Genomic DNA, 45,559 nt, shown 5'->3' on the forward strand with positions numbered 1-45,559 from the left:
TCCGCGCGCCCAAGACACACAACGCCGACAGCGGGGCTATCACCATGACGACGACGGTCCAGCTTGTCAGCGATCCCCGCGATTGGCCCGCCTCCGGCTGACCGATCATGATGAACGCGACCAACGCGACTGCCAGCAGCGCCGCCCAGGCCCATTCCCAGCGGGTTATCCGGTGATGCGTCAGCCGCGCATAGATCGGCAAAGCGAACAGCAGTGCCGTCACCTGCAGCGCCGTCACCAGCATTACCGACCCAATGCCCAACGCCGCGGCCAGCAGGGCGTAATTGGCGACAGCCCCCGCGCTGCCCAACCACCACCGAGTGTCGCCCAACGACTTGCGGAACAGGGCGAGGTGGCCGACTGGTTCGTCGGTGATCTCTTGCGCGGAGCGCTGACGAATCACATTCCCAAACGCCGATGCCAGTGCCGCGCACAGGGCGAGCACCAGCGCGATACCGGCGTTTGACATAGCTGACTCCTTTGCAATGTTCGATCCGATGCACACCGCTGCGGATGTATACGAATGACGGGGTTTCCTACCTGCCGACGCACTAACCCAACCCGAGGACGCCCGGCCAACCATCTGGCTTGTCGCGCTCCCGATGGGGTCATCGGGGAGTCGATCGCGACGGCGCCCGCAACTTGTGCGGCTGGGAGCCGTTAAAGGCTGCTATTCGGGCCGCAGCGGATTGACCGCGAACTGGATCACCCGGTACGGCGCGGCCACCCGGGCGCGGGTGTCCCACTGACTGACAAAGATTCGGAGCTCGTCGAGCGTCGAGCCGGGTGAGATGTAGCCGCCGTAGGGCTGCGCCAGCCGATTGTCGTAGGCCGGCGGCAGGCTTTCCGCCGGGTCCGGCCACTCGTCGTGCTGCACCACCGTGGTGACCGGCGCGTCGCCGAGCGACGTCGGGTCGTCGGCCACCCGGACCTCCATGTTGCCGGTGACGGCGTTGAAATAGGACAGCACCGCCTTGCCGTCGATCTGCCGGATGCACATCTCACCCACCGCGTCGGGCCACAGCGGCGTCGGCGGCTTGCCCCAGCCCCCTTGCGGACCCGCCGCCCAACCCTGCCACCGGGACCGGTCGGTGAACGTCTGCGGTGTGGCCCGGTAGAGCACCACCGGGTCCCGGCGGGTGAAACTGTCGGCCACGATGTACACCCACCCACTGGGTGACTCCGGGGTGGGGATCGGGTCGTAGTAGCCGCTGATCTGCGTCTGCGAGCCACCCTGATACGAGGCGGGCCGCTTGGACCCGGGGATCGTCTGCCAGCCCGCGCGCGCCGGTTCGGCCGTCACCAGCCGGGAGGTCTGCGGTTCGAGGTTTTTGGTCGTCGTCACCATCAGGTAGTTGCGCCGATTGATCTGCACCACCCCGGCGGGTAACTGCGAGGCCCCCGGCGGGGCGGGATCGGCCAGCAGCGGATTGCTGATGCCGGTGACCCCGGTGTAGCGCACCCCGCCGGGATCGTCGACGGAGGACGTGTCGACGCGCAACGCGACGGGCGCGTACCAACCGCCGAAGCCGACGCCCTGACCCGCGAAGCTGTCGCCGCACACTTGGAGCAATTCGGCTGGAAACTCCACGAACTCACACAGATCGGTCGCGCCGATGCCGTAATCCCCTGTCGGCGTGCCGGTTCCGGCGGTGGGGCCGATCCGCAGCACCTGACCGGGCGCCAACGGCTGCAGCACCGGCTCGGGCGCCGGAGCGGGCGGGTCGGCATGCGCTATCCAAAAGCATTGCGGCACAAGCAATGACGCCGCAAGAAGCGAGAACCGCGTCGCGGAACTCACCCGCGGATTCACAACTCGGCGGCGAGTAACTCGGCGATCTGGATGGTGTTCAGCGCCGCCCCCTTGCGCAGGTTGTCACCGGAGATGAACAGCGCCAGGCCGCGGCCGTCGGGCACCCCGGGATCGCGCCGGATCCGGCCGACCAGCGACTCGTCGACACCGGCGGCCGCCAACGGGGTCGGCACGTCGACCACCTTGACCCCGGGCGCGCCGTCGAGCAGTTCGCTGGCCCGCTCCGGCGACAGCGGCCGTTCGAATTCGGCGTTGATCGACAGCGAGTGCCCGGTGAACACCGGCACCCGCACGCAGGTGCCGCTGACCGCCAGCTCGGGGATGCCGAGGATCTTGCGGCTCTCGTGGCGCAGCTTCTGGTCCTCGTCGGTCTCACCGGAGCCGTCGTCCACCAGGGAGCCGGCCAACGGGATCACGTTGAAGGCGATCGGCGCGACGTAGGTTTCGGGCGCCGGAAACGCTACGGCGTTGCCGTCGTGCACCAGCTGCTCGGCGCCGTCGATGACCGCGCGTGCCTGGGTGGCCAGCTCCTCGACCCCGGCGATCCCGCTGCCCGATACCGCCTGATAGCTCGACACCACCAGGCGTTGCAGCCCGGCTTCCTCGTGCAGCACCTTGAGCACCGGCATGGCGGCCATGGTGGTGCAGTTGGGGTTGGCGATGATGCCCTTGGGTCGGTTGCCGGCATCGCGGGAGAAGTTCACCTCGGACACCACCAGCGGCACGTCCGGGTCCTTGCGCCAGGCCGACGAGTTGTCGATCACCGTTACCCCGGCCGCGGCGAACCGCGGCGCCTGCACCAGCGACATCGTCTTGCCGGCGGAGAACAACGCGATGTCCAGCCCACTCGGGTCCGCCGTCGCGGCGTCTTCGACCTCGATCTCCTGGCCGCGGAACTCCAGCTTGCGGCCCTGCGAGCGCGCCGAGGCGAAGAACCGCACCGTCGTCGCGGGGAAGTCCCGCTCGTCGAGCAACCGGCGCATCACCTGGCCGACCTGGCCGGTGGCGCCAACAACTCCGATAGCAACCATTTATCTACCCGTCCCCGCATACACCGTCGCCGACTCCTCGCCGCCGAGCTCGAACGCCTCGTGCAACGCCACGACGGCCTTGTCTAGTTCGGTGTCGCGGCACAGCACCGAGATCCGGATCTCCGAGGTGGAGATCAGCTCGATGTTGACACCCACCTCGGCCAGGGCCTCACAGAAGGTGGCGGTGACGCCCGGGTGGCTGCGCATGCCCGCCCCGATCAGCGACACCTTGCCGACGTGGTCGTCGTAGAGCAGTTGGCTGAACCCGATCTCGTCCTTGAGCGCATCGAGTTTGGCCACCGCGGTGGGCCCGCTGTCCCGTGAGCAGGTGAAGGTGATGTCGGTCTTGCCGTCCTCGACCTTGGAGACGTTCTGCAACACCATGTCGATGTTCACGTCGGCATCGGCGAGCGCCCGGAAGACGCGGGCGGCATATCCGGGGATGTCGGGAATGCCGACGACGGTCACCTTGGCCTCGCTGCGGTCGTGCGCGACTCCGGTCAGGATGGGGTCTTCCATGGCTATGTCCTTGATCGATCCGACGACGGTGGTGCCCGGGTCTTCCGAATAAGAGGATCGGACGTGCACCGGAATGTTGTAGCGGCGCGCGTATTCGACGCAGCGCAGCATCAAGACCTTGGCGCCGCACGCCGCCATCTCGAGCATCTCCTCGAAGGTGACGGTGTCCAGCTTGCGGGCGTTGTGCACGATCCTGGGGTCGGCGCTGAAGATGCCGTCGACGTCGGTGTAGATCTCGCACACGTCGGCGCGCAGCGCCGCGGCCAGCGCCACCGCGGTGGTGTCCGACCCGCCGCGGCCCAGCGTGGTCACGTCCCGGGTGTCCTGGCTGACGCCCTGGAAACCGGCCACCAGCACGATGCGCCCCTCGTCGAGCGCGGCCTGCAGCCGTCCCGGCGTGACGTCGATGATCTTGGCGTTGCCGTGGGTGCCCGTGGTGATCACGCCCGCCTGCGAGCCGGTGAACGAGCGCGCCTGCGCGCCCAGCGATTCGATCGCCATCGCGACCAGGGCATTGGAGATGCGCTCACCGGCGGTCAGCAGCATGTCCAGTTCGCGCGGCGGCGGCGCCGGACACACCTGCTGGGCCAGGTCCATCAGGTCGTCGGTGGTGTCGCCCATGGCGGAGACGACGACGACCACGTCGTTGCCCTGTTTCTTGGTCGCGACGATGCGCTCGGCCACGCGGCGGATCCGATCGGCGTTCGCCACTGAGGATCCGCCGTACTTCTGCACGACGAGCGCCACGGTTTTCCCGCCTCTCCGGCCCTGGACATCGAAAATTCGCGTATAAGTCCACAACAGAATACGTGCCACCGCATGGTGATTTACGTCGCGATACCTGGTTCCCCGGCCCGCGCATTCGCTACCGTCTCGGCGGCATTTTTAACAAGGCGCCATAAGCGGTAAAGTGCAGGACGTGCAGCGGGTGCTCCTCCTCGGACGCCGCGACGGGGTCTGATCCAGACCGGCTTCCCGTCGCGGGTGTTCGCGATGCGCCGGTCTGAAGTTCCCTTCTGATACCCCGGAGCAATCACCGTGACTTGCAATCCCGACGCATTCAGTTCGACACGCACCATCGTCTCGCCCGCGGGCCCACCAGCGCCCGGGCAGCCCACCTGGAACCCGCAGCGCGGCTCGTCCATGCCGGTTAACCGGTACCGGCCCTTCGCCGAAGAGGTCGAGCCCATCCGGCTGCCCGACCGGACCTGGCCGGACCGGGTCATCGCTCATGCGCCGCTGTGGTGCGCGGTGGACCTGCGTGACGGCAATCAGGCGCTGATCGACCCGATGAGCCCGGCACGCAAGCGCCGCATGTTCGATCTGTTGGTTCGCATGGGCTACAAGGAAATCGAAGTCGGATTCCCGTCGGCCAGCCAGACCGACTACGACTTCGTCCGCGAAATCATCACCGACGGCGCCATCCCCGACGACGTCACCATCCAGGTGCTGACCCAGTGCCGGCCGGAGCTGATCGAGCGCACCTTCGAGGCGTGCGACGGCGCGCCGCAGGCCATCGTGCACTTCTACAACTCGACGTCGATCCTGCAACGCCGCGTCGTGTTCCGCGCCGACCGCGCCGCGGTGCAGGCCATCGCGACCGAAGGCGCCCGCAAGTGCGTCGAGGAAGCCGCCAAATACCCCGGCACCCGGTGGCGGTTTGAGTACTCGCCGGAGTCCTACACCGGCACCGAGCTGGAATACGCCAAACAGGTATGCGACGCCGTCGGCGAGATCATCGCACCGACCCCGGACAACCCGATCATCTTCAACCTGCCCGCCACCGTCGAGATGGCCACGCCCAACGTCTACGCCGATTCGATCGAGTGGATGAGCCGCAACCTGGCCAACCGCGAATCGGTCATCCTGAGCCTGCATCCGCACAACGACCGCGGAACCGCCGTCGCCGCAGCCGAATTGGGCTATCAGGCCGGGGCCGACCGCATCGAGGGCTGCCTGTTCGGCAACGGCGAGCGCACCGGCAATGTGTGCCTGGTGACGCTGGGGCTGAACCTGTTCTCCCGCGGCGTGGACCCGCAGATCGACTTCTCGAACATCGACGAGATCCGCCGCACCGTGGAGTACTGCAACCAGCTGCCGGTGCACGAACGGCACCCGTACGGCGGCGACCTGGTCTACACCGCGTTCTCCGGCAGCCACCAGGACGCGATCAACAAGGGCCTGGACCAGATGAAGGTCGACGCTGATGAGGCCGGCGCGGACGTCGAGGACATGCTCTGGCAGGTGCCGTACCTGCCGATCGACCCCAAGGATGTCGGGCGTACCTACGAGGCGGTGATCCGGGTCAACTCGCAGTCGGGCAAGGGCGGGGTGGCCTACATCATGAAGGCCGATCACGGCCTGGCCCTGCCGCGCCGGCTGCAGATCGAGTTCTCCCAGGTGGTGCAGAAGATCAGCGAGGGGGAAGGCGGCGAGGTCAGCCCCAAGGAGATGTGGGATGCCTTCTCCGAGGAGTATCTGGCCCCGGTCCTGCCGCTGGAGCGGATCAAGCAGCGCGTCGACGCGGCGGAGGACGACAGCGGGGTCACCCGCATCACCGCGACGGTCAAGATCAACGGGGTGGAGACCGAGATCAGCGGGCAGGGCAACGGCCCGCTGGCCGCGTTCGTGCACGCGCTCGGCGGTGTCGGCTTCGACGTGGCCGTCCTGGACTACTCCGAACACGCCATGAGCGCCGGTGACGACGCGCAGGCCGCGGCCTACGTGGAGGCGTCGGTGTCGATCGCGAGCGCGGCGTTGCCGGGCGAAGCGGGTCGGCACCCATCAGGTCCGGTGTCGATCGCGAGCGCGGCGTTGCCGGGCGAAGCGGGTCGGCACCCATCAGGTCCGGTCGGCGGTCAGACGGTGTGGGGGGTCGGCATCGCGCCGTCCATCACCTCGGCGTCGCTGCGCGCGGTCGTGTCGGCGGTCAACCGCGCCGCTCGCGGGTGATCAAACAGCGCTAATGCGGGGGACTCGCCGCCACGGCGCCGTGGCGGCGAGTCCCCCGCTGATGGGCCCTGAACGCTAAACGGCGAGCAGCCACTCGAGAACTCGCGACAGTGCGTCCCAGGCGATGCGCGGCGGCCGTCTCAGAAGTAGTGCCGTCGGCCGCCGACCGCCCGGCCGGTGCTTCCCAGGACCGCCAGGATTGCTCCGATCACAACGAGGATGATCCCGAGGGTCCACAAGATGGACATCTTGAGCAGAAATCCCGCGATCAGCAGGACGATACCGAGAATGATCATGGTGCGCCTTCCCCTTGAAATGCCTGACTGCTTGGTTCGGCCGGTTGCCCGACGCTGAGCTCAGTCGACCACCCTTAAGGGGGGTACCAATACACCCTTAGGTAGGTAATCTCGTCGGCATGCCACCCGAGTCGCGATCCCGAACGCCGATCACCGTCGCGCTCGTCGACGACTACGACGTTGTCGTCAAGGGCGTAGCCAACATGCTGGACCCGTACCGAGACCGCGTCGTCATCGCAGAACTCGACTCCACCATGCCCGTCGATGACGCGGTCGACATCGTGCTGTACGACTCATTCGCCCAACCCGAATCCGATCACGAAGAGATCGGAATTCTGGTTGCCAACCCGCGAGCGCGCCGAGTCGTCGTATATACGTGGAACTTTCACCCCGATCTCATCGCCAGCGCACGGCAGCGCGGCGCGCGAGGCTATCTCTCCAAGACTCTTCCGGCGCGCGAGCTGGTTGCCGCTTTAGAGGCCGTGCATTCCGGTGAAGTGGTCATCAGTCCGGTGGCAGGCCGGGCGCGCAGCGCGCCCGGGCTGGACTGGCCGGGTCGCGGTGAAGGACTCAGCGATCGCGAAGCGGAGATCCTTGCGCTGATCACCCAGGGTAAGAGCAACGCGGACGTGGCGCGGTTGACCTACCTGAGTCCTAACACCGTGAAGTCCTACATTCGGACGATCTATCGCAAGCTCGGCCTCGGCAGTCGCACCCAGGCAGTGTTGTGGGGCGTCGAGCACGGATTCGCTCCCGACCATCACCGCATCGAACACTGGCACGGCGGCCCCTGACGGGCAAAGCAGCTGTCAGAACAGCGCGAGCTGCTGATCCAGCGCCCGGACGTCGGTGAATTCGTCCATGCTGGTGCCGCCGATCACCGCGCCGATGCCGGCTATGAACTCCGCGTCGGAGAGCACCGGCACCCCCAGCTGCCGCGCGAGGTAGCCCTTGCCCTGCTCGGGGGCGGGGTCGTTACAGACCACCAGCGAGGTCTCCCGGTCGACCGCGTCGCTGTAGGCCAGCCCGGCATGCAGGATCCGTTCCACGAGTTCCTCGTGCGTGCGGCCGACCTCGGCGGCCAGCGCCACGCGCATGCCCTGCACCAGCGGTCGGCCGCCGACGTAGGGGCCCGGGTTCAGATATGGGCACGGCATTCGGGACGCGAGCACCTTCAGCGGGCGCAGCTCGTCGTGGGTGACGCGGCCGTTCGGCCAGCGGCGCCGGGTCACCGGGTGGATCGGCAACCAGATGTCGCCCTCGCGGGCGAGCTTGAGCGCCGAAGCCAGCACACCGGTCAGCACCATCGCGTCGTCGAAGGCGTCGTGCGGCCGCTCCTGGGTGACGCCCCAGTGCGCCGCGAGCGTCTCCAGCCGCAAGTTGTCGATGCCGAGGTCCAGCCGCCGGGCCAGCTCCACAGTGCACATGACGCTGTCGACGGGCAGTTCGGTCTCGGCCAGTTCGGCTTCGGCGGCGAGAAACGCGTAATCGAACGCCACGTTGTGGGCGACCAGGGTGCGCCCCCGCAGCACCTCGGCCACGTCGCCGACGATGTCGGCGAATTGCGGCTGGTCTTCCAGCATGGCGGCGGTCAGGCCGTGCACATGGGTGGGGCCCGGGTCCACGCCGGGGTTGAGCAGGCTCACCACCGAGTGCTCGACGTTGCCGTCGGCGTCCAGACCGAGTGCGGCCACGCTGATGATCCGCGCCTGGCCCGGCCGGAAGCCCGAGGTCTCGACGTCAACGACGGCCCAGCCCGCGTCCGGCTCGCTGGCCGGCCGACCCCAGGGCACCCCGCTCATGCACTGAGGATGGCACGGCCGACCGACATCACCCGGTCGAAAGACGCCGTGTCGGGGTGGCACATTTAAACTTCCGGGGTGGTTACCACCCGTGCCCGTCTGGCCCTCGCCGCAGGGGCGAGCGCGCGCTGGGCGTCGCGGGTGACCGGCCGCGGCGCCGGGGCGATGATCGGCGGCCTGATCGCGATGACGCTGGACCGCTCGGTGCTCCGGCAACTCGCCGCGGGACGGCGCACCGTCATCGTCACCGGCACCAACGGCAAATCCACCACCACCCGCATGACGTCGGCCGCGCTGGCGACGCTCGGTTCGGTGGCCACCAACGCCGAGGGCGCCAACATGGACGCCGGCCTGATCGCCGCGCTGGCGGCCAATCGGGGTGCGCCGCTGGCGGCCCTGGAAGTCGACGAAATGCACGTCCCGCACGTGTCCGACGCCGTCGACCCCGGCGTCGTCGTGCTGCTCAACCTGTCGCGCGACCAGCTGGACCGGGTCGGCGAGATCAACGTCATCGAACGGACCCTGCGCGCGGGCCTGGCCCGGCACCCGGGGGCGGTCGTCGTGGCCAACTGCGACGACGTGTTGATGACCTCGGCCGCCTACGACAGCCCGAACGTGGTGTGGGTGGCCGCGGGTGGGTCGTGGTCGAACGACTCGGTCAGCTGCCCGCGCAGCGGCGAGGTCATCGTCCGCGACCGGGGCCACTGGTATTCCACGGGCGCGGACTTCAAACGCCCCAGCCCGCAGTGGTGGTTCGACGACGAGAGCCTCTACGGGCCGGACGGCCTCTCGCTGCCGATGCGGCTGGCGTTGCCCGGCGCGGTCAACCGGGGCAACGCCGCCCAGGCCGTCGCGGCCGCCGTGGCGTTGGGCGCCGATCCCGGCAAGGCGGTGGCGGCCGTCTCGACCGTCGACGAGGTCGCCGGGCGCTATCGGACGGTCCGGGTCGGCGCGCACGAGGTGCGCATCCTCCTGGCGAAGAACCCGGCCGGCTGGCAGGAGGCGCTGTCGATGGTGGACAAGCACGCGGCCGGGGTGGTCATCTCGGTCAACGGCCAGGTGCCCGACGGGGAGGACCTGTCGTGGCTGTGGGACGTGCGGTTCGAGCTTCTCGCCGGTGAGCCTCGTGCGTCACGAGGTGAATCCGGCGAGCTTCAGCAGCGCGAGGAGACCGCGGTGGTGGCCGCCGGGGAGCGCGGCACCGACCTGGCGGTGCGGCTCGGCTATGCGGGCGTCGAGCACACCCTGGTGCACGACACCGTCGCCGCGATCGCGTCGTGCCCGCCCGGACGGGTGGAGGTCGTCGCCAACTACACGGCGTTCCTGCAGCTGCAACGGGCATTGGCGCGCCATGGCTGACTCGGTGGTACGGATCGGGCTGGTGCTGCCCGACGTGATGGGCACCTACGGCGACGGCGGCAACGCGCTGGTGCTGCGGCAACGGCTCCGGCTGCGCGGCATCGCCGCCGAGATCGTCGAGATCACGCTGGCCGACCCGGTTCCCGAGTCGCTGGATCTCTACACGCTGGGCGGCGCGGAGGACTACGCGCAGCGCCTGGCCACCCGGCACCTGATCAAATACCCGGGCCTGCAGCGCGCCGCGGACCGGGGCGCTCCGGTGCTGGCGATCTGCGCGGCCGTTCAGGTGCTCGGGCACTGGTATGAGACGTCGGCCGGGGAACGCGTCGACGGCGTGGGCATGCTGGACGCGACGACGTCGCCGCAACAGGCGCGCACCATCGGCGAGCTGGCGACCAAGCCGCTGCTGGCGGGCCTGACCGAGCGCCTCACCGGATTCGAGAACCACCGCGGCGGCACCGTGCTGGGGCCGGCGGCGTCGCCGCTGGGCGCGGTGGTCAAGGGCGCGGGCAACCGGTCCGGTGACGGCTTCGACGGCGCAGTGCAGGGCAGCGTGATCGCGACCTACATGCACGGCCCATGCCTGGCCCGCAACCCGCAGCTGGCCGACCTGCTGCTCGGCACGGTGGTCGGCGAGCTGGCGCCGCTGCCGATGCCGGAGGTCGACTTGCTGCGCCGCGAGCGGCTTGCGGCCCGCTAGGACGAAACGAGATGACGAAGATCAGCCACAGACTTGCCGCCGGCGCCGCGTTGACCGCCGCGTTTCTCGCGTCGTCGGCACCGGCGCACGCCGACCCCGAAGTGCTGAACGGCCGGTACAACGTGCTCTACACGGACAACGACAAACCGACCGCCTGGCTTTTCGTCCCGTGCGGATCGGACTGCACCCGGGCGACCTCCCAAGATGGCGGGACGTTGGTCACCAGCTGGGAGTTCCACCTCGCCAACGGGCGATGGACGCACAGCGGCACGGCCCAGGCGCAGTGCCCGAACGGCGTAATCGCTCCGGTGACCGTCGACTACAGCTTCGATGCCGTGTCGCTCGCCGGCGAAGGCCAGCAGACGACGACGGACGCGTGTGGCGGAGAGCCTGGGCGGACCGTCACCCGGCCGTTCCAGTTGAGCAAGGCCTGACGAACGTCAGACCATGGCCCGGCGCCCGGCCAGCGCGCGACCGAGCGTCAACTCGTCGGCGAATTCCAGGTCCCCGCCCATCGGCAGCCCCGACGCGATCCGGGTCACGGTCAGGCCGGGGATGTCGCGCAGCATCCGCACCAGGTAGGTGGCCGTCGCCTCGCCCTCGGTGTTCGGGTCGGTGGCGATGATCACCTCGGTGACGTCGACGTCGTCGACCCGCTCGCCGATCCGGCTCAACAGCTCGCGGATCCGCAGTTGATCGGGCCCCACCCCGGACAGCGGATCGAGCGCACCGCCCAAAACGTGGTAGCGGCCGCGGAACTCGCGGGTGCGCTCGACGGCCTGGACGTCCTTGGGCTCTTCGACCACGCACACCTGCGAGCCGTCCCGGCGGGGATCCGCGCAGATCCGGCACCGCTCGTTGTCGGAGACGTTGCCGCACACCGCACAGAACCGCACGCCGTCGCGAACCTTGGCCAGCACCGCGGTCAGCCGGTCGATGTCCGGCGGTTCCACCGACAACAGGTGGAACGCGATGCGCTGGGCGCTCTTGGGCCCGATGCCCGGCAGCTTGCCGAGCTCGTCGATCAAATCCTGGACGGGTCCTTCGAACATGACGGTGGCGGAGCGCCTAGAGCCCCTGCGCCGGCGCAGGCGGCTGCCCCGGCGGGGGACCGAAGCCGCCGGCCAGCGACCCCAACCGCTCCTGGGCCATCCGGGTGACCTGCTTGGACGCGTCCCCCATCGCGCCGACGATCAAATCCTGCAGGGTCTCGATGTCCGATGGGTCGACGACGGACGGGTCGATCTTCACCGCGATCACCTCGCCGCTGCCCTTGACGACGACCTGCACCAAACCCCCGCCGGCCTGACCATGCACCTCGGCGTTCGCCAGTTGTTGCTGGGCTTCCATGAGCTTTTGCTGCATCTGCTGCGCCTGGGCGAGCAGCGCCGACATGTCGCCTCCGGGTTGCATGACAATCCCCTCGCATCTTGGTCTCGAGTTGGTTTCGCTCGTGAGTCTCCGGCGATTCGAAACCCCCAGCGTAGACCGCTCGGCGTTAGCTTTGCGCCGTGGACCTACGACTGAGCAGACGTGTCGGGATCAAATTGGCGGTCGGTGTGCTCGTCGCCGCTTCGACGGCGATCATGCCGACCGCGGGGGCGGTCCCGTCCAACATCGCCGGCATGGTGGTTTTCATCGACCCGGGCCATAACGGCTCCAACGACGGCTCCATCAACCGTCAGGTGCCCACCGGCCGTGGCGGCACGAAGGACTGTCAGACCAGCGGAACCGCGACCAACACCGGCTACATGGAGCACAGCTTCACCTGGGACACCGCGCTGCGGGTGCGCGCCGAACTGAGCGCCCTCGGCGTGCGGACCGCGCTGTCCCGCGCCAACGACACCGGCCTGGGGCCGTGCGTCGACGAACGCGCGAACGCGGCCAACGCGCTGCATCCCAACGCGGTCCTGTCCATTCACGCCGACGGCGGTCCGCCGTCCGGGCGGGGATTCCACGTCAACTACTCGGCGCCGCCGCTCAACCAGGTGCAGGCGGGCCCGTCGGTGCAGTACGCGCGGATCATGCGCGACCAGATGCAGGGCTCGGGGATCCCGCCGGCCAATTACATCGGCCAGAACGGTCTCTACGGCCGCTCGGATCTGACCGGCCTGAACCTGGCGCAGTACCCGTCCATCCTCGTCGAGTGCGGCAACATGAAGAACCCCGCCGACTCGGCGCTGATGGAATCCGCCGAGGGCCGGCAGAAGTATGCCGACGCACTGGTCCGCGGCGTCGCGGGGTTCTTGGCCTCGCAGGGCCAGGCGCGCTGAGCTTGATTGCGGGGCTCCTCAACCGGCCGTTCCGGCCGCCATCGTCGCCCCGCTAGGTCAGCTCTCCAGTTCCTTCTTCAGGTTGGCCAGCACCTCGCCCTGAATCCTCTTCAGCCCCAACGGCGCAAAGGTCTTTTCGAAGAAGCCCTTCACGCCGCCAGCGCCGGTCCAGGTGGTCTTCACGGTGACGCTGGAGCCGGGCCCGGCGGGGGCCACCGTCCAGTTGATGATCATGGACGAGTTCGCGTCCTTTTCGATGACGGTGTGCCCGGCCACGTCGACGTCGGCCTGCACGTCGCGCACGCGTGACTTGGTGGCCTGCAGCTTCCACTTGGCGATCGTGCCCGCGCCCTGACCGCCCTGCACCACCTGGTAGTCGCTGTACTGCGGCGACAGAATCTTCGGGCGGACGTTCTGGTAGTCCGCGACGGCGGCAAGGGTTGCCGCGGGCTCCGCGTTGATCAAGATGGTGCTCTCTGCGCTCACCTGTCCCAAGGCGACCCCTCCTCATGCTGATTTCCCCGGTACCGCCCGCTCGCGACGGGTGCACGGGCTGTTGTCGAAGACTAGGGTATATCTGGTGCCTGTCCTTGGATCTGCACTCTCGGCCCACAAGTCCGGCGTCGACCGGATGATGGCAAGTTATCGATCCATCCCGGCAACGTCTGCCGTCCGGCTGGCCAAGCCGACGTCAAATCTGTTCCGCGCCCGCACCAAACGCGATGCGCCCGGCCTGGACACGTCGGGACTGACCGGGGTTTTGAGCGTGGATCCCGAAACCCGCACCGCCGACGTGGCCGGCATGTGCACGTACGCGGACCTGGTCGCCGCCACGCTGCCGTACGGCCTTGCGCCACTGGTCGTCCCCCAGCTCAAGACCATCACCCTCGGCGGCGCGGTGAGCGGACTGGGCATCGAGTCGTCGTCGTTTCGCAACGGCCTCCCGCATGAATCCGTGCTGGAGATGGACATCCTCACCGGCGCTGGCGATTTGCTCACCGCGTCGCGCACCCAGCACGCCGACCTCTTCCGTGCCTTCCCGAATTCCTATGGGACGCTTGGTTATTCGACACGGCTTCGGATCGAGCTGGAACCGGTCGCGCCGTTCGTGGCGCTGCGTCACGTCCGATTCCGCTCGCTGCCGGATCTGGTCGCGGCGATGGAACGCATCATCGACACCGGCGGGCAGGGCGGGACGCCGGTGGACTACCTCGACGGCGTGGTCTTCAGCGCCGACGAAAGCTACCTGTGTGTGGGCCGGCGGACCACCACTCCCGGCCCGGTCAGCGACTACACCGGCCGCGACATCTACTACCAGTCCATCCGGCACGACTCCGCGGGCGTCGAAGCCACCAAGGATGACCGGCTGACCATCAACGACTACTTCTGGCGCTGGGACACCGATTGGTTCTGGTGCTCGCGCGCGTTCGGCGTCCAGGACCCGCGGCTGCGCCGCTGGTGGCCGCGCCGCTACCGGCGCAGCAGCTTCTACTGGAAGCTCATCGCGCTGGATCAGCGGTTCGGCATCGCCGACCGGATCGAGAAGCGCAACGGCCGACCACCGCGCGAACGGGTGGTGCAAGACGTCGAGGTGCCGGTCGAACGGACCTGCGAGTTTTTGGAGTGGTTCCTCGACGCCGTCCCCATCACGCCAATCTGGTTGTGCCCGTTGCGTCTGCGCGACCACGACGGCTGGCCGCTGTACCCGATGCGGCCGGATCACACCTACGTCAACGTGGGCTTCTGGTCGTCGGTGCCGGCCGGCCCATGCGAAGGCGCCACCAACCGGATGATCGAAGCCAAGGTGAGCGAGCTCGACGGGCACAAGTCGCTGTACTCCGACTCGTTCTACTCCCGCGAGGACTTCGACGAGTTGTACGGCGGCGAGGCCTACAACACCGTCAAGAAAACCTATGACCCCGATTCTCGTTTACTCGACCTCTACGCAAAGGCGGTGCAACGGCGATGACGACGACAAAAGAACCGCACCGCTCGTCGACGGGCAAACTCAGCATGGCCGAGATCCTGGAGGTCTTCGCCGCGACCGGCCGACATCCGCTGAAGTTCACCGCCTACGACGGCAGCACCGCCGGAAGCGAGGACGCCGAACTGGGCCTGGACCTTCGGACCCCCCGCGGCGCCACCTACCTGGCCACCGCGCCCGGCGAGCTCGGCCTGGCCCGCGCCTATGTGGCGGGCGACCTGCAGGCATACGGCGTGCATCCGGGTGATCCTTACCAACTGCTCAAGACGCTGACCGATCGGGTCGAATTCAAGCGGCCACCGGCACGGGTGCTGGCCAATGTCGTCCGTTCGATGGGCTTCGAGCGGTTGCTGCCGGTGTCACCGCCACCCCAGGAAACCCGGCCGCGGTGGCGCCGGGTCACCGAAGGGTTGATGCACAGCAAGACCCGCGACGCCGAGGCCATCCACCACCACTACGACGTCTCCAACACCTTCTACGAACTGGTGTTGGGCCCATCGATGACCTATACCTGCGCGGTGTATCCCAACGCCGAGGCGACGCTGGAGGACGCCCAGCAGAACAAGTACCGGCTGATCTTCGAGAAGTTGCGGCTGCAGCCGGGCGACCGGCTGCTCGACGTCGGCTGCGGTTGGGGCGGGATGGTGCGCTACGCCGCGCGCCGCGGCGTGCGGGCCATCGGCGCCACCCTGTCGGCCGAGCAGGCGAAGTGGGCGCAGCGGGCGATCGCCGACGAAGGCCTCACCGAGCTGGCCGAGGTGCGGCACACCGACTACCGCGACGTCGGCGAGACGCGGTTCGACGCGGTGTCCTCGATCGGGCTGACCGAGCACATCGGCGTCAAGAACTACCCCGCCTACTTCGGCTTCCTGAAGTCGAAGCTGCGCACCGGCGGGCTGCTGCTCAACCACTGCATCACCCGCCACGACAACACCTCGACCTCGTTCGCCGGCGGGTTCACCGATCGCTACGTCTTCCCGGACGGGGAGCTGACCGGCTCGGGCCGCATCACCAGCGACATCCAGGATGCGGGCTTCGAGGTGTTGCACGCGGAGAACTTCCGCCATCACTACGCGATGACGCTGCGCGACTGGTGCCGCAATCTGGTCGGGCACTGGGACGCGGCCGTCGCCGAGGTCGGCTTGCCGACCGCCAAGGTGTGGGGCCTGTACATGGCGGCATCGCGGGTGGCGTTCGAACAGAACAACCTTCAGCTGCATCACGTGCTGGCCGCCAAGGTCGACCCGCGCGGCGACGACAACCTGCCGCTGCGGCCGTGGTGGACGCCCTGACCCGCCCGCCTCGGCTAGCCGTTGTCGATGCGGCGGGCGCCCAACTCGTTCTGTAGCAATTCCAGCGCGACCTCTTCGGGGTCGCGGCGCGGCGCCGACGGCTCGTCGCGGACCGCTTCGGCGAGCATGTGTTCCTCTTCTTCGTCGCGCCGCGCGGAATCCGGGTCGGGTGCGGGCTCCGGCGCGCTGGGCACGGCCGGGCCGCTTCCGCCGCCGGCGGGCGGGGCCGTCGGCGCGGCGGCCGGCGCGCCCGCCTCACACCGCACCCGCCAGTTGACGCCGAGCGCGTCTTTGAGCGCTTCGGCGATGACGTCGGCGTTGCGCTGTTCGCAGAGCCTCTTGGCCAGCGGCGCCGACTCATGGCTCAGCACCAGCGTGTTGCCCTCGAGGGCCCGGACGGTCGCACCGGCCAGCATCACCTCGGTGGTGCGGCTGCGCTGACGGACCTTTTCGCGCACCGTCGGCCACATGCTGCGCACCGCGGCGGTGTTGAGTTCGCCTGGCGCAGAGGCTGATTCGGCCGCCGGCGGCGGGGCCGCGGCCGGTTCGGGCGCGGGCGCCGGGGGCGGCTCGGGGGTCGGTTCGGCGACCGAGACCGGCTTGGCCTCGGGTTTCGGCTCGGGCTTGGCGGCGCCCGCCGCGGACCGCCGGGTGAACCGGGCGGGTGCCTCCGGTTCGGCCGCCGCCGGCGCGCTGCGCGGCGCAGCGGCGGTGGCCTCGGAGCCGGGAATGGACATGTCCAGCCGGGTCTCGATGCGCTCGACGCGTTGCAGCAGGGCGGATTCGGTGTCACTGGCCGAGGGCAGCAGCAGTCGCGCGCACACGACCTCGAGCAGCAGGCGCGGCGCGGTGGCTCCGCGCATCTCCCCCAGCCCGGCCTGCACCACCTCGGCGTAGCGGGTCAGCGTTGCCGGCCCGATCCGGGTGGCCTGCTCACGCATGCGCTCCAGCACATCCTCCGGCGCGTCCACCACGCCGCGGCTCGCCGCGTCCGGGACGGCCTGCAGCAGGATCAGGTCGCGGAACCGCTCCAGCAGATCGGTGGCGAAACGCCGTGGGTCGTGGCCGGCATCGATCACCGACTCCACCGCACCGAACAGCGCCGCGGCGTCGGCGGCGGCGAGCGCGTCCACGGCGTCGTCGATCAGGGCCATGTCGGTGGCGCCGAGGAGGCCCAGCGCCCGCTGATAGGTCACGTGGGCGCCTTCGGCGCCGGCCACCAGCTGATCCAGCACCGAAAGGGTGTCGCGGGGCGAGCCGCCGCCGGCGCGGATCACCAGCGGGTAGACGGCGTCGTCGACGGCGACGCCCTCCTGTTCGCAGATCCGAGCGATCAACGCGCGCATGGTCTTCGGCGGCAGCAGCCGGAACGGGTAGTGATGGGTGCGCGACCGGATGGTCGGCAGCACCTTCTCCGGTTCGGTGGTGGCGAAGATGAAGATCAGGTGCTCGGGGGGCTCCTCGACGATCTTGAGCAGCGCGTTGAATCCCGCCGTGGTCACCATGTGCGCCTCGTCGACGATGAACACGCGGTAGCGCGACTGGGCCGGCGCGTAGAACGCGCGGTCGCGCAGCTCGCGGGTGTCGTCCACACCGCCGTGGCTGGCGGCGTCGAGTTCGACCACGTCGATGCTGCCGGGGGCGTTGGGCGCCAGCGCCTGGCAGGAATCGCAGACCCCGCAGGGGGTGGCCGTCGGCCCCTGCGCGCAGTTCAGCGAGCGGGCCAGAATGCGCGCCGAGGAGGTCTTCCCGCAGCCGCGTGGCCCGGAGAACAGATACGCGTGGTTGATCCGGCCGGCTTCCAGGGCGATCGACAGCGGTTCGGTGACGTGCTCCTGACCCACCACTTCGGCGAAGGTTGCCGGTCGGTATTTGCGGTAGAGGGCCACGGTCAGCAGGTTACCGGCGTCCGCCGACGACGATGCGGCCCGGCGGGGTCGGCTAGTTCACACTCGAGGCGGACGACGCCAGCAGCGACTCCGACGCCGCGAGCAAGGCGCAGGTGGCCAGGCCGTCGACGGCCTCGCGCAGGTCCGGCAGCGACGGGAAGGTCGGCGCGATCCGAATGTTGGTGTCCTTCGGATCTTTCCGGTACGGGAACGACGCACCGGCCTCGGTCACCGCGATACCCGCGTCCTTGGCCAGCGCGACGGTCCGCTTGGCCGTGCCGGGCAGCACGTCGAGGCTGATGAAGTAGCCGCCCTTGGGGTCGGTCCAGGACGCGATTTTGGAGTCGCTGAGCCGCTGATCCAGGATCTCGGCGGCCAGGGCGAACTTGGGCGCCAGGATCTGCTGGTGCCGCAGCATGTGCAGGCGCACGCCGTCGGCGTCGCGGAAGAAGCGCAGGTGCCGCAGCTGGTTGACCTTGTCGGGTCCGATCGATTTCTTCGACGCGTACTGCAGGTACCACGCGATGTTGCCCAGCGATCCGCCCAAGAAGCTCACGCCGGCGCCGGCGAAGGTGATCTTGGAGGTGGATGCGAACACGTACGGGCGATGGGGGTTGCCGGCGGCGGCCGCCAGCCCGAGCACGTCGACCTGCCGGATGAAGTCGTGCGTCAGAGTGTGCACCGCATAGGCGTTGTCCCAGAACAGCCGGAAGTCCGGCGCCGCCGTCCGCATCTGGACCAGCCGCAGGACGGTGTCCCAGGAGTAGGTGACCCCGGTCGGGTTGCCGAACACCGGCACCGTCCACATGCCCTTGATGGCCGGGTCGGCGGCGACCAGCTCTTCGATCAGGTCGACGTCGGGCCCGTCGGACAGCACCGGGACGGGGATCATCTCGATGCCCATCGTCTCGGTGATGGCGAAGTGCCGGTCGTAGCCGGGGACGGGGCACAGGAACTTGACGGTCGGTTCGTCCTTCCAGGGCCGCTGCGAGTCCACGCCGCCGTACAGCATCGAGAAGGCGACGAGGTCGTGCATCAGTTCCAGGCTGGAGTTGTTGCCCGCGATCAGGTTCTGCACCGGGATGCCGAGCAGCTCGCCGAAGATGGCCCGCAGTTCGGGCAGGCCGTGCAGGCCGCCGTAGTTGCGGGTGTCGGTCCCCTCGCTGTCGCGGTAGTCGTCGCCGGGCAGGCTCAGCAGCTGGTTGGACAGGTCCAGCTGGGCGGGGGCCGGTTTCCCGCGGGTCAGGTCCAGAGAAAGCTTCTTGGCCTGCAGGGCCGCGTAATCCTGCTGGTGGCGGGCGTTTGCGGCCGCGAGCTCGGCCGGGGTGAGGGACTCCAGCGACACCGTGAACCCTTTCGCTGTCGGCATTGGTGGCGGCCGCAAGCGCGGCGCCGGGGGTACCTCCCGCTTGCGGGGGGACCGGGCGCGGCGGGTCGTCACCGATGATGCATAGCGGCGATCGCAAGCGCGGCAGCCCCGCGCGCAGCGGGTCGGCACCCATTTGACCTAGGGGACCCCGCGCACCCGACAGAGCCCATTGACCCTTGCTGCCTTCCGGCCCTGGGGGAGTTCACAGGATAGACGCCGCGCGGGGTCCAGCGATGAGTCTAATACCTGCCCCGGGGTGGACGACGAGCAACTGGCGGCGGCCGTTGGGCCCTCGGTTACCATGGCCACGGAGGATTCGCCTAGTGGCCTATGGCGCTCGCCTGGAACGCGGGTTGGGTTAACAGCCCTCGCGGGTTCAAATCCCGCATCCTCCGCCATTTGTCCGCCTAGCGGACAGGTACGAATTGATATGGATTCGGGTCGGCCGCCTTAGGCTGGCGTGAATTCACCAGCACGAGGAGGGGTATGGGGCGCAAGATCGCCGTGCCATGGCACCTGGTGTTCGCCCTCGCTGCCGGCGCCCTCTACTTCTTCTTCGTGTTGCCCCGCTGGCCGGAGCTGATGGGCGACACCTCACGCACGCTGGGGATGGCGCTGCGCATTGTGACGGGCGCCCTCATTGCGCTCGCGGCGCTGCCGGTGGTGTTTACCCAGCTGCGCACCCGCAAGCCCGAGCTGGGGACGCCGCAGCTGGCCTTGTCCATCAGGATCTGGTCGATCGTGGCCCACGTGCTGGCCGGTGTGCTGATCATCGGGACGGCGATCAGCGAGATCTGGCTGAGCCTGGACGCCGCCGGGCGGTGGCTGTTCGGCATCTACGGCGCCGCCGCCGCGATCGCGTTGCTCGGCTTTTTCGCCTTCTACCTCTCCTTCGTCGCCGAGCTGCCCCCGCCGCCGCCCAAACCGATCAAGGCGAAGAAGCCCAAGAAGCGTCGCGTGCGGCGCAAGAAGGGCGAGGAGGCCGACACCGAGACGGCCGCCGACGAGGCCGAGGCGGACGAAGCCGACGAGGCGGACGAGGAGGAGACCGCCGCCGGGGAAGTCGAAGAGACCGCGGACGCCGACCAGGCTGAGCCGGCCGCGGAACCCGCCGTGGCCACCGAGCCCAAGCCGGAGCCGGCAACCGAGGCAACATCGATCGAGGACGCCGAAGCGGCCGAGGGCGACGAGCCCGACGAGTCGCGGGCCAAGTTGCGTAACCGGCGCCCGACCGGCAAGGGGTCGCACCGAATGCGGCGCAGGCGCACGCCGACCGGTGTCGCCCTGGACGAAACCGTCGACGAGAACTAGTCAGCGGCGCCGCAGCCGCTCCACATAGGCGGCGATCCGTCCCAGCGTCTCGTCCGTGCCCCACATCCGGCGAACCTCGTCATCCACACCGCGGGCCTCCTGGATCCGCGCCGTCGTCGGGGCATGCAACTGGGTCTTGGTCTGCCGGTAGGCGTCGGGCGGGATGCTGCCCAGGTCCGACGCCTCCGCCAGCGCCGCCGCGAGGAGCTCGTCGTCGACGACGCGGTGGGCCAGTCCGCGGGCCACCGCCTCCGCGCCCCGATAGTTGCGGCCGCCCAGCAGCACCTCGTCGGCGTGCACCCCGCACGCGTAACGCATGACCTCCAGCGCGGCGACGGGGAACGGGACCCCGACGCGCACCTCGGCCGCGCCGATCTGCGCCTGCGGGCTGATCAGGCGGCGGTCGCAGGCGCACGCCAGGACGCAGCCGCCCGCGATGGCGGCGCCGTTGATCGCGGCGACGGTGGGTCCCGGATAGCCGAACATCGCCTCGAAGGCCGCGGACAGCGCGGGGACCAGCCGATCGGTGTAGCCGGCGCCGCCCTGCACCACTCGGTTGAGGTCGACGCCGGCGCTGAAGGCGCGGCCGGCACCGGTGACGACCAGCGCACCGGCGTCCGAACGCGCCAGCTCGTTCACCGCCGAAGCCAGCTCTTCGAGCAGCTCGACATCCTGGGCGTTGACCGGACCCGACGACAGGGTCAGCACCTGCACGGATCCCACGGTGTCGATGTCGATCACGATCATCCCTTCGTTCAGCCGCCGATGGCCGCGAGGACCACGGGAATGTCCGTGTTCTCGTCGGTGTGATAACTCGCACAGACGCGGTGGTACCCGTCGGCGATCTGCACCGGAACCCCGGTGCGGAAGTCACCGCGCACCAGCAGGATGGGTGACAGCGGCAGGCCCTTCTCGATCTTGGTCAGGTCCGCGGCGACGTGCGGATTGTCCACCGGCAGCAGGCCCAGCCGCGCCGCCCGCAGAATGTCCTTGGCCTTGCGGTGTGTCACCGTCCCGGACTTGAGCTTTTTGATCGCCTTTTTCACGGTTTGTGCGCCCGCAAGCATGCTGAGGTAGTCCGCTGCGGCCGGAAAGTCATGGGCCTCAGGCTTTTCCAGCCATTTCACGCTGAGCATTGCGGTACTCCCTTCGCCGGCTCCGACACCGACGCAGCCTACCGCCGGGCCGGCCGAAATTTGGGATCGGTAGCGGCTGTCGCGGTCTGTACTGACGCCAGGACGACGCCATCGGGGCGGCGCACGAAGGAAGGAACCACAAGTGAAACGTCTTCTCGCAGCTGCGATTGGGACCCTGGGCTGCGCCGCGGCTTCAGTGGCCCTGGTGGGGTGCTCGAGCGGCGGCCACTCGGCCGCACCGGCGTCGAGCACGGCGCCCAGCGCCTCCACGGGCACCAGCGCGCAGGTCAAGGTGGGCGGTACCGACCTCGCGGGCGTGAACCCCGCGTCGGTGACCTGCGTGCGGACCGGCGGCAAGATCAACATCGGCAGCGGCTCCACTGGCGGCGCCCAGCAGGCGCTGGCCGTGGTGCTCACCGACGAGGCCAACCCGAAGGTGCAGTCGCTGGCCCTGGTTGTCGACGGCAACGCCCTGGCGGTCAGCGACAACATGGGCGCGAAGGTGGGTTCGGCCAACGTCGCGGTGGACGGCAAGACCTACACCATCACCGGTCAGGCGCAGGGCGCCGACATGAAGAACCCGATGGCGGGAATGATCACCAAGGACTTCAACATCAAGGTGTCCTGCGGCTGATCGGTTGCGGCCCTCGAGCGGCGGACGTGCCTCACTCACGCGTCCGCCGCTCGCGGTTTGGCCAACCAGGCAGCACCCGCGGACTTATGATGCAGCCGTGTCGATCCCGGACGAATTGGACAAGGCGCGTCGTTTGGCGTTCGCCGCCGATGAGTCCGGTGCCCGCGAACTGCTGCTGTCGCTGATTCCGCGGATCGAACGCGACGACCGGGATGACCTCATGCTGGAAGCCCTTGGGCAGCTTGGCGAGATCTACCTGGCGCGCGGGGCGTACGACGGGGTCCGCGAATCCGTCCGGCGCATCGAAGACTGCCTGGCGATCTACGCCGCTATCGCCGCGGGCACGATGCCGGATGCGGCCGAGCGGGTGCGACTGTCCGACGGTGAGATTGCGCGGATGACCCGCCGGTACTCGCGACGGGCGCAGTTCCTGCGCACCGGGTTGGCCGCCGCGCTGGGCGATCACGAGGCCGCGGCGGCCGGGCTGGAGTCGTTGTGCGCCAACGACTCCGGAGAAGACCACCCCGACCTCGCCGGCGAACACCGGTACCTGTGCACCCACGCGCGGATCCGGTGCGCCACCGCGTTGTGCGACGACGACCTGCATGTGCGGTCAGTTCCGTTGTGGGAACAGGTTCTTGACAACATCGGTCAAGCCGGCGATGGTGGTGAGCGCGCCGACCACCTGTGGATCACCGGCGCCACCGGGTACGGCAGGTTCTGCGTGGAGACGGGGCGGTTGAAGGAGGCCGAGCCGTGGCTGCGCCGCGCCGAAGCGCGGGCGGCGGCCAAGGGTTGGGAACTGGCCACAGCCGGAGCGCAATTGGAGCGCGCGGCGGCGCGCTGGGCGGCCAACGACCATGCCGGCACCGAGGAACTTGTCGGTCAGGCCTACCCCGTCATCGCCCGCCACGACCGGGCCAACGACGTCGCCCGGTGCTGGCTGTACCTGGGACTCACCCGGCTGGGATCCGGTGCCCTGGAAGCCGCCGACGAATGCTGGGGACATGCCGAACGGCACTGGCGCGAACTGGGAAAGCCGCTGCCCCTGCATCGGATCCTGTTGCAGCGCAGCTGGATCGCCATCTTCTGGAGCCGCTTTTCCGACGCCGTCGAGCTCATCGCGCAGGCCCGCGAATTGCTGGACTCCTCGCCACGCAGCAGCTGGCTGCAGTACGCCCAGCTGGACAATCAGCTCGGAACGGTCTGGCGCGCCGACGCTTTGGCCGACCTGGGTTTTGACAGCTCGGGCGACCCCGACGAGACGCTGCAGGAAACCGAGGCGCGCCAGGCCGAGGGGCTCGGCATCCTGCGCGGCGAGGTCGGCACGCCGGAGTACTGGCGCGGAATGTCCAAGCTCGAACAGGCAGCCGAGCTCAAGGTGCCGGCCGCCCTGGCGGTCGACTCGGTGCGTTATTCGATCGCCGACGCCGATGCGCGGGCACGCTGGGCCACCGGCATCTCGGCGCCCATCCTGGCCGGTGCCTTCGCGGTCGCCTGGGAGTGGGAGAACACCGCGCTGATCAGCGAGCTGGTCGAATATCACAGCGCGCGAGGCGCTTTCGAGGGGCTGCAGCGACCGCGGATCGGCGAATGGGCTTCGACGGCCGTCGCATCGGTTCCCGTCGAGGCGGAAACGGAGCCCGCCGCGCTGGCCGCCGCGGGCCCGCCGATTGCGGGTGGCGCGTCGCTGACCAGGCTGGGCCCATTGCCGCCGTTGCAAATGCAACCGGGGGCGGCGCCGATCCTGAGTCACTATCGGGCGCTGGCTTTGCAGCGCTACGGGCGCGAGGTCACCGCGGCCGAGCCCGCCTGGTCGACGTTCCCATGAGTGAGCCCGACCGGCTGACCCTGGTGCTGCGCTACGCCGACCTCGGCATCGCCACCTACGCCAGTCTGCGGATCGTCGGCCAACCGTCGAGAACCGTCACCTGGGTGCTGGAAGAACCGCTGCTGCTGGCCGCGCTGCAGGAACTCACCGCTGCCCTGCCCGAGCCGCACGGCGCCGAAAGCCGGCGCGACGCCATCGAGCGCGCGCTGACCACGGGACCGTTCGCCACGCCGGACACCGAACTCACAGTCGCCTACATCCTCGGGGTGTTGCTCATCGGCACGGCGGGGTGGCAGCTGCTGGCCGAATGCGCGGCCTCGCCGCGGGCGGTGCTGTTCGTCTCGCCCAGCGCACGGCTGGCCCGGGTGCCGTGGGGGCTGCTGGCGATCCCGAAATCGGGTCCGAGCAAGGAAGAACTGGTGCGTGCGCGCCAGGATGCGATCACCTCCAGCGGCCGCACCGCGGCCCAAATCCCCTGGCGGCTAGCCGAAATCGCGGAATTGACCGACGGCCATCGGTTGATGGAACTGGTCGACGTGCTGATGGCGGTGCCGCCCAACATCGTGCACTCGCCGCGCACGCCGGGCGACTGGGAGGCCCGGCGTGATGGGCCACCGCTGCTGATTCTGGATCCTCGGGTGCCTGGTCAACGGCCCGATTCCGCCCTCGGATCGGTGTTGGGTCGGCCCGCGCCGGACACGCCGGTGGCGCAGCACTTCGCCGCCGTCATGCGGCGCCGGCCCGTGCTGCCACACGCCGACACCAGCGTCGACCTGTTCCGCCGCCAGGACGCCGACCGCGGGTGGCTCGCCGGCCTGCTCGGTCAGCACCCGTGCCGACTGCTCTACGTCGGGCATGCGAGTTCGGCGGACGACCAGCACGATCACCCGACCCGGGCGGACCGGGCGGCCCTGCATTTGGCCGATACGGCGGACATCCCCGGCGATGCCGACGCGATCGGCGACCATCGCCCACTGACCGCCTCCGACCTGATGACCCTGCGGTTGCCGATGCCGCCCCGGGTAGCGCTGCTGGCCTGCGGATCGGGCGGTGACTATCAGTTCGACGAGGCCACCGGGCTGGTGGCGGCGATGATCCTGAACGGCGCGCAGCTGGTGACCGCGACGTTGTGGTCGCTGCCGACGACCGCCGCCTACCGGCAATTCACCGGGTCGACCGACACTGTCGGCGACCAGCCGGGCGATCCGATGGCCGATCTGGTGGCTGCCGTGGACACCGCCCACGACACCGCCGAGGAGGCGGGATGCGCGGTGAATCGGTGGCAGCGGGAGCGGATGCGGCGCTGGCGCGACGGTGATGTCGAGGCCAGCCCGCTGTATTGGGCGGCCTTGGTCACGTTCGCCGTGGACGGCGCGCGGTAGCGCTCACAGCGAGGCCACCCAGGCCGCGTGTACGGCCAGCACGTCGTCGGGCAGCGAAAGCTCCTCGCGGGCCGTCGGATCGAAGGCCACCAGCACGACCAGGCCCGGCCGCAGCACGGACAGGTCCGGGCCACCGTCGCATCGCGCCAGCTTGCCGATGAACGTCTCGCCCGAAACGGCCACCACCTCGATGAAGACCTGGCGCTTGACCTTGCGCACGGTGCCGACCCCCACGGTGCGATTTCCGGCGTCGCGACGGCGGCGCGACCGGAGCCAGTCGGCCAGCGGCAACAGTGTGTTCATGCGATCAGCGTCCCGCCGCGCACCGGCTACCGAACCCAACTTTATGGCTGCCGCAAAGTTTGCGATGGCCCTATTCTGTGCAGATGAGCGCCGACCCGCAGGTAGCGCCCGCCGCGGCGGGCGAGGCGGCGGGCCATCCGCGGCGCTCGGTGATCGAGGCGGCGTGGCGGGCCATCGGCCCCGGCGTGGAGGTGCTCAGCGGTGATGACGGCGGCCCGTTGAGCCGGACCGTCAAACGCATCCTCGACCCGTTGGTGCTGCGGCTGCGATCCAATCCCGGCTATTCGGCCCCGGTCGTCACGCCCGAGACGGCGGCGGCCATGCACGATCTCATCGTCGGCTGCGGCTCCGAATTGCGTTCGGCCGCAGCCTGGTTCGAGGCGCTCAAGCTCGAGCGCCGCAGGCAGCGGATTCGCACCGGGAACGCCCAGGAACTGTATTTCCCGGTCTGCTTCGAACTCGCCGTGACGAAAGGCCCACCGACGCCGCAGGATTACGAGACCGCGGCGGCAGTGCTCGGCGAGATCCACCGCGATCGCGATCGCACCGCGATCGAGGTCCTGCATCGATACGTGGCCGATGCCGATGTCGTTGCCACGCTGGCCGAACAGTTGGAACGCAGTTGGCGCGACGTCCGGGCGGGAGAAGCCGTCATCGAGCCGTTGCGGGCCGAGCTCGGCACGGTGTTGGGTGCGGTCGCCGGCCATGGCGCCGCGGCGGCCCGTCAGCGCGCCTGGTCGGCGATGATCACCGACCCCACCCCGTATAACCTGGGCGCGCTGGCCCGCACCGATACCGGCCAATTGCCCTGGTCGATCGTCGAGCTGGGACTGAGTTCGGTTGCCCCGCAACGCCCTCCGGCGATTTCACCGGGTGCCGACGGTGATCGCCCGCTGGATCGCAGTGTGGTGGACCGGGTGCGGGCGACCCTGCGACGCGCCCTGGATCGTGACGCGTTACCCGAAATCCCCATGTTGTGCGAGGAAGAGGTCGACCGGGCCTGCGCGCCATGGGGGTTGCTGGCCGAGGACAACCAAGCCACGCTGGTGGCCGGCATCGAGGTCGCGGTCGAGCTGGCTCCGCTGGACCCGTCCGCATCGTGCCGCTACGACCTGGCCACGCAGATACAGGCGCGGCTGCGCAAGGAAGCGTACGTGTTGCACGCCCGGCGGTATCTGGCCGAGAACGGCCCGATTCATCCACGGCAACGGCAAGTGGTCGACGATCTCGCGGCCTTCGCGCAGCCCTACCTGAGCCGGCTGTGGGCGCGGCTGCACGGACGTGACGTCTGGCAGGAACGCTGTGACGACGTCGACGACGTGCGCGCGCTGCTGGACGGGGTGGCCCGGTCGGTGAGTCTGGATCACCGGCAGCGAATCAAAGCGATGCTGGAATTGCAGGTGGCCGGATGAGACTGGTTGCCGATTCCGGGCTTTGGAGCACAGGGCCGGTAAACCCCGCTGCCGCAACGCCTCTGATCGCCCTGCTGGAGGTCAGCGGTGCGGTGCTGTCGTGGACGGTGGACGACCCCGACGGCGCGGCGCCGCACCTCACGTTCACCGACGTGTCGCGCGCGGACTGGTTGTGGCGCGTCCTCGGTGAAGCCGGACACGTCGCGCTGGTGTCGGCCGTGGGCGGCGAGACGGGTCCACCGCGCACGATCGAGCTCGTGGGCGTCGACCCAGCGCCGGGCTCGGTCGCCCCCCTGCGCAGGCTCGCCACCGGCCATTGGCTGCGCCGGTGGTGGCCCGCCAGCAGGCAAGACGGACTCGCCGGCCTGGACCGCGCGCTGCTTGACGTCGAGGTTGCGCTGCTGACCGCCGGCGCGCAGGGCTTCTTCGCCGACGACACGCTGGATTCGGATGTGACACAGCTGCTTGCGCCGCACGCCGCCGCGCTGATGAGCCAGGTGCGCAGCGATGATTCACGCGTCGTAGACCTGGTCCGGGCCGGCGCCGGCCTCGCCGAAGAGGTCGGCGTCGGTGGCGACGAATGGTCTGAACTCACTGCGGCGCTTGATGATTCGAGTTTCGTTCTGGCATTGCCCACCGATCGCCGCGATGACTACGCGCTGGCCGCCGGCGCGGGCGCGGGTCCGCGCGGCGCGGGCGCGATAGCCCGTGGTGTCGCCACCATCGCCTGGAGCGGGGTTGCGCCCGCGGTCTTCGATGCCGGCGAAAACACCGTCGACTGGAGCATCGAGGCCCGCGACTCGACGGTCGTCGCCGTGGTGCAGGCCGCCGTCATCGGGCCGGACCCGGCCACCGGCATCGCGGTGCGGCTGCGTTCCGCAGCCATCGAGGGCCGCGGCACCCTGGACGCCACCGGCCGCGCAACCGTCCAGCTCGCCGACGGCCAGGGGCGCCCCCTGACGGAGTCGGCGGCCTGGGACCACGACTGGTCGGCGACCTCGGTTCTGGTGGGCGCAGAAACCACGGAATCCCCGCAGATCCGGGAGCGGGTGCGGCGCTGGGCTCGGTCGCGGCTGGATCGGCCGCCGCGCGACGCCTTCCTCGCCGAAATATTGGCCTCGGAATCTGCCTATTAGGCCTACTAAGAACCCCGGTCATTCCCTATGCTGAGCGAGTGCCAAACACCTATCGAGTGGTTCAGTGGAACACCGGAAACGTCGGCAAGAGCTCGCTGAAATCGATCGTCACCAACCCCACCCTCGAACTGGTGGGCTGCTACGCCTGGTCGCCGGAGAAGGCGGGCCGTGACGCCGGGGAACTCGTCGGGATCGAGCCGCTCGGGATCGCGGCCACCAACGACATCGATGAGCTGCTGGCGCTGAAGCCGGACTGCGTGGTCTACAACCCGATGTGGATCAACGTGGACGAACTGGTCCGCATTCTGTCCGCGGGCGTCAACGTGGTGACCACGGCGTCGTTCATCACCGGCCACAATCTTGGCGAGGGTCGCGACCGCATCTTGGAGGCCTGCGAGAAGGGCGGCTCCACCATCTTCGGGTCCGGCGTCAGCCCCGGCTTCGCCGAACTGTTGGCCATCGTTTCGGCCATGGTCTGCAACCGGATCGACAAGGTCACCGTCAACGAGGCCGCCGACACCACCTTCTATGACTCGCCGGAGACCGAGAAGCCCGTCGGCTTCGGCCAGCCGATCGACCATCCCGACCTGCCGGCGATGGCGGCGAAGGGCACCGCCATTTTTGGTGAGGCCGTCCGGTTGGTGGGTGACGCGCTGGGCGTCGAGCTCGACGAGGTGCGCTGCGTCGCCGAGTTCGCCCAGACCACCGAGGATCTCGTGATGGCGTCCTGGACCATCCCGGCCGGACACGTCGCGGGCACCTACATCAGCTGGCAGGGCGTCGTCAACGACAAGACGCTGATCGACCTCAACGTCCGGTGGAAAAAGGGCCAGACCCTGGAACCCGACTGGAAGATCGAGCAGGATGGCTGGGTCATCCAGATCGACGGCCAGCCCACGGTCACCACCAAGGTCGGCTTCCTGCCGCCGCCGTACTTCGAGGCCACGACGCTCGAGGAATTCATGGACCTCGGCCACATCATGACGGCCGTGCCGGCCATCAACGGGATCGCCGCAGTCGTCGCCGCGGCGCCAGGCATCGCCACCTACGCCGATCTTCCGCTGACACTGCCGCGCGGCAACGCAAAGATCTAGTTCCCAAGCGCCGTCCGTCGCCGACCTGGCTTGGGATAGCTGCCTTCGCGGATCAGCGCGCGGCGCCGTCGAGAAGCGCGTCGAGGAGTCCGTCGAACTCGGTCGCGGGCGGGCCGCCGGCCGGTATGCCGGTCAGCACGCGCAGCAGCAGGGTGCCGATCAGCGCGTTCGCGACCGAATCGAGATCCGCGTCGGCCTGCAAGTGGCCGTCGCCGGCGGCGCGGCGCAGGCGGGCCAACAGCCCGGCGTGCTGGGGGATGCTGAGCTGTTGGTAGAGCGCCTCGTTATCCGCCGCGCTTGCGGCCGCGGCGGCAATCAGCGCCCGTATGAGCGCTGCGCTCGCCGGGTCGGCGATGAATTCCGCGTGCTCGACGAGCCAGGAGCGCAGATCGGCTCGTAGGTCGCCGGTGTCGGGGACCTCGAACGAGCCGCCTCGACCGTAGGCGTCCAGGACGGCATCTGCGACGAGTGGGGCTTTCGACGGCCAGCGGCGGTACAACGTCTTCTTGCCCACTTTGGCGTGGGCGGCCACCTTCTCCATCGACAACTCGGCGTAACTGCCCACCGCCAACAGATCCCGGGTGGCCACCAGGATCGCATCGTCAAGCTGCATGTCGCGCGGTCTGCCGCCCCTCATCTGAGGCATGAGGGCGAGCTTAGATCAGCCCGAGCCCTTCCAAAGGGTGCGCCACATGCGGTAACTTCCCCTCCTAGCCAGTAACGACACGGTCCGTGTCGTTACTGGCACACCACGGCCGCCACGACGAGAGGATCCTGGTGCGCACGCTGCCGCTGTCGGTGCCGCAGAGCTGGGACGACATCACCCCGGCCTGGATGTCGGCGGCCCTCGCGGAGAGTCACCCCGATGCCGTCGTCGACGAGGTGGCCGTCGAGCTCCGCGACGACGGCACCAACCGGCGCGCCCGACTAGCGCTGAGCTACTCGGCCGGCGACGGTCCGGCCACCGTATTCGTCAAGGCCGCCGATCCGGCTCACAAAGAGCTGATCCGGATGACCAGCGGGATGTTCCACGAGCCGCGGTTATTCATGTCCGGTGTTCCCCTGCCGCTCGAACACCCGGCGGTGTACACCGCTGTGATCGATGAAGACGCCTACGACTTCATCATGGTCATGGAGGATCTGAACGCACGCGCGGCGGATCCGCGTGACTCGCTCCGCCCGCTGACCGTCGAGGAGGCCGCCTCCGGAGTGCGCGCCCTGGGCCGACTGCACGGCCGATACTGGGGCGAGCGCGTACTGCGACATCCGGGTCTCGTCTGGCTCGAACCGTTCCTGCCCTTCGACGGCCTGCAATACGCCCCGCTGCCGTCGGCCCTGGAACTCCTCGATCACGACACTCCCGCCGAGGTGCTGAATCTGACCATCGACCATCTCGTCGAGTCAGTGTGGAAGCCGTACATCCGGACCCTGACCTCATCGCCCCAGACGTTGCTGCACGGCGATCCACACATCGGCAACACCTACGTCACGCCACACGGCGAAGTAGGGTTCCTGGACTGGCAGATGACGCGCCGGGGAAACTGGTCACTTGACCTCGGCTACTTCCTGCAGGGCGCTCTGACGGTTGATGATCGCCGCAGGCACGAACGCAGCCTCCTCGACGAATACCGCGATGCGCTCGCGCTGTCCGCCAACGAGATTCCGTCCCCGGCAGAGGTTTGGTTGCGCTATCGCGCGTCGGTCGCACACGGGTTGGCTTTGTGGCTGTGCACGGCCAGCGCCGGCGGGGGACTCTGGCAACGCGTCGAAGTCGCCGCGGCCCTGGCTCAGCGATACGCGGTCGCCTTCGGCGACTTGGAGAGCGCGGCCGCGATCGCCGCGATTGCGAGCTGAACCCGCGGCACCCCGTCAGGGGGTCGGTGGGTCCGGAGGCGGGTCAGCATCCGTACCGGGGGGTTGCACGGTGGGCGAGTCCCCCAAATAGCGCCTCAGGCGCAGCAGCTGATTGATCACCATGCCGATGCCGAGCAGCATCAACCCCGCCACTACCGCCACCACGATTGCGGTGCTCACGAATCCATGATGACAGCAGCGCGGGTTTTGGCAGCCGCCATTGCTGGGTAGCCACAGCGGCATGAGCAACGAAGACAAGCTGAAGAACAAGATCGAGGACCTCGGCGGCCGGGCCAAGGAGGCAGTCGGCAAGGCGACCGGCGATCACGACACCAAAAACGAGGGCAGGGCGGACCAGGCGAAGTCCAGCCTGAAGGACGCCGGTGAAAAGGTGAAGGACGCCTTCAAGAAGTAATGAACTGCCGCGATGGGTCGCCCGCCATGTTGGCGCGCCGACTGTCGATTAGTCTGCTTTCCGCGGCGGCGGTGTGCGGTGCGCTGATGGCGGGCGCGCCGGCGCCGACCGCGGCGGCCGAGCCGTGCCCGGACGTCGAGGTCGTTTTCGCCCGGGGATCGGGCGAGGCGCCCGGCGTCGGCGGGATCGGCCAGCCCTTCGTTGACGCGTTGCGCTCACAGGTCGGCGGCAGGTCACTGACCGTGTATCCGGTGAATTACCCTGCCAGCACTGACTTTTCGAGCCCGGACTTTCCGTTGACCGTCATCGACGGTATCCGCGACGCCAGTTCGCACATCGAGTCGATGGCCGCGAACTGTCCCAACACCAAAGAGGTGCTCGGCGGCTACTCGCAGGGCGCTGCCGTCGCGGGATACACCACCTCGGCCGCGGTGCCCCCGGGGGTGCCCGCGTCCGCGGTACCCCCGCCGATGCCGCCCGATGTCGCCAAGCACGTCGCCGCCGTGACGCTGTTCGGAACGCCGTCGGGTCAGTTCCTGCAGAAGTACAACGCACCGCCGCTGACCATCGGCCCGTTGTATCAGCCCAAGACCCTGGAGTTGTGCGCGCAGGGTGACCCGGTCTGCGGCAAGGGCGACGGCAGCGATTTCGCCGCGCACACGTCATATCCGATCAACGGCATGACGAACCAAGCGGCCAACTTCGCCTCGAGCCACCTGTAGATTCGGCGGTCTTGCAGAATGAGGCCATGCGGGTTCTGATCACGGGCGGTACCGGATTCGTCGGCGGCTGGACCGCCAAGGCCATCTCCGATGCCGGGCACTCCGTCAGGTTCCTGGTGCGAAACCCCGACAAGTTGCAGACCACCGTCGCCAAGCTGGGCGTGGACGTCTCGGACTTCGCCGTCGCCGACATCACCGACCGGGTCGCCGTGCGGGAGGCGTTGCAGGGCTGCGACGCCGTCGTGCACAGCGCCGCACTGGTGGCCACCGACCCCCGTCAGACCGCCGAGATGCTCGCCACCAATATGCAAGGCGCGCAGAACGTCCTGGGGCAGTCGGTCGAGCTGGGCCTGGACCCCATCGTCCACGTGTCCAGCTTCACCGCGCTGTTCCATCCCGACCTGGAGACGTTGACGGCGGACCTGCCGGTGGTGGGCGGCGCGGATGGATACGGAACCTCCAAGGCACAGGTCGAGATCTACGCCCGGGGCCTGCAGGATGCCGGCGCGCCGGTCAACATCACCTATCCGGGCATGGTGCTCGGCCCGCCGGTCGGCGACCAGTTCGGCGAGGCCGGCGAGGGTGTGCGATCCGCGCTGCAGATGCACGCGATCCCGGGCCGCAGCGCGGCGTGGCTGATCGTCGACGTACGGGACCTGGCCGCGCTGCACGCGGCCCTACTCGAACCCGGGCACGGGCCCCGCCGCTACACCGCCGGCGGTCATCGGGTGCCCGCGGCGGACCTGGCCAACCTGCTCGGCGAGGTCGCGGGGACGCCGATGGTCGCCGTCCCCATCCCGGACACGGCGCTGCGCGTGGCGGGCGCGGTGCTGGATCGAGCGAACCGCTTCCTGCCCTTCGAAACGCCGTTCACGTGGGCCGGAATGCAGTACTACACGCAAATGCCGGCCTCCGACGATTCCCCGAGCGAACGAGAACTCGGCATCACCTACCGGGATCCGCAGGAGACGGTCGCAGATACTTTTGAGGCCATTCGCTCCGAGGGCTCCTAGCCGCGCGGGCTGTCAGGCCGCGGGCTTGATCTCCAGGCCGACGTGCACCTTGTCGATGCCGCCGCGGACGATCGTGTGCGCATAGAACCACCACGCGTGATACCAATACCGCTTGAGGACGGCGTTGTAGACCCGCCGCGTCTCGGATTTCGGTAACACCCGGGCGACGGCTTCGACCTCGTCGCTCTTGGGTTTGCCCAGCGCCGCGCTCTTGGCGATTGTCACCCTGGGAGTGTTGTTGATTCGCTTGGTTTTCCACGAGCCGTCGTCGGTGATCACCAACAATTTGTCGTCACCGTCGGGCACGCCCCAGATCGGCGTCGGTTTCGGACGCCCGTCCTTGGTGAATGTCGTCAACAGCAGGTATGTGGATTGAATGACGTCCTTGAAGCTGGTGGCCACCGGGATTCCTTGTCTGTGGATGGATGCCCCACCCATTCCCCGATCGCGAACTTCCCAATCATGGGATGGTCAGCCCGGCGCCGCCGACCAGCGGAGCATCCCGCTCGCGCATCAATCCCGTTGGGAATCCAAGTGTTTGGTGTTCAGGTGTTGCGCCCACCGTTGACGCCCAGTATCTGGCCGGTGATGTAGCCGGCCTCCTCGGAGACAAAGAAGGCGCAGGCCGCGGCGATGTCCTCCGGCTTGCCCACGCGACGCACCGGGGTGCGTTGGATGTGGTCCTCCACGGTCCCACCGAGCAGGTGGCGCCGCTCGGCGCTGCGCAGCATCGGGGTATCGACGAAGCCCGGCGGCACCGCATTGACGGTGATGCCCACTGGTCCGTATTCGAGGGCCAGCGATTTGGTCAGCCCGTTCACCGCGGACTTCGCGGCGACGTAGTGAGCCATGAACGGCTGCCCGGAGTGCGTGCTGGACGACGAGATGTTGACGATGCGCCCCCATTTCGCCTCGACCATGTCGGGCAGCACGGCCTGGACGGTGTGGAAAACGCCGTGCAGGTTGACGTCGATCACCTTCGACCATTGCTCGAAGGACATCTCCGAGAACTTCGCGAACCCTTCCACGCCTGCCGCATTGACCAACACCAGAATCGGGCCAAACGCCTTGCGGATGGCCGCTATCGCGGCATCGACCTGAGCGCGGTCCGTGACATCGGCGCCATAACCGAACCCGTCATCGGTGACAGCCAGATCGAGCACGGCCACCTGAAACCCGTCGCTGCGCAACCGCTCGGCGACGGCACGGCCGATCCCCGAGGCGCCGCCGGTAACGACCGCCGTCTTCACGCGCGCATCACCTCGGCTTTCCTGAGCGACCGCCCAAACATGGGCTCCACATGCCTATCACCCGGCCGCCGCGACGGTCAAGACGCGACATCTCGGATTCGCCTTGATTCGGTTCCGCCGCCCCGCTTAGGGTCCGTTGATGGGCAGACCCCCGTTTCGGTTCGGAGTGCAGGCGACCAATGCCGCCGACGCGCGCGCGTGGCGCGACACCGTTCGCCGCGTCGAAGACCTCGGCTACACAACGCTTTTCCTCGCCGACCACTACCTGGGGCCGGGGCCCGCGCAGCGCCAGGCCCGCACCCCGCGCCAGGACCTGGCACCGGTCGCGGCGATGGCTGCGGCGGCGGCCTGGACCGACACCGTGCGCATCGGTTGCCGCGTCTTCTGCATCGATTACCACGTGCCCGCGGTGCTGGCCAAGGAGGCGGCGACGCTCGACCTGCTCTCCGAGGGCCGGCTCGAATTCGGTATCGGCGCCGGCTGGAGCGGCGTCGAGTACGCCGCGATGGGCCTCGAATTCGACCGGCCGGGCCGGCGGATCGCCAAGCTGGCCGAGGTGGTCTCGCTGATCAAGGCCCATTGGCGGGGCGAGGAACTCGACTGCTCGGGCGAGTTCGTCGGGGTACGCGGCTATGCGGGCCGGCCGCGACCGGTGCAACAACCGCATCCGCCGGTCATGATCGGCGGCGGCGGACAGCGCGTCCTCACGCTGGCCGGGCGCGAAGCCGACATCGTCAGCATCTCCAGCGTGCCCTTTGTGGCGCGCGACGCCGACGGGCTGGACCCACAGGCGGTGGCCGAGCGCCGAATCGGGTTCGTGCGGGCCGCCGCCGGGGAGCGCTACGGCCGCCTCGACGTCGAAAGCTCGCCGTACTTCACCGAGATCACCGACGACCCCGAGGCGGTACTGGCCGGGCTGGCGGCGTCGACGGGCATCACCGCCGAGTTGTTACGGGACCATCCGAATGTCCTGATCGGCTCGGCGGAATACGTTGTGGAGAAGCTGCATTCGCGCCGGGAAAGCCTGGGCGTCAATTACGTCACCGTGCAGCAGTCACAGATCGAATCCTTCGCACCGGTGGTGGCCCGCCTGCACGGACGGTGAACCTTGACCCCCGCGACTTCAGGTGCAAGCATGGCAGCTATCGGAGTTTGGGCGATCGCTCAAACGAGCTGGCTGACAATTTGTCGGGAATGAGACGGCCCAATGGCGAAGCGCACCAGATACAGCGAATACCACGATCGCTACGCGAATTATCGGCTCGAGCTCTCCGAGGACGGCATCCTGTTGATGCAGTGCCACACCAACGGCGGCAGCCTGGTGTGGGACTGGCGGGCACACGACGAGATGTCGGATGTGTTCGCCGATATCGCGGGCGACCGCGAGATCAAGGTGCTCATCCACACCGGAACCGGCGAGAACTACAACGCCAACTGGGGACGCATGCCCAACGGCGACCCGGTCGACAAACCCGACTATCTTTTGATGCCGGGCACCCGCGGCCTGCTGAAGCTCGACGAAAAAGCCTGGTACGCGCGTCATTTGATCACCAATGTGCTCGATGTCGACGTGCCGATGATCAGCGCGGTGAACGGGCCGTGCAACATGCACTCCGAGGTGCCGCTGCTCGGCGACATCGTGCTGGCCGCCGAAGACGCCTACTTTCAGGACGCCTCGCACTTTCCGCGCGGCCAGGTGCCCGGCGACGGCCAGCATGTCATCTGGAGCTTTCTGGCCGGCCACACCCGGGCCCGCTATTTCCTGCTGACCGGCATGAAGCTCGGCGCCCAGGAGGCCAAGGAGTGGGGGGTGGTCAACGAGGTGCTGCCCAAGGACCAATTGCTGGACAGGGCTTGGGAACTCGCCCGCGAACTGGTCAAGCGCCCACCACTGACGCTGCGTTACTCGCGGCAGCTGTTCACCAATCCGCTCAAGCGTGCCTTCATCGACGAGCTCGGCCACGGGTTGGCCCGGGAGACCTACGCGCAGCGCGCCTTCTTCCCGTTCGGCGGCGAGATGGCGCCGCTGGACCGGGCCTGGGACGCGGAGCCATGGTCGACACCGAGCAATGGCGGAGCCCCGTCATGACCGGCATCCAGCAGCGCCTGTCGACCGGGCGGGGCAAGTTCACCACCGACTATCCCGAGCTGGGGACTGCGCCGGTCAGCTACGAGGACTCGATCTCCGAGGAGTTCTTCACCGCCGAACGCAAGGCCGTCTTCGAGCGAAACTGGTTGTGCGTTGGACGCATCGAACGGCTGCCCCGTAAGGGCTCCTACTTCACTCGCGATCTGCCCGGGCGCCTCGCCTCGATCGTGATCGCCCGAGACCGCGACGACACCGTGCACGCCTTCCACAACGTGTGCGCGCACCGCGGCAACAAGGTGGTCTGGCAGGAGCACCCGGGCCGCGAAACGTCGGGCACCTGTAGGGCATTCGCGTGCAAGTACCACGGGTGGCGCTACGGCCTGGACGGCAAGGTCAACCACATCACCAACGAGGGCGAGTTCTTCGACCTCGACAGGAGCACACTGCGCATGCCCCCGGTGCACTGCGAGGTCTGGGCGGGTTTCATCTTCGTCAACCTCGCCTCCGAACAAGAAGGGGCACCGGTGCCGTTGCGTGACTTCCTCGGCGACGGATTGCTGGGCATCGAGGCCTATCCCTTCGAGAGGATGACGCAGCACTACGGGTTTTCCACCCGCATCAACGGGAACTGGAAGCTGGCCGTCGATTCGGTCTGCGAGTGGTATCACCCGCCGTATGTGCACGGCCGCTTCATCGATCCCGACGTCTCCAAGGCCGAGAAGATGGTGCCGCCCGTCGACTCTTACCACTACGAACTGTTCCGGCCCCACATGCTCACCTCGGTGCCCGGGCCGCCACCGCTGCCACCGCGCGAGCCCGGCACCGCGGGACCGGCCCGCCAGGACCAGCGCTGGGTGTACAAGCTGTTCCGCGCCGGGCTGTTCGGGCCCGACGACGTTCCCGACCTGGGCTTCGGAGCGCCGCAACCGAATTTCCTCAACCGCGGCGACATCGCCTCGTGGGGCAACGACCAGTTCTGGGTGTTCCCGAACATCTCGATCCAGATCTGGGCCCGCGGCTACTACATCACCTACACCTATTGGCCCGAGACGGTCGACTCGCACATTTACGAGATCGACATGTATTTCCTGCCACCGGCCAACGCCGCCGAACGCCTGGCCCAGGAACTGGTGGTCGACAGCACGATCGAGTTCGCGATGCAGGACGTGAACACGATCGAGGCGACCCATTCTGCCCTGAAAACCCGCGCGCAGAACAGCTTTCACCTCAGCGACCAGGAACTGCTCATCCGCCAGTTCCACACCGTCATTCGCGACACGGTGGATGCCTATCGATCCGGAGAGTCGTCATGACGCTGCCTGCCGGTTTCACCGACCTCGAACCGTTCGTCGACGATTGGGCGTTGCCGACCCGCGCGCAGCGCTACGAGGCGCGACTGGCCAAGCCCTACGACGACCTCGTCACCTTCTACGACGCCATCGCCCCACGAGCGGAGGAGGCGATCGCCTACCTGAACGGGCTCGACATCAACGCGTTACCGGACGAGGCGACCAGGCTGCTGCACCTGCTGTATTCGATGATCCTGGTCTCCTACGCCGTCAACGTGTTCAAACAGAACCGCATCCCGGACTCCGGTGCCGCGTTCTTCGACATGGTCGCCGAGCCGGTTCCCTGACCGGACCTGTGATAAGACCACACAGTGACCGCATCCCATCGACCGAAGCCGCGTGACTCGACCACGCGCGACATGCTGGTGGCCGCCACGAGTCAGATCATGCTCGAGGAGGGCTACGCCGCGGCCACGTCACGGCGGGTAGCGGCGAAGGCCGGCGTCAAACCGGCCCTGGTGCACTACTACTTCCCCACCATGGACGAGCTGTACCTGGCCGTCTTTCGCCGCGGTGCCGCGATCTACCTGGAGCGCCAGCAGAAGGCGTTGTCCTCCGACCGGCCGCTGCACGCCTTCTGGGCAACGCTCATCGAACCCAAGGACACCCGGCTGCTGCTGGAGTTCATGGGACTTGCCAACCACCGCAAGGAGATTCGGGCCGAAATCTCGGCATGGTCGGAGCGCTGGCGCGAACAGCAGATCACCGCCCTGAACTTCATCGTTCGCGAACACGAGCTCGACACGGACGAATTCCCGCCCGCGGCCCTGGCGGTCGTCATCGCCTCCATCGGGCGCACACTGATCCTCGAGCAGGGCCTCGGTACCCACGGCGGCCATGACGAGGCCATCGCGTTGGTCAATCGCTTCCTGGACCGATTCGAGATGCCCACGCCGAAGAAACGCCGCGGCAGCTGACACGGCCGGTTAAGCGCCAGCCGTTCTCAGGGCAGCACGACCCGCAGTCGCTCCCAGCCGCGGACGGTCGACGTCGACGCCAATTGCGCCGTGTCGTAATCGATGTCCCATTCGGGCCACCGGTTGAGGATCTCGTCCAGCGCGACGCGGCCCTCGAGGCGGGCCAGGTTGGCACCCAGACAGTAGTGCACGCCCTTACCGAAGGTGATGTGCGAGATGTTGTCGCGGCGGATGTCGTAGGTGTCGGGATCGGTGTAGCGGCGGTGATCGCGATTGGCGGCGCCGAACAGCAACAGCATCGCGCTGCCGGCCGGCACCGTCGTGCCGTAACACTCGAAATCCCTTGCCATCCAACGGGCGACGTGCGGACCGGTGGGTTCGAATCGCAGCGTCTCGTCGACGGTGCGGGTCAACAGTGACCGGTCCCGGTAGGTTTCGCGGCGCTGGTCGGGGTGCTCGGCGAGCACTTTGGCCAGCCAGCCGATCAGCCGGCCGGTGGTCTCGTTTCCGGCCCCGGCGACCACCTGCGTGTAGTGCAGCACCTCCTTGCGGGTCAGCTTGCGGTGCACCCCGTTCTCGTCGTCGAATTCGACGTTGAGCAGCGTTGTCATCAAATCGTCCGAGGGGTTCTTGGAACGCCATTCGACGTAGTCGGCGTAGATGCGGCCGTCGGCGATGGAGTCGGCGTCGGCGACCTTCAACGGCGCACCCGGCTTGGTGCGCAGGTTGGCGTCGTTGGCGTCGCGCACTGAGATCTGTTCGGACTCCGGGATCCCCAACAGCATTCCGATCACGCGCATCGGCATCATGGATGCCAGCTCGGCGATGATGTCGAAACCCCCGGAGCCGACCAGCGGGTCCAGGCAGCGCACGCAGTATTGCCGGATCTGGTCCTCGAGCGCGGCCATCCGGCGGGGGGTGAACACCCGCGACATCAGGCCGCGCAGCCTCGAGTGTTCGGGCGGGTCCTGGAACATCATGACGCCGCCGGGCATGTCGAATTTCGACTGGACGAGCTCGAGGATGTCGCTTCGTCTGTTGGAGAAGGTCTCCCAGTTGGCCAGGCCGCGTTCGACGTCGGAATGCCTTGACAGCGCCCAGAAGTCGTAGCGCTCGTTGTAGTAGATCGGCGCTTCCTCGCGCAGCCGCGCGTAGATCGGGTACGGGTTGGCATTGATGTCGACGTCGTAGGGGTCGTAGTAGACGTCGGTGTCGTTGGTGACCGTCATCGATGCTTCCTTACTTCAGGCAGCTGCCCGCGTCCACCGGGAGCGCGACCCCGGTGATGTAGCGGGCCTCGTCGGAGGCCAGGAACAGCACGGCATTGCTGATGTCCTGGGCGGTGACCCACGGGATCGGCAGCGTGTGGAAGGTCTGGCAGATCGGCGCGAGATCGTCGGGTCCAGGGTTGTCCAGATCGGGGCGAAACGCGTGGAAGGTGCCCTCGTTGATCAGCAGCGGCGTGTTCACATGGGTCGGCAACACGGCATTGACCCGAATCATCTTGTGTCCCAATTCGACTGCGAACGCGCGCATCAGCCCTATCACGCCGTGCTTGGCCGACGTGTAGTGCCCGGTGTGCAGGTAGGCCTTCTTGCCGGCGACCGACGAGGTCAGGATGATCGAACCGCCGCGGTCGCCCTCCAGCAGGTGCGGGACACCGGCCTTGACCGTCTTCCACACACCGCTGAGGTTGACGTCGATCATCTCCTGCCACAGCGCCTCGTCGGTCTTGTGCAGCTTGCCGGTCATCGTGCCGATGCCGGCGTTCGCGACGATGACGTCGAGGCGCCCCAGCTGTTCGACACCGCCGTCGACCGCCGCCCGCAACGCGTCGTACTCGCGGACGTCGACCTCGGCGGTCACCACGCGAGCTCCGGCGTCCTTGACCATGCCCGCCGTGACGTCGAGGTCTTCCGGTGTCGCGGCGGGAGCCGGCGATCCCTCAAATCCCCGGCAGATGTCGACCGCGATGATGTCGGCACCCTCCTGCGCGAGCCTGACGGCGTGACTCCTGCCCTGCCCCCGTGCCGCACCGGTCACGAAGGCGACCTTGCCGTCCATCCGACCCATGGCATCCTCCACCCATCGACTTTGGGCGATCGCCCAAAAGTGTGGCGCAGGCCATGTCTAGCAGCATCGTGACGAGTCCGTCAAGACCGCAGCGCGGCCTCGATCAGCGTTGCCGCGGCGGCGCGCGCATGCACAACGGGCGCGGTGTCATTCAGTGACGTCGCCATCGCGGTGGCACCCTCGAACAGCACGGCCAGCTGCTGGCCGAGCAGATGAGGATCGGCGGCACCGGCCTCGCGCGCGACCGCGATGAGACGGTCACTGAAGTTGCGCTTGTGGGTTCGCACGATGTCGTCCGTCGTCGCCAGCGATCCGGCCGATTCCACCGCGGCGTTGTGAAAAGGGCAGCCGCGCACGATGTCCGATTGACGTACGTCGAAGATGGCCAGCAGGCGCTCGCGGGCGGGCAGGTCACCCTCGTCGAGGCGGCGTTCGGTGGGCGAGCCGCCGCGGGCGTCGATGTTGCGCAGATAGGTGTCGATGAGCTCGTTCTTGCTGGCGAAATGTTGGTAAAGCGTTCGCTTGGAGACGCCGGCCTCTTGCGCGATCAGTTCGACTCCGGTCGCGTGAATGCCGTTGCGGTAGAAGAGCCGGGCCGCGGCGCGCTCGATGCGTTCGCGTGCGCCGCGCCCGGCCACCCGGGGCGACTGTGCTGCGGCTGCGCTCATGGCACCGATGGTACACCGTCCGGTTTACAAATAGCCGGTGCATCGCTAGCTTGGTGCTAACGAAGTAAACCGATCAGTTTTATGCCGGAGGGGTCGCATGGTGCATTCAGACGCTCGAGAGGCCGAGGTCACGGGATGGGGCGAGCCCCGGTCGCGCCTGATCAGCTGGCACGACCCGATCGCCACCCAGGCCGCCGCCGCGTCGATGTCCGGCCTGTCCTACTGGCGGGCGGTGTCCGACGGGCAGTTGCCGCCGCCACCGATCGGTGAGCTCATCCAGATGCGCATCGCCGAGGTGGAAAACGGCCGCATCGCCTTCAGCTGCACACCCGACGGGTCCATGTACAACCCGCTGGGAACGGTGCACGGCGGCACCGTGTGCACGCTGTTGGACACCGTCACCGGCTGCGCATTGCACACCACACTCGCCGCGGGCTTCGGGTACACGTCGGTCGAAATCAAGGTCAACTACCTCAAAGCCGTCACCGTGGCCAGCGGACCACTGACCGCGGTCGGCACGGTGGTCAAGGCGGGCGCGCGCATCGGGTTCACCGAAGCGAAGGCCACCGATGCCTCCGGAGCGCTCGTCGCGACGGCGAGCAGCACCCTGTTGATCTTCGAATTACCCAGTCGCACAACTCAATACAATGGCAACGGCAAGCATCGCTGAAAGGACCGGCCCGCCATGACCTCCGTTTTGATCACCGGCGCCAACCGCGGCATCGGCCGCGCCGTCGCCACCGAGTTCGCCGGCCGCGGCCACCGCGTGGTCGCCACCGCCCGTGACCCCCGCACCCTGGCGGAGCTCGACGTCGCCCTGCGGCTGTCCCTCGACGTCACCGACGATGCCAGCGTCACCGCGGCCGTCGACGCCGCCGGCGAAATCGACATCGTCGTCGCCAACGCCGGGGTGATCTTCTACGCCGCCGTGGAAGCCACGCCGCTGGCCGAGCTGCAGCGGCTGCTCAACCTCAACACCGTCGGCGCGATCCGCGTGGCCCAGGCGGTCCTGCCGCAGATGAGGTCCCGACGTGACGGGAAACTGCTGTTCATGTCCAGCGTCCTCGGACGCGTCGTGCTGCCGCCCGGGGCGGCGTATGCGGCAACGAAGTGGGCGCTGGAAGCCCTCGTCGAGGCGTTGGCGATCGAGGTCGCGCCGTTGGGGATTCAGGCCGCCCTGTTGGAGCCCGGAGCCGTGAGCTCCGGGGCGCTCGACGACGTGACCACCTACAGGCTCCCCGACGATCCCTACGCGGCGATCCTGCGGGGTGGCGGGGCCCGCGCCGGAATGATCACCCCCGAACAGGTCGCGGCCGAGGTGGTCGATGCCGCCGAGAAACCGCAACTGCCGCTGCGCATTCCGATCGGCGGAGCGGCCAGGGCGTTGTTGACCGCCCGCCATGCGGCTCCCGAAGATGTCCCGTTCATCATGGGCGCGGCCGAGAGATGATGGTCGGGTGGCGAATGACAAGGCGGCGACCGGGCTTCTGGTGATCGATCCCTACAACGATTTCATTTCTCCGGGCGGGAAAGTGTGGGATCGGTTGCAAGGCGTCATCGAAAGCAATGACTGCGTCACCCATATGCAGCAGGTGCTCGATGCCGCCCGCGGTGCGGGTTTGCGCGTGTTTTACGCGCTGCATCGTCGCTACCGCCCGGGCGATTACGAGACGTGGAAGTACATCGCGCCGGTGCAACGAGCAGCCTGGTCGCGCAAGACCTTTGAATACGGCACCTGGGGCGGCGAGATCCGTCCCGGGTTCGAGCCGCAACCGGGCGACATCGTCGCTCACGAACACTGGTGTTCCAGCGGCTTCGCCAACACCGACCTCGACCTGCAGCTCAAGCGCCATGGCATCGAGCGGGTCATCGTGATGGGCTTGATCGCACATACCTGCGTCGAGGCAACGGTTCGGTTCGCCGCCGAGCTCGGGTATGACGTCACGGTGGTTCGAGACGCGACGGCCGATTACTCGGCTGGCGAGATGCACGCCGCCCTCGAGGTGAACATGCCCAACTACGCCTCGGCGCTCGTGACGGCCGACGAGGCCGTTGCCGCGATCGCCGCTCTTTAAGCCGACGTCACGGGGCCGCGGCGATCCGTGAAGATTTGCGGCGCGCGTGTGAAGGCTTCGTTAAGAACGAGGCACGCCGCCCGGCGCACCCGCACGGTAGAGGCATGACGCTCGCCGCTACCCGCGACGGCGCCCTGCGTTGCGCTCAGGCGCCGCTGCGCGCCATACCCGGAGCGGCGTCGGTTCGAGTGACGGTGAGCTACGCGGTCGTCCTGCTCGCCATCTATCTCGTCCTCGCCGCGCTGGGCCCGCACGCGCACGAGGTCGCCGTGACCCGAATGAGCACGAACATTCACAACCTCGGGCGCGGTCACCTGGGCACCTTGATCGGCAGCGCATTCGTCAACGACGGCGGCGATCTGTTCTTCTGGCTGCCCGGGCTGGTCTGCCTGCTGGCCCTGGGCGAACTCATGTGGTGTGGCAGGGGCTTGCTCGTCACCTTCGCGGTCGGGCACATCGGCGCCACGGTGATCGTCGCGGTCGGCCTGGTCGCCGCCATCGAAACCGGCATGCTGCCGGTTTCGGTCGCCCGCGCCAGCGACGTGGGAATCAGCTACGGCGCGATGTGCGTGCTCGGCGCGTTCACCGCCGCGATCCCGGCCCGCTGGCGCGGGACCTGGGCGGGTTGGTGGCTGGGAACCGCGGTGGTGGCGGCCGCGGGTGCGGACTTCACCGCCGTCGGCCACGTGGTGGCGCTGTTGCTCGGCATCGGCTTGTCGTTCCGGTTGCGGTCGGCGGCCTCGTGGGCACCCCTGCACCAGGCGTTGCTCTTGGTCGCCGTCACGTTCGGCTATCTGTTGCTCGCCGGGCCTTCGCTGATGGCGCCCGCCGGCGGGCTGGCCGGTGCTCTCATCGGACTGGCCACCAACCGCTCGTTAGTCGGCGGGCCCCGCCAGCGTGTCGACGTGATAGCGGCTGGCGGTCCACGGCGGTGAGTCGGCGGTGGGCGTCAGGGTGATCGTCACCTGCGCCTTACCCGCCGTCACCGAGCGCGGCACCAGGTAGGTGTCGTCCAGCCAGCGGTGGAACTTGTTGCTGCGCGGCTGCAACCAGTTTCCCGTGGGTGTGCCGTCAACCGCAACGTCGGCCGACTGAAAACCGATGGCCTGATCCGATGTCCGCCGCAGCAGGATGCCGTGGTTGTCCGGATCGATCTGGACGTGAAAAGTGATCGCGCCCTGGCCGATACGGACCGAACCGACGACAGGCAGGGTGTCCTGGGTGCCTTCGTACTCGCTGACCAGTAGCTGGTCGGTCGCGTCGAAGTCGGCGTAGCCGTGCAGGACTCGATTGACGGGATCCGTCGGGCTGACGTCGTCGCCACCGGTGACGCCGGCGACCGGCTGTGTGTAGAGGAATGCCGTTGAGCCGTAGTCGGGTTGGACCATGTTCCGTTTGCCGTGCTCGATGCCGAATCGGATCGCGGAGTGATAGCCGATGGCGTCGGCCAGCATGATCCGGTAGACGGCGACGCAATAGTCGGCGCAACCACCGGCGGCGGTGCGTTGATCGGGCTGGCCGTTGAGGGGGTCGCTGAAGTGGGTGCCGCCCTTGAAGTACCAGCCGCCCTCATACAGGTCCTCGGTGCCGGTGCCGTACCACTGCGGGGACGCGGC

At 68.3% G+C, this 45,559-nt stretch carries 50 protein-coding genes, 1 tRNA gene and 1 other RNA gene; 29 read left to right on the forward strand and 23 right to left on the reverse strand.

Annotation, left to right across the window (positions count from 1 at the left end):
* The 4 genes from A5659_RS19435 to A5659_RS19450 all read right to left on the reverse strand — a co-directional run.
* Positions 1-469 (reverse strand): DMT family transporter (locus tag A5659_RS19435; protein WP_197498097.1); only part of this gene is annotated, 469 nt, incomplete at its 3' end.
* Positions 470-670: 201 nt separating this feature from the next.
* Complete coding sequence (locus A5659_RS19440; RefSeq protein WP_082976132.1) at positions 671-1,801, reverse strand: DUF4185 domain-containing protein; 1,131 nt, start codon at positions 1,799-1,801, stop codon at positions 671-673.
* An 8-nt stretch (positions 1,802-1,809) separates the two neighbouring features.
* Complete coding sequence (locus tag A5659_RS19445; protein ID WP_067183528.1) at positions 1,810-2,844, reverse strand: aspartate-semialdehyde dehydrogenase; 1,035 nt, start codon at positions 2,842-2,844, stop codon at positions 1,810-1,812.
* Positions 2,845-4,110, reverse strand: a complete 1,266-nt coding sequence (locus tag A5659_RS19450; RefSeq protein ID WP_066868330.1) for an aspartate kinase — start codon at positions 4,108-4,110, stop codon at positions 2,845-2,847.
* A 291-nt stretch (positions 4,111-4,401) separates the two neighbouring features.
* On the opposite strand from A5659_RS19450, the gene leuA reads away from it, so the two are divergent.
* A complete protein-coding gene (leuA, locus tag A5659_RS19455; RefSeq protein ID WP_369829387.1) occupies positions 4,402-6,315 on the forward strand; it encodes a 2-isopropylmalate synthase in 1,914 nt (637 codons plus the stop codon).
* 140 nt (positions 6,316-6,455) lie between these two features.
* Here the strand turns inward: leuA and A5659_RS28245 are convergent, their stop codons facing one another.
* Positions 6,456-6,611, reverse strand: coding sequence for a DUF6131 family protein (locus A5659_RS28245; RefSeq protein ID WP_165827896.1), 156 nt, complete (start codon positions 6,609-6,611; stop codon positions 6,456-6,458).
* A gap of 119 nt (positions 6,612-6,730) precedes the next feature.
* Between A5659_RS28245 and A5659_RS19460 the strand changes: the two genes are divergently transcribed.
* Complete coding sequence (locus A5659_RS19460; RefSeq protein ID WP_066878765.1) at positions 6,731-7,405, forward strand: response regulator transcription factor; 675 nt, start codon at positions 6,731-6,733, stop codon at positions 7,403-7,405.
* Between the two features lie 15 nt (positions 7,406-7,420).
* Here A5659_RS19460 and A5659_RS19465 read toward each other — a convergent pair whose 3' ends face one another.
* Positions 7,421-8,413 carry a DEDDh family exonuclease gene (locus A5659_RS19465; RefSeq protein ID WP_066868325.1) on the reverse strand — a complete coding sequence of 331 codons (993 nt, stop codon included), beginning with the start codon at positions 8,411-8,413 and terminating at the stop codon, positions 7,421-7,423.
* 78 nt (positions 8,414-8,491) lie between these two features.
* Between A5659_RS19465 and A5659_RS19470 the strand changes: the two genes are divergently transcribed.
* Genes A5659_RS19470 through A5659_RS19480 form a run of 3 tightly spaced genes read left to right on the forward strand, consistent with a single transcriptional unit; the run spans position 8,492 to position 10,906 of the window.
* Positions 8,492-9,772: a Mur ligase family protein gene (locus A5659_RS19470; protein WP_067183535.1), complete on the forward strand. Its 1,281-nt coding sequence runs from the start codon at positions 8,492-8,494 to the stop codon at positions 9,770-9,772.
* 4 nt (positions 9,773-9,776) lie between these two features.
* Positions 9,777-10,472 (forward strand): type 1 glutamine amidotransferase, encoded by a 696-nt coding sequence (locus A5659_RS19475; protein ID WP_156749283.1) that lies wholly within the window; start codon positions 9,777-9,779, stop codon positions 10,470-10,472.
* An 11-nt stretch (positions 10,473-10,483) separates the two neighbouring features.
* Positions 10,484-10,906, forward strand: a complete 423-nt coding sequence (locus tag A5659_RS19480; protein ID WP_067183543.1) for a hypothetical protein — start codon at positions 10,484-10,486, stop codon at positions 10,904-10,906.
* Positions 10,907-10,912: 6 nt separating this feature from the next.
* On the opposite strand, the gene recR is transcribed toward A5659_RS19480, so the two are convergent.
* Both recR and A5659_RS19490 read right to left on the reverse strand, forming a co-directional pair.
* Complete coding sequence (gene recR / locus A5659_RS19485; RefSeq protein WP_067183546.1) at positions 10,913-11,524, reverse strand: recombination mediator RecR; 612 nt, start codon at positions 11,522-11,524, stop codon at positions 10,913-10,915.
* Positions 11,525-11,540: 16 nt separating this feature from the next.
* Positions 11,541-11,885 (reverse strand): YbaB/EbfC family nucleoid-associated protein, encoded by a 345-nt coding sequence (locus A5659_RS19490; RefSeq protein WP_066868317.1) that lies wholly within the window; start codon positions 11,883-11,885, stop codon positions 11,541-11,543.
* A 98-nt stretch (positions 11,886-11,983) separates the two neighbouring features.
* Here A5659_RS19490 and A5659_RS19495 point away from each other — a divergent pair, with 98 nt between their 5' ends.
* Positions 11,984-12,745, forward strand: coding sequence for an Rv3717 family N-acetylmuramoyl-L-alanine amidase (locus A5659_RS19495; RefSeq protein ID WP_197498099.1), 762 nt, complete (start codon positions 11,984-11,986; stop codon positions 12,743-12,745).
* Positions 12,746-12,802: 57 nt separating this feature from the next.
* Here A5659_RS19495 and A5659_RS19500 read toward each other — a convergent pair whose 3' ends face one another.
* Positions 12,803-13,240 carry an SRPBCC family protein gene (locus A5659_RS19500; protein WP_066868313.1) on the reverse strand — a complete coding sequence of 146 codons (438 nt, stop codon included), beginning with the start codon at positions 13,238-13,240 and terminating at the stop codon, positions 12,803-12,805.
* A gap of 82 nt (positions 13,241-13,322) precedes the next feature.
* Between A5659_RS19500 and A5659_RS19505 the strand changes: the two genes are divergently transcribed.
* Both A5659_RS19505 and A5659_RS19510 read left to right on the forward strand, forming a co-directional pair.
* Positions 13,323-14,714 (forward strand): FAD-binding oxidoreductase, encoded by a 1,392-nt coding sequence (locus A5659_RS19505; RefSeq protein WP_067183599.1) that lies wholly within the window; start codon positions 13,323-13,325, stop codon positions 14,712-14,714.
* On the forward strand, positions 14,711-16,021 hold the full coding sequence (locus A5659_RS19510) for a class I SAM-dependent methyltransferase (protein WP_197498101.1): 1,311 nt from the start codon (positions 14,711-14,713) through the stop codon (positions 16,019-16,021). The genes A5659_RS19505 and A5659_RS19510 overlap by 4 nt, the downstream gene beginning before the upstream one ends.
* Positions 16,022-16,035: 14 nt before the next feature.
* On the opposite strand, the gene A5659_RS19515 is transcribed toward A5659_RS19510, so the two are convergent.
* The 3 genes from A5659_RS19515 to ffs all read right to left on the reverse strand — a co-directional run bounded on the left by A5659_RS19515 (position 16,036) and on the right by ffs (position 19,512).
* A complete protein-coding gene (locus tag A5659_RS19515; protein ID WP_067183553.1) occupies positions 16,036-17,910 on the reverse strand; it encodes a DNA polymerase III subunits gamma/tau in 1,875 nt (624 codons plus the stop codon).
* 52 nt (positions 17,911-17,962) lie between these two features.
* Positions 17,963-19,255, reverse strand: coding sequence for an aminotransferase class I/II-fold pyridoxal phosphate-dependent enzyme (locus A5659_RS19520; RefSeq protein ID WP_156749051.1), 1,293 nt, complete (start codon positions 19,253-19,255; stop codon positions 17,963-17,965).
* A gap of 160 nt (positions 19,256-19,415) precedes the next feature.
* An RNA gene (gene ffs / locus A5659_RS19525) (signal recognition particle sRNA small type) lies at positions 19,416-19,512 on the reverse strand.
* 76 nt (positions 19,513-19,588) lie between these two features.
* On the opposite strand from ffs, the gene A5659_RS19530 reads away from it, so the two are divergent.
* A tRNA-Ser gene (locus A5659_RS19530) sits at positions 19,589-19,677 on the forward strand.
* Positions 19,678-19,765: 88 nt separating this feature from the next.
* Positions 19,766-20,590: a hypothetical protein gene (locus A5659_RS19535; RefSeq protein WP_067183558.1), complete on the forward strand. Its 825-nt coding sequence runs from the start codon at positions 19,766-19,768 to the stop codon at positions 20,588-20,590.
* Here A5659_RS19535 and A5659_RS19540 read toward each other — a convergent pair whose 3' ends face one another.
* Complete coding sequence (locus A5659_RS19540; protein ID WP_067183561.1) at positions 20,591-21,337, reverse strand: enoyl-CoA hydratase/isomerase family protein; 747 nt, start codon at positions 21,335-21,337, stop codon at positions 20,591-20,593.
* Positions 21,338-21,345: 8 nt separating this feature from the next.
* Positions 21,346-21,726, reverse strand: a complete 381-nt coding sequence (locus A5659_RS19545) for a hypothetical protein (RefSeq protein ID WP_066868304.1) — start codon at positions 21,724-21,726, stop codon at positions 21,346-21,348.
* Between the two features lie 175 nt (positions 21,727-21,901).
* Here A5659_RS19545 and A5659_RS19550 point away from each other — a divergent pair, with 175 nt between their 5' ends.
* From A5659_RS19550 to A5659_RS19560, 3 genes are all read left to right on the forward strand, one after another.
* Complete coding sequence (locus A5659_RS19550; protein WP_197498105.1) at positions 21,902-22,360, forward strand: lipoprotein LpqH; 459 nt, start codon at positions 21,902-21,904, stop codon at positions 22,358-22,360.
* Positions 22,361-22,457: 97 nt separating this feature from the next.
* On the forward strand, positions 22,458-24,191 hold the full coding sequence (locus A5659_RS19555; RefSeq protein WP_067183566.1) for a hypothetical protein: 1,734 nt from the start codon (positions 22,458-22,460) through the stop codon (positions 24,189-24,191).
* A complete protein-coding gene (locus tag A5659_RS19560) occupies positions 24,188-25,573 on the forward strand; it encodes a CHAT domain-containing protein (RefSeq protein WP_067183570.1) in 1,386 nt (461 codons plus the stop codon). Before A5659_RS19555 ends, A5659_RS19560 begins: the two co-directional genes overlap by 4 nt.
* 3 nt (positions 25,574-25,576) lie before the next feature.
* Here A5659_RS19560 and A5659_RS19565 read toward each other — a convergent pair whose 3' ends face one another.
* Complete coding sequence (locus A5659_RS19565) at positions 25,577-25,915, reverse strand: hypothetical protein (protein ID WP_066868296.1); 339 nt, start codon at positions 25,913-25,915, stop codon at positions 25,577-25,579.
* Positions 25,916-25,959: 44 nt separating this feature from the next.
* Between A5659_RS19565 and A5659_RS19570 the strand changes: the two genes are divergently transcribed.
* The 3 genes from A5659_RS19570 to A5659_RS19580 are packed head-to-tail and all read left to right on the forward strand — an operon-like array spanning position 25,960 to position 29,518.
* Positions 25,960-27,288 carry a hypothetical protein gene (locus A5659_RS19570; protein WP_066868294.1) on the forward strand — a complete coding sequence of 443 codons (1,329 nt, stop codon included), beginning with the start codon at positions 25,960-25,962 and terminating at the stop codon, positions 27,286-27,288.
* Positions 27,285-28,424 (forward strand): hypothetical protein, encoded by a 1,140-nt coding sequence (locus A5659_RS19575; protein ID WP_067183573.1) that lies wholly within the window; start codon positions 27,285-27,287, stop codon positions 28,422-28,424. The genes A5659_RS19570 and A5659_RS19575 overlap by 4 nt, the downstream gene beginning before the upstream one ends.
* A gap of 38 nt (positions 28,425-28,462) precedes the next feature.
* The gene (locus A5659_RS19580; protein WP_066868290.1) at positions 28,463-29,518 is read left to right on the forward strand and encodes a dihydrodipicolinate reductase; all 1,056 of its coding nucleotides are present in this window, start codon (positions 28,463-28,465) and stop codon (positions 29,516-29,518) included.
* A gap of 52 nt (positions 29,519-29,570) precedes the next feature.
* Here A5659_RS19580 and A5659_RS19585 read toward each other — a convergent pair whose 3' ends face one another.
* Entirely contained in the window at positions 29,571-30,164 is a 594-nt protein-coding gene (locus A5659_RS19585) for a TetR/AcrR family transcriptional regulator (RefSeq protein WP_066868288.1), read from the reverse strand.
* A 188-nt stretch (positions 30,165-30,352) separates the two neighbouring features.
* Between A5659_RS19585 and A5659_RS19590 the strand changes: the two genes are divergently transcribed.
* Entirely contained in the window at positions 30,353-31,372 is a 1,020-nt protein-coding gene (locus A5659_RS19590; RefSeq protein ID WP_066878799.1) for a phosphotransferase, read from the forward strand.
* Positions 31,373-31,387: 15 nt separating this feature from the next.
* On the opposite strand, the gene A5659_RS28250 is transcribed toward A5659_RS19590, so the two are convergent.
* Entirely contained in the window at positions 31,388-31,552 is a 165-nt protein-coding gene (locus A5659_RS28250; RefSeq protein ID WP_197498103.1) for a hypothetical protein, read from the reverse strand.
* Between the two features lie 61 nt (positions 31,553-31,613).
* Between A5659_RS28250 and A5659_RS19600 the strand changes: the two genes are divergently transcribed.
* Genes A5659_RS19600 through A5659_RS19610 form a run of 3 tightly spaced genes read left to right on the forward strand, consistent with a single transcriptional unit; the run spans position 31,614 to position 33,522 of the window.
* Entirely contained in the window at positions 31,614-31,787 is a 174-nt protein-coding gene (locus A5659_RS19600; RefSeq protein ID WP_066868284.1) for a CsbD family protein, read from the forward strand.
* 26 nt (positions 31,788-31,813) lie between these two features.
* Positions 31,814-32,509: a cutinase family protein gene (locus A5659_RS19605; RefSeq protein ID WP_067140298.1), complete on the forward strand. Its 696-nt coding sequence runs from the start codon at positions 31,814-31,816 to the stop codon at positions 32,507-32,509.
* Positions 32,510-32,535: 26 nt separating this feature from the next.
* Positions 32,536-33,522 (forward strand): SDR family NAD(P)-dependent oxidoreductase, encoded by a 987-nt coding sequence (locus tag A5659_RS19610; RefSeq protein WP_066868282.1) that lies wholly within the window; start codon positions 32,536-32,538, stop codon positions 33,520-33,522.
* Positions 33,523-33,534: 12 nt separating this feature from the next.
* On the opposite strand, the gene A5659_RS19615 is transcribed toward A5659_RS19610, so the two are convergent.
* Complete coding sequence (locus A5659_RS19615) at positions 33,535-33,924, reverse strand: PPOX class F420-dependent oxidoreductase (RefSeq protein WP_067183578.1); 390 nt, start codon at positions 33,922-33,924, stop codon at positions 33,535-33,537.
* Positions 33,925-34,067: 143 nt separating this feature from the next.
* Positions 34,068-34,772: an SDR family NAD(P)-dependent oxidoreductase gene (locus tag A5659_RS19620; RefSeq protein ID WP_066878783.1), complete on the reverse strand. Its 705-nt coding sequence runs from the start codon at positions 34,770-34,772 to the stop codon at positions 34,068-34,070.
* Positions 34,773-34,911: 139 nt separating this feature from the next.
* Between A5659_RS19620 and A5659_RS19625 the strand changes: the two genes are divergently transcribed.
* From A5659_RS19625 to A5659_RS19645, 5 genes are all read left to right on the forward strand, one after another.
* Entirely contained in the window at positions 34,912-35,877 is a 966-nt protein-coding gene (locus tag A5659_RS19625; protein ID WP_066878785.1) for a TIGR03621 family F420-dependent LLM class oxidoreductase, read from the forward strand.
* Between the two features lie 102 nt (positions 35,878-35,979).
* Positions 35,980-36,861 carry an enoyl-CoA hydratase/isomerase family protein gene (locus tag A5659_RS19630; protein WP_066868273.1) on the forward strand — a complete coding sequence of 294 codons (882 nt, stop codon included), beginning with the start codon at positions 35,980-35,982 and terminating at the stop codon, positions 36,859-36,861.
* Positions 36,858-38,174 (forward strand): aromatic ring-hydroxylating dioxygenase subunit alpha, encoded by a 1,317-nt coding sequence (locus tag A5659_RS19635; RefSeq protein ID WP_067183581.1) that lies wholly within the window; start codon positions 36,858-36,860, stop codon positions 38,172-38,174. The genes A5659_RS19630 and A5659_RS19635 overlap by 4 nt, the downstream gene beginning before the upstream one ends.
* Positions 38,171-38,497, forward strand: a complete 327-nt coding sequence (locus tag A5659_RS19640; protein ID WP_066868269.1) for a hypothetical protein — start codon at positions 38,171-38,173, stop codon at positions 38,495-38,497. The genes A5659_RS19635 and A5659_RS19640 overlap by 4 nt, the downstream gene beginning before the upstream one ends.
* 72 nt (positions 38,498-38,569) lie before the next feature.
* Entirely contained in the window at positions 38,570-39,127 is a 558-nt protein-coding gene (locus tag A5659_RS19645; protein ID WP_066868267.1) for a TetR/AcrR family transcriptional regulator, read from the forward strand.
* 26 nt (positions 39,128-39,153) lie between these two features.
* Here A5659_RS19645 and A5659_RS19650 read toward each other — a convergent pair whose 3' ends face one another.
* The 3 genes from A5659_RS19650 to A5659_RS19660 form a co-directional block, all read right to left on the reverse strand.
* A complete protein-coding gene (locus tag A5659_RS19650) occupies positions 39,154-40,356 on the reverse strand; it encodes a cytochrome P450 (protein ID WP_067183584.1) in 1,203 nt (400 codons plus the stop codon).
* A 10-nt stretch (positions 40,357-40,366) separates the two neighbouring features.
* Complete coding sequence (locus tag A5659_RS19655) at positions 40,367-41,200, reverse strand: mycofactocin-coupled SDR family oxidoreductase (protein ID WP_066868264.1); 834 nt, start codon at positions 41,198-41,200, stop codon at positions 40,367-40,369.
* An 80-nt stretch (positions 41,201-41,280) separates the two neighbouring features.
* A complete protein-coding gene (locus tag A5659_RS19660; RefSeq protein WP_066868262.1) occupies positions 41,281-41,868 on the reverse strand; it encodes a TetR/AcrR family transcriptional regulator in 588 nt (195 codons plus the stop codon).
* A gap of 97 nt (positions 41,869-41,965) precedes the next feature.
* Here A5659_RS19660 and A5659_RS19665 point away from each other — a divergent pair, with 97 nt between their 5' ends.
* The 4 genes from A5659_RS19665 to A5659_RS19680 all read left to right on the forward strand — a co-directional run bounded on the left by A5659_RS19665 (position 41,966) and on the right by A5659_RS19680 (position 44,878).
* Positions 41,966-42,538, forward strand: a complete 573-nt coding sequence (locus tag A5659_RS19665) for a PaaI family thioesterase (protein WP_067183587.1) — start codon at positions 41,966-41,968, stop codon at positions 42,536-42,538.
* A 15-nt stretch (positions 42,539-42,553) separates the two neighbouring features.
* Positions 42,554-43,318, forward strand: a complete 765-nt coding sequence (locus A5659_RS19670; RefSeq protein WP_067183591.1) for an SDR family oxidoreductase — start codon at positions 42,554-42,556, stop codon at positions 43,316-43,318.
* Entirely contained in the window at positions 43,284-43,943 is a 660-nt protein-coding gene (locus A5659_RS19675; protein ID WP_066868256.1) for a cysteine hydrolase family protein, read from the forward strand. The genes A5659_RS19670 and A5659_RS19675 overlap by 35 nt, the downstream gene beginning before the upstream one ends.
* A gap of 104 nt (positions 43,944-44,047) precedes the next feature.
* Positions 44,048-44,878, forward strand: a complete 831-nt coding sequence (locus A5659_RS19680; protein WP_082976131.1) for a rhomboid-like protein — start codon at positions 44,048-44,050, stop codon at positions 44,876-44,878.
* Here the strand turns inward: A5659_RS19680 and A5659_RS19685 are convergent.
* Positions 44,819-45,559 (reverse strand): DUF2961 domain-containing protein (locus A5659_RS19685; protein ID WP_156749282.1); only part of this gene is annotated, 741 nt, incomplete at its 5' end. The two genes, A5659_RS19680 and A5659_RS19685, sit on opposite strands and share 60 nt — an antisense overlap.

The sequence above is a fragment of the Mycobacterium sp. 1165196.3 genome (assembly GCF_001673415.1).
Lineage (GTDB): Bacteria > Actinomycetota > Actinomycetes > Mycobacteriales > Mycobacteriaceae > Mycobacterium > Mycobacterium europaeum_A.

Bases quoted from the DNA above. Each gene is read 5' to 3' on its own strand.
- A5659_RS19445 (WP_067183528.1), bottom strand. From the start codon at position 2,844: ATGGTTGCTATCGGAGTTGTTGGCGCCACCGGCCAGGTCGGCCAGGTG.
- A5659_RS28245 (WP_165827896.1), bottom strand. From the start codon at position 6,611: ATGATCATTCTCGGTATCGTCCTGCTGATCGCGGGATTTCTGCTCAAG.
- A5659_RS19460 (WP_066878765.1), top strand. From the start codon at position 6,731: ATGCCACCCGAGTCGCGATCCCGAACGCCGATCACCGTCGCGCTCGTC.
- A5659_RS19465 (WP_066868325.1), bottom strand. From the start codon at position 8,413: ATGAGCGGGGTGCCCTGGGGTCGGCCGGCCAGCGAGCCGGACGCGGGC.
- A5659_RS19480 (WP_067183543.1), top strand. From the start codon at position 10,484: ATGACGAAGATCAGCCACAGACTTGCCGCCGGCGCCGCGTTGACCGCC.
- recR (WP_067183546.1), bottom strand. From the start codon at position 11,524: ATGTTCGAAGGACCCGTCCAGGATTTGATCGACGAGCTCGGCAAGCTG.
- A5659_RS19490 (WP_066868317.1), bottom strand. From the start codon at position 11,885: ATGCAACCCGGAGGCGACATGTCGGCGCTGCTCGCCCAGGCGCAGCAG.
- A5659_RS19510 (WP_197498101.1), top strand. From the start codon at position 14,711: ATGACGACGACAAAAGAACCGCACCGCTCGTCGACGGGCAAACTCAGC.
- A5659_RS19535 (WP_067183558.1), top strand. From the start codon at position 19,766: ATGGGGCGCAAGATCGCCGTGCCATGGCACCTGGTGTTCGCCCTCGCT.
- A5659_RS19540 (WP_067183561.1), bottom strand. From the start codon at position 21,337: ATGATCGTGATCGACATCGACACCGTGGGATCCGTGCAGGTGCTGACC.
- A5659_RS19545 (WP_066868304.1), bottom strand. From the start codon at position 21,726: ATGCTCAGCGTGAAATGGCTGGAAAAGCCTGAGGCCCATGACTTTCCG.
- A5659_RS19560 (WP_067183570.1), top strand. From the start codon at position 24,188: ATGAGTGAGCCCGACCGGCTGACCCTGGTGCTGCGCTACGCCGACCTC.
- A5659_RS19570 (WP_066868294.1), top strand. From the start codon at position 25,960: ATGAGCGCCGACCCGCAGGTAGCGCCCGCCGCGGCGGGCGAGGCGGCG.
- A5659_RS19575 (WP_067183573.1), top strand. From the start codon at position 27,285: ATGAGACTGGTTGCCGATTCCGGGCTTTGGAGCACAGGGCCGGTAAAC.
- A5659_RS19585 (WP_066868288.1), bottom strand. From the start codon at position 30,164: ATGCCTCAGATGAGGGGCGGCAGACCGCGCGACATGCAGCTTGACGAT.
- A5659_RS19590 (WP_066878799.1), top strand. From the start codon at position 30,353: ATGTCGGCGGCCCTCGCGGAGAGTCACCCCGATGCCGTCGTCGACGAG.
- A5659_RS19600 (WP_066868284.1), top strand. From the start codon at position 31,614: ATGAGCAACGAAGACAAGCTGAAGAACAAGATCGAGGACCTCGGCGGC.
- A5659_RS19605 (WP_067140298.1), top strand. From the start codon at position 31,814: ATGTTGGCGCGCCGACTGTCGATTAGTCTGCTTTCCGCGGCGGCGGTG.
- A5659_RS19610 (WP_066868282.1), top strand. From the start codon at position 32,536: ATGCGGGTTCTGATCACGGGCGGTACCGGATTCGTCGGCGGCTGGACC.
- A5659_RS19625 (WP_066878785.1), top strand. From the start codon at position 34,912: ATGGGCAGACCCCCGTTTCGGTTCGGAGTGCAGGCGACCAATGCCGCC.
- A5659_RS19630 (WP_066868273.1), top strand. From the start codon at position 35,980: ATGGCGAAGCGCACCAGATACAGCGAATACCACGATCGCTACGCGAAT.
- A5659_RS19635 (WP_067183581.1), top strand. From the start codon at position 36,858: ATGACCGGCATCCAGCAGCGCCTGTCGACCGGGCGGGGCAAGTTCACC.
- A5659_RS19640 (WP_066868269.1), top strand. From the start codon at position 38,171: ATGACGCTGCCTGCCGGTTTCACCGACCTCGAACCGTTCGTCGACGAT.
- A5659_RS19645 (WP_066868267.1), top strand. From the start codon at position 38,570: ATGCTGGTGGCCGCCACGAGTCAGATCATGCTCGAGGAGGGCTACGCC.
- A5659_RS19650 (WP_067183584.1), bottom strand. From the start codon at position 40,356: ATGACGGTCACCAACGACACCGACGTCTACTACGACCCCTACGACGTC.
- A5659_RS19655 (WP_066868264.1), bottom strand. From the start codon at position 41,200: ATGGGTCGGATGGACGGCAAGGTCGCCTTCGTGACCGGTGCGGCACGG.
- A5659_RS19660 (WP_066868262.1), bottom strand. From the start codon at position 41,868: ATGAGCGCAGCCGCAGCACAGTCGCCCCGGGTGGCCGGGCGCGGCGCA.
- A5659_RS19665 (WP_067183587.1), top strand. From the start codon at position 41,966: ATGGTGCATTCAGACGCTCGAGAGGCCGAGGTCACGGGATGGGGCGAG.
- A5659_RS19670 (WP_067183591.1), top strand. From the start codon at position 42,554: ATGACCTCCGTTTTGATCACCGGCGCCAACCGCGGCATCGGCCGCGCC.
- A5659_RS19675 (WP_066868256.1), top strand. From the start codon at position 43,284: ATGTCCCGTTCATCATGGGCGCGGCCGAGAGATGATGGTCGGGTGGCG.
- A5659_RS19680 (WP_082976131.1), top strand. From the start codon at position 44,048: ATGACGCTCGCCGCTACCCGCGACGGCGCCCTGCGTTGCGCTCAGGCG.